This window comes from Streptomyces sp. NPDC054783 (assembly GCF_053611725.1).
The window spans coordinates 1-52,263 of record NZ_JBSHAY010000047.1 but is presented as its reverse complement, the minus strand read 5'-3'; the positions used below and the strand labels follow the sequence as shown (position 1 = coordinate 52,263).

The 52,263-nt window shown below is 68.8% G+C and carries 52 protein-coding genes and 4 pseudogenes; 29 read left to right on the top strand and 27 right to left on the bottom strand.

Annotated elements, in window-relative coordinates; all coding sequences use genetic code 11:
- Window positions 1-153: pseudogene (locus ACWGJ5_RS42280) on the bottom strand (nucleoside triphosphate pyrophosphohydrolase family protein); the annotation flags it as partial.
- Between the two features lie 207 nt (window positions 154-360).
- Complete coding sequence (locus ACWGJ5_RS42275) at window positions 361-2,013, bottom strand: trypsin-like serine peptidase (protein ID WP_453314927.1); 1,653 nt, start codon at window positions 2,011-2,013, stop codon at window positions 361-363.
- Between ACWGJ5_RS42275 and ACWGJ5_RS42270 the strand changes: the two genes are divergently transcribed.
- A complete protein-coding gene (locus tag ACWGJ5_RS42270) occupies window positions 2,012-2,260 on the top strand; it encodes a hypothetical protein (RefSeq protein WP_453314926.1) in 249 nt (82 codons plus the stop codon). The genes ACWGJ5_RS42275 and ACWGJ5_RS42270 overlap by 2 nt on opposite strands.
- Window positions 2,261-2,542: 282 nt before the next feature.
- On the opposite strand, the gene ACWGJ5_RS42265 is transcribed toward ACWGJ5_RS42270, so the two are convergent.
- The 3 genes from ACWGJ5_RS42265 to ACWGJ5_RS42255 all read right to left on the bottom strand — a co-directional run bounded on the left by ACWGJ5_RS42265 (window position 2,543) and on the right by ACWGJ5_RS42255 (window position 7,538).
- A complete protein-coding gene (locus ACWGJ5_RS42265; RefSeq protein ID WP_453314925.1) occupies window positions 2,543-3,442 on the bottom strand; it encodes a hypothetical protein in 900 nt (299 codons plus the stop codon).
- 1,133 nt (window positions 3,443-4,575) lie between these two features.
- Window positions 4,576-5,298: a hypothetical protein gene (locus ACWGJ5_RS42260; RefSeq protein ID WP_453314924.1), complete on the bottom strand. Its 723-nt coding sequence runs from the start codon at window positions 5,296-5,298 to the stop codon at window positions 4,576-4,578.
- A 32-nt stretch (window positions 5,299-5,330) separates the two neighbouring features.
- The gene (locus ACWGJ5_RS42255) at window positions 5,331-7,538 is read right to left on the bottom strand and encodes an MMPL family transporter (protein ID WP_453314923.1); all 2,208 of its coding nucleotides are present in this window, start codon (window positions 7,536-7,538) and stop codon (window positions 5,331-5,333) included.
- Window positions 7,539-7,758: 220 nt separating this feature from the next.
- On the opposite strand from ACWGJ5_RS42255, the gene ACWGJ5_RS42250 reads away from it, so the two are divergent.
- The 4 genes from ACWGJ5_RS42250 (at window position 7,759) to ACWGJ5_RS42235 (ending at window position 11,769) form a co-directional block, all read left to right on the top strand.
- Window positions 7,759-8,403 (top strand): TetR/AcrR family transcriptional regulator, encoded by a 645-nt coding sequence (locus ACWGJ5_RS42250; protein WP_453314922.1) that lies wholly within the window; start codon window positions 7,759-7,761, stop codon window positions 8,401-8,403.
- A gap of 1,252 nt (window positions 8,404-9,655) precedes the next feature.
- Window positions 9,656-10,474 (top strand): sigma-70 family RNA polymerase sigma factor, encoded by an 819-nt coding sequence (locus ACWGJ5_RS42245; RefSeq protein WP_453314921.1) that lies wholly within the window; start codon window positions 9,656-9,658, stop codon window positions 10,472-10,474.
- On the top strand, window positions 10,474-10,959 hold the full coding sequence (locus ACWGJ5_RS42240) for a hypothetical protein (RefSeq protein WP_453314920.1): 486 nt from the start codon (window positions 10,474-10,476) through the stop codon (window positions 10,957-10,959). The genes ACWGJ5_RS42245 and ACWGJ5_RS42240 overlap by 1 nt, the downstream gene beginning before the upstream one ends.
- 213 nt (window positions 10,960-11,172) lie before the next feature.
- A complete protein-coding gene (locus tag ACWGJ5_RS42235) occupies window positions 11,173-11,769 on the top strand; it encodes a hypothetical protein (RefSeq protein WP_453314919.1) in 597 nt (198 codons plus the stop codon).
- Window positions 11,770-11,901: 132 nt separating this feature from the next.
- On the opposite strand, the gene ACWGJ5_RS42230 is transcribed toward ACWGJ5_RS42235, so the two are convergent.
- From ACWGJ5_RS42230 to ACWGJ5_RS42210, 5 genes are all read right to left on the bottom strand, one after another.
- Entirely contained in the window at window positions 11,902-12,210 is a 309-nt protein-coding gene (locus ACWGJ5_RS42230; RefSeq protein ID WP_453314918.1) for a DUF6087 family protein, read from the bottom strand.
- A gap of 787 nt (window positions 12,211-12,997) precedes the next feature.
- A protein-coding gene (locus ACWGJ5_RS42225; RefSeq protein WP_453314917.1) for an IS3 family transposase occupies window positions 12,998-14,160 on the bottom strand; the annotation gives its coding sequence in 2 pieces (ribosomal slippage) (window positions 12,998-13,873 and window positions 13,876-14,160; 1,161 coding nt in all).
- Between the two features lie 88 nt (window positions 14,161-14,248).
- Window positions 14,249-14,737 carry a DUF4265 domain-containing protein gene (locus tag ACWGJ5_RS42220; RefSeq protein ID WP_453314916.1) on the bottom strand — a complete coding sequence of 163 codons (489 nt, stop codon included), beginning with the start codon at window positions 14,735-14,737 and terminating at the stop codon, window positions 14,249-14,251.
- A gap of 349 nt (window positions 14,738-15,086) precedes the next feature.
- A complete protein-coding gene (locus ACWGJ5_RS42215; RefSeq protein WP_453314915.1) occupies window positions 15,087-15,632 on the bottom strand; it encodes a GNAT family N-acetyltransferase in 546 nt (181 codons plus the stop codon).
- A gap of 560 nt (window positions 15,633-16,192) precedes the next feature.
- Window positions 16,193-16,756: a DinB family protein gene (locus ACWGJ5_RS42210; RefSeq protein ID WP_453314914.1), complete on the bottom strand. Its 564-nt coding sequence runs from the start codon at window positions 16,754-16,756 to the stop codon at window positions 16,193-16,195.
- 60 nt (window positions 16,757-16,816) lie between these two features.
- On the opposite strand from ACWGJ5_RS42210, the gene ACWGJ5_RS42205 reads away from it, so the two are divergent.
- Complete coding sequence (locus tag ACWGJ5_RS42205; protein WP_453314913.1) at window positions 16,817-17,137, top strand: hypothetical protein; 321 nt, start codon at window positions 16,817-16,819, stop codon at window positions 17,135-17,137.
- Here ACWGJ5_RS42205 and ACWGJ5_RS42200 read toward each other — a convergent pair.
- Window positions 17,121-17,819: an alpha/beta hydrolase gene (locus ACWGJ5_RS42200; protein WP_453314912.1), complete on the bottom strand. Its 699-nt coding sequence runs from the start codon at window positions 17,817-17,819 to the stop codon at window positions 17,121-17,123. The genes ACWGJ5_RS42205 and ACWGJ5_RS42200 overlap by 17 nt on opposite strands.
- A gap of 132 nt (window positions 17,820-17,951) precedes the next feature.
- On the opposite strand from ACWGJ5_RS42200, the gene ACWGJ5_RS42195 reads away from it, so the two are divergent.
- Window positions 17,952-18,584, top strand: a complete 633-nt coding sequence (locus ACWGJ5_RS42195; RefSeq protein ID WP_453314911.1) for a M15 family metallopeptidase — start codon at window positions 17,952-17,954, stop codon at window positions 18,582-18,584.
- A 567-nt stretch (window positions 18,585-19,151) separates the two neighbouring features.
- Here the strand turns inward: ACWGJ5_RS42195 and ACWGJ5_RS42190 are convergent.
- Window positions 19,152-19,991, bottom strand: coding sequence for an SDR family oxidoreductase (locus ACWGJ5_RS42190; protein WP_453314910.1), 840 nt, complete (start codon window positions 19,989-19,991; stop codon window positions 19,152-19,154).
- Between the two features lie 92 nt (window positions 19,992-20,083).
- On the opposite strand from ACWGJ5_RS42190, the gene ACWGJ5_RS42185 reads away from it, so the two are divergent.
- Window positions 20,084-20,455 (top strand): winged helix-turn-helix transcriptional regulator, encoded by a 372-nt coding sequence (locus ACWGJ5_RS42185; protein ID WP_453314909.1) that lies wholly within the window; start codon window positions 20,084-20,086, stop codon window positions 20,453-20,455.
- A gap of 513 nt (window positions 20,456-20,968) precedes the next feature.
- Window positions 20,969-21,851, top strand: a protein-coding gene (locus tag ACWGJ5_RS42180) for an IS5 family transposase (protein ID WP_453314908.1) whose coding sequence is annotated in 2 segments (ribosomal slippage) — window positions 20,969-21,322 and window positions 21,324-21,851 — 882 coding nt in all. Because the reading frame shifts where the segments join, the coding sequence is not laid out codon by codon here.
- Between the two features lie 31 nt (window positions 21,852-21,882).
- On the opposite strand, the gene ACWGJ5_RS42175 is transcribed toward ACWGJ5_RS42180, so the two are convergent.
- Window positions 21,883-22,608, bottom strand: a complete 726-nt coding sequence (locus ACWGJ5_RS42175; protein ID WP_453314907.1) for a hypothetical protein — start codon at window positions 22,606-22,608, stop codon at window positions 21,883-21,885.
- 189 nt (window positions 22,609-22,797) lie between these two features.
- Here ACWGJ5_RS42175 and ACWGJ5_RS42170 point away from each other — a divergent pair, with 189 nt between their 5' ends.
- The 4 genes from ACWGJ5_RS42170 to ACWGJ5_RS42155 all read left to right on the top strand — a co-directional run bounded on the left by ACWGJ5_RS42170 (window position 22,798) and on the right by ACWGJ5_RS42155 (window position 26,480).
- A complete protein-coding gene (locus ACWGJ5_RS42170) occupies window positions 22,798-24,204 on the top strand; it encodes an IS1380 family transposase (protein ID WP_453314906.1) in 1,407 nt (468 codons plus the stop codon).
- Window positions 24,205-24,597: 393 nt separating this feature from the next.
- The gene (locus ACWGJ5_RS42165; RefSeq protein ID WP_453314905.1) at window positions 24,598-25,122 is read left to right on the top strand and encodes a hypothetical protein; all 525 of its coding nucleotides are present in this window, start codon (window positions 24,598-24,600) and stop codon (window positions 25,120-25,122) included.
- A gap of 102 nt (window positions 25,123-25,224) precedes the next feature.
- Window positions 25,225-25,371, top strand: a complete 147-nt coding sequence (locus ACWGJ5_RS42160; RefSeq protein ID WP_453314904.1) for a hypothetical protein — start codon at window positions 25,225-25,227, stop codon at window positions 25,369-25,371.
- A gap of 350 nt (window positions 25,372-25,721) precedes the next feature.
- On the top strand, window positions 25,722-26,480 hold the full coding sequence (locus tag ACWGJ5_RS42155; protein WP_453314903.1) for a hypothetical protein: 759 nt from the start codon (window positions 25,722-25,724) through the stop codon (window positions 26,478-26,480).
- Window positions 26,481-26,676: 196 nt separating this feature from the next.
- Here ACWGJ5_RS42155 and ACWGJ5_RS42150 read toward each other — a convergent pair whose 3' ends face one another.
- A complete protein-coding gene (locus ACWGJ5_RS42150) occupies window positions 26,677-27,045 on the bottom strand; it encodes a hypothetical protein (RefSeq protein WP_453314902.1) in 369 nt (122 codons plus the stop codon).
- 716 nt (window positions 27,046-27,761) lie between these two features.
- On the opposite strand from ACWGJ5_RS42150, the pseudogene ACWGJ5_RS42145 reads away from it, so the two are divergent.
- Window positions 27,762-28,421, top strand: a pseudogene (locus ACWGJ5_RS42145) (GGDEF domain-containing protein); the annotation flags it as partial.
- 156 nt (window positions 28,422-28,577) lie between these two features.
- On the opposite strand, the gene ACWGJ5_RS42140 reads toward ACWGJ5_RS42145, so the two are convergent.
- Window positions 28,578-30,833 carry a hypothetical protein gene (locus ACWGJ5_RS42140; protein WP_453314901.1) on the bottom strand — a complete coding sequence of 752 codons (2,256 nt, stop codon included), beginning with the start codon at window positions 30,831-30,833 and terminating at the stop codon, window positions 28,578-28,580.
- Window positions 30,834-31,196: 363 nt separating this feature from the next.
- On the opposite strand from ACWGJ5_RS42140, the gene ACWGJ5_RS42135 reads away from it, so the two are divergent.
- Window positions 31,197-31,511: a hypothetical protein gene (locus ACWGJ5_RS42135; RefSeq protein ID WP_453314900.1), complete on the top strand. Its 315-nt coding sequence runs from the start codon at window positions 31,197-31,199 to the stop codon at window positions 31,509-31,511.
- Between the two features lie 284 nt (window positions 31,512-31,795).
- Here the strand turns inward: ACWGJ5_RS42135 and ACWGJ5_RS42130 are convergent, their stop codons facing one another.
- From ACWGJ5_RS42130 to ACWGJ5_RS42120, 3 genes are all read right to left on the bottom strand, one after another.
- A complete protein-coding gene (locus tag ACWGJ5_RS42130) occupies window positions 31,796-31,969 on the bottom strand; it encodes a hypothetical protein (protein ID WP_453314899.1) in 174 nt (57 codons plus the stop codon).
- Window positions 31,970-32,265: 296 nt separating this feature from the next.
- Complete coding sequence (locus ACWGJ5_RS42125; RefSeq protein WP_453314898.1) at window positions 32,266-33,114, bottom strand: aldo/keto reductase; 849 nt, start codon at window positions 33,112-33,114, stop codon at window positions 32,266-32,268.
- A 558-nt stretch (window positions 33,115-33,672) separates the two neighbouring features.
- Window positions 33,673-34,503, bottom strand: a complete 831-nt coding sequence (locus tag ACWGJ5_RS42120; protein ID WP_453314897.1) for a class I SAM-dependent methyltransferase — start codon at window positions 34,501-34,503, stop codon at window positions 33,673-33,675.
- A 61-nt stretch (window positions 34,504-34,564) separates the two neighbouring features.
- On the opposite strand from ACWGJ5_RS42120, the gene ACWGJ5_RS42115 reads away from it, so the two are divergent.
- Window positions 34,565-35,164, top strand: coding sequence for a TetR/AcrR family transcriptional regulator (locus ACWGJ5_RS42115; protein ID WP_453314896.1), 600 nt, complete (start codon window positions 34,565-34,567; stop codon window positions 35,162-35,164).
- A gap of 355 nt (window positions 35,165-35,519) precedes the next feature.
- Here ACWGJ5_RS42115 and ACWGJ5_RS42110 read toward each other — a convergent pair whose 3' ends face one another.
- Complete coding sequence (locus ACWGJ5_RS42110; protein WP_453314895.1) at window positions 35,520-35,654, bottom strand: hypothetical protein; 135 nt, start codon at window positions 35,652-35,654, stop codon at window positions 35,520-35,522.
- Window positions 35,655-35,802: 148 nt separating this feature from the next.
- On the opposite strand from ACWGJ5_RS42110, the gene ACWGJ5_RS42105 reads away from it, so the two are divergent.
- Both ACWGJ5_RS42105 and ACWGJ5_RS42100 read left to right on the top strand, forming a co-directional pair.
- Window positions 35,803-36,003, top strand: a complete 201-nt coding sequence (locus ACWGJ5_RS42105) for a hypothetical protein (RefSeq protein WP_453314894.1) — start codon at window positions 35,803-35,805, stop codon at window positions 36,001-36,003.
- Window positions 36,004-36,180: 177 nt separating this feature from the next.
- Window positions 36,181-36,660: a VOC family protein gene (locus ACWGJ5_RS42100; protein WP_453314893.1), complete on the top strand. Its 480-nt coding sequence runs from the start codon at window positions 36,181-36,183 to the stop codon at window positions 36,658-36,660.
- A gap of 221 nt (window positions 36,661-36,881) precedes the next feature.
- Here the strand turns inward: ACWGJ5_RS42100 and ACWGJ5_RS42095 are convergent, their stop codons facing one another.
- Window positions 36,882-38,270 (bottom strand): MFS transporter, encoded by a 1,389-nt coding sequence (locus tag ACWGJ5_RS42095; protein ID WP_453314892.1) that lies wholly within the window; start codon window positions 38,268-38,270, stop codon window positions 36,882-36,884.
- An 89-nt stretch (window positions 38,271-38,359) separates the two neighbouring features.
- Between ACWGJ5_RS42095 and ACWGJ5_RS42090 the strand changes: the two genes are divergently transcribed.
- Window positions 38,360-39,301: a LysR family transcriptional regulator gene (locus ACWGJ5_RS42090; RefSeq protein ID WP_453314891.1), complete on the top strand. Its 942-nt coding sequence runs from the start codon at window positions 38,360-38,362 to the stop codon at window positions 39,299-39,301.
- 199 nt (window positions 39,302-39,500) lie between these two features.
- Here ACWGJ5_RS42090 and ACWGJ5_RS42085 read toward each other — a convergent pair whose 3' ends face one another.
- On the bottom strand, window positions 39,501-40,010 hold the full coding sequence (locus ACWGJ5_RS42085; protein WP_453314890.1) for a carboxymuconolactone decarboxylase family protein: 510 nt from the start codon (window positions 40,008-40,010) through the stop codon (window positions 39,501-39,503).
- A 23-nt stretch (window positions 40,011-40,033) separates the two neighbouring features.
- Between ACWGJ5_RS42085 and ACWGJ5_RS42080 the strand changes: the two genes are divergently transcribed.
- Entirely contained in the window at window positions 40,034-40,576 is a 543-nt protein-coding gene (locus ACWGJ5_RS42080; RefSeq protein WP_453314889.1) for a MarR family winged helix-turn-helix transcriptional regulator, read from the top strand.
- A gap of 320 nt (window positions 40,577-40,896) precedes the next feature.
- Here the strand turns inward: ACWGJ5_RS42080 and ACWGJ5_RS42075 are convergent, their stop codons facing one another.
- Window positions 40,897-41,493: a hypothetical protein gene (locus ACWGJ5_RS42075; protein WP_453314888.1), complete on the bottom strand. Its 597-nt coding sequence runs from the start codon at window positions 41,491-41,493 to the stop codon at window positions 40,897-40,899.
- 191 nt (window positions 41,494-41,684) lie between these two features.
- Between ACWGJ5_RS42075 and ACWGJ5_RS42070 the strand changes: the two genes are divergently transcribed.
- The 3 genes and pseudogenes from ACWGJ5_RS42070 (at window position 41,685) to ACWGJ5_RS42060 (ending at window position 43,230) form a co-directional block, all read left to right on the top strand.
- Window positions 41,685-42,137, top strand: coding sequence for a VOC family protein (locus ACWGJ5_RS42070; RefSeq protein ID WP_453314930.1), 453 nt, complete (start codon window positions 41,685-41,687; stop codon window positions 42,135-42,137).
- Window positions 42,138-42,182: 45 nt separating this feature from the next.
- Window positions 42,183-42,462: pseudogene (locus tag ACWGJ5_RS42065) on the top strand (IS5/IS1182 family transposase); the annotation flags it as partial.
- Between the two features lie 174 nt (window positions 42,463-42,636).
- Window positions 42,637-43,230, top strand: coding sequence for a DUF4291 domain-containing protein (locus ACWGJ5_RS42060; protein WP_453314929.1), 594 nt, complete (start codon window positions 42,637-42,639; stop codon window positions 43,228-43,230).
- A gap of 235 nt (window positions 43,231-43,465) precedes the next feature.
- Here the strand turns inward: ACWGJ5_RS42060 and ACWGJ5_RS42055 are convergent, their stop codons facing one another.
- A complete protein-coding gene (locus ACWGJ5_RS42055; RefSeq protein WP_453314928.1) occupies window positions 43,466-43,618 on the bottom strand; it encodes a hypothetical protein in 153 nt (50 codons plus the stop codon).
- A gap of 194 nt (window positions 43,619-43,812) precedes the next feature.
- Window positions 43,813-44,802, bottom strand: a complete 990-nt coding sequence (locus ACWGJ5_RS42050; RefSeq protein ID WP_453314887.1) for a LuxR C-terminal-related transcriptional regulator — start codon at window positions 44,800-44,802, stop codon at window positions 43,813-43,815.
- Window positions 44,803-45,070: 268 nt separating this feature from the next.
- Between ACWGJ5_RS42050 and ACWGJ5_RS42045 the strand changes: the two genes are divergently transcribed.
- From ACWGJ5_RS42045 to ACWGJ5_RS42035, 3 genes are all read left to right on the top strand, one after another.
- The gene (locus ACWGJ5_RS42045; protein ID WP_453314886.1) at window positions 45,071-45,265 is read left to right on the top strand and encodes a hypothetical protein; all 195 of its coding nucleotides are present in this window, start codon (window positions 45,071-45,073) and stop codon (window positions 45,263-45,265) included.
- 7 nt (window positions 45,266-45,272) lie between these two features.
- A complete protein-coding gene (locus ACWGJ5_RS42040) occupies window positions 45,273-45,536 on the top strand; it encodes a hypothetical protein (RefSeq protein WP_453314885.1) in 264 nt (87 codons plus the stop codon).
- A 171-nt stretch (window positions 45,537-45,707) separates the two neighbouring features.
- Entirely contained in the window at window positions 45,708-47,579 is a 1,872-nt protein-coding gene (locus ACWGJ5_RS42035) for a hypothetical protein (RefSeq protein WP_453314884.1), read from the top strand.
- A 318-nt stretch (window positions 47,580-47,897) separates the two neighbouring features.
- Here the strand turns inward: ACWGJ5_RS42035 and ACWGJ5_RS42030 are convergent, their stop codons facing one another.
- Together ACWGJ5_RS42030 and ACWGJ5_RS42025 are read right to left on the bottom strand one after the other, a co-directional pair.
- The gene (locus ACWGJ5_RS42030) at window positions 47,898-49,121 is read right to left on the bottom strand and encodes a cytochrome P450 (protein ID WP_453314883.1); all 1,224 of its coding nucleotides are present in this window, start codon (window positions 49,119-49,121) and stop codon (window positions 47,898-47,900) included.
- 58 nt (window positions 49,122-49,179) lie between these two features.
- On the bottom strand, window positions 49,180-49,362 hold the full coding sequence (locus ACWGJ5_RS42025; protein WP_453314882.1) for a hypothetical protein: 183 nt from the start codon (window positions 49,360-49,362) through the stop codon (window positions 49,180-49,182).
- Window positions 49,363-49,716: 354 nt separating this feature from the next.
- Here ACWGJ5_RS42025 and ACWGJ5_RS42020 point away from each other — a divergent pair, with 354 nt between their 5' ends.
- The 3 genes from ACWGJ5_RS42020 (at window position 49,717) to ACWGJ5_RS42010 (ending at window position 51,590) form a co-directional block, all read left to right on the top strand.
- Window positions 49,717-50,268, top strand: a complete 552-nt coding sequence (locus ACWGJ5_RS42020) for a hypothetical protein (protein ID WP_453314881.1) — start codon at window positions 49,717-49,719, stop codon at window positions 50,266-50,268.
- 143 nt (window positions 50,269-50,411) lie between these two features.
- Window positions 50,412-50,735 carry an acyl carrier protein gene (locus tag ACWGJ5_RS42015; RefSeq protein ID WP_228627071.1) on the top strand — a complete coding sequence of 108 codons (324 nt, stop codon included), beginning with the start codon at window positions 50,412-50,414 and terminating at the stop codon, window positions 50,733-50,735.
- A gap of 102 nt (window positions 50,736-50,837) precedes the next feature.
- A complete protein-coding gene (locus ACWGJ5_RS42010) occupies window positions 50,838-51,590 on the top strand; it encodes a thioesterase II family protein (protein ID WP_453314880.1) in 753 nt (250 codons plus the stop codon).
- Between the two features lie 358 nt (window positions 51,591-51,948).
- Here the strand turns inward: ACWGJ5_RS42010 and ACWGJ5_RS42005 are convergent.
- Window positions 51,949-52,263 (bottom strand): annotated as a pseudogene (locus ACWGJ5_RS42005) (hypothetical protein); the annotation flags it as partial.

The following is a 52,263-nucleotide window of genomic DNA, read 5'->3' as shown; positions in this document are numbered from 1 at the left end:
TTTGCAGCCAAGGAGGAAGCGGCTGACGGGTGACCAGCCCAGGACGGCGGCGTGGGCGAGGTGGAAGGCGTCGTGGAAGCGGTAGTCGTCCTCGATATGGCCGGCGCTGGTGAGGGGGTCGCCGGCCGGAGTGCCGTCTTCGCGGGTAACCACAGCCACACACCAACTGATCAGCCCAGGCCAGAACACCCGCCTTTGATCAAGAACGTCGCTCCCGGACAGCAGCTGTCCGCGATCGGGATGCGCTTGTCGTAGCGGCGTACGGACGGGCGGCGGGGGTAGCCCTGCAGGGGGATCCGGGTGGCGCGGTGGGTTCGGTCACCCGGATCAGCCTGCGCTGTGGGGCAGGTTGTGGGGCGGCTACTTCGGGGCGACGAGCATATGTTCGGTGCCGAAGGTGGCACCAGTGTGTGCGTACATGGTGGTCTCGCCGTCGGACCAGCGAACGACGAGGTCGTCCGGCCAGCCGTTGGAGTCGTAGCTGCCCGCTGTCATCACCGAGTCGTGCGACCAGATGCTGCCGGCCGGAGCCATCTGGACCTCCTTGCCGACGCCGCCGGGACCGGTCTCCTGGAACTGGGAGACGTGTCCGTCGGACCAGCGCACCAGGGCGTCCCAGTTGTTGCCGCCGGTGAAGTCGCCCGCGGTCACCAGGGTGGCGTCCGTCCAGGCGCTCTGCGGCTTCGCCAGCTGGTGTTCGGTGCCGAAACCCTTGTCGCCGACGGCGGTGTAGTCAGTGACCTCGCCGTCGCTCCAGCGCACCAGCAGGTCACTGACGTACTTCGCGGTTCCGAAGCTGCCCCCGATGATCTGATCGGCGTGGCTCCAGATGGAACCGGCGTCGGCCAGCTTGATCCCACCGTCCATACCCCTGGTACCGGCGTCGGGGAGGAGCCTGACCTCGCCGGAATTGAACACCACCAGCAGGTCCGAGCCGTTGCCGCCGGAGAAGTCCCCACCGGTGATGGACTTGACGTCCTGCCAGACGCCGTGGCGCGCGGCCAGCCGGCGCTCGCCGGTGAAGCCGCCGTTGCCGTCGCCGGTGTACAGGGTGACCTCGCCGTCGGTCCAGACCACGATCAGGTCGCCCTTGCCGTCGCCGGAGTACTCGCCCGAGGCCAGCAGCTTGGCATGGGCCCAGGTCTCACCGCCGCCCATGGAGTACGGCAGCGGCGGCTGGTCGTAGGTGCTCCCGTGCGCGGAGACCTGGTTGTTCTTCGCCTCGTCGTACAGGCGGAAGAACCAGGCGCCGTGCATGGGGCTGTACGTGAGCCAGTCGACGTCGTCGTCGTTGCCGCCGCCGTTGTAGCCGCCGACGTTGCCGATGATCTCGCCGGTGCCCTTCTTCCAGTCGACCCGGGAGAACCACGGGCCGCCGGAGACACCGCCCCACATGCCACGGCACTTGGCCTGGATCTGGTAGAAGCCGGGCAGCGCCTCCGTCTGCGTGGGGCACCGCACCGGATGGTCCTCGGGGTCGTGGCTGGAGGGGTAGCCGACCATCGTGACCTTGTTCAGGTAACCCGGCGTGCGCACCAGCGTGTTCGCGCCCACCACGTCCTGCGCCTGCTTGCCGCTCTTCGAAGGCTCGAGCCGGCCGAAGGAGAAGTCCAGGTCGGAGATGGGCTTCTTGGTGTTGTGCACGTACCGGTTGTCGGTGAAGAACTTGGCGACCCGGTAGAAGCCGAAGTCCTGTTTGTCCAGTGTCTGTTCGGCGGCGTACATGGGGACGAAGACGGCCTTGCCCCCGTCGCAGTGCCCCGCGGTCAGGATCAGATTGTGCCCGGGGCTCTCCACCACGCTGGCGGTGCAATGGTGCGCGTGCATCCGCTGGGTGGTCGGGTCCGTGTCGTAGGTGAAGATCGTCCCGACGGACGGCAGGCCGAGGATGTGCTCCGCGGTCGGCATGTCGGCCGCCACGCCGGGACCGGCCGGAGCCGTCCGCCGCAACCGGGCCTTGGCGCTCGGGTCCGCATGCTGCGCGGGCCGCGCCGGGTCGGTGGCCGAGGCCATGCGTTCAGGCGTCCAGAAGCGGATGGCGTCCTCGTCCGAAAAGCCGTCGTCGCCGGTCTCGGTCGCGGCGGACCCGCTCGCGCTCGCCGAGGGTGAGGCCGAGGGCTCCCCGGTGGCGGTCCCGGTCGAGGTGCTGGCAGAGGCCGAGGGCGCGGGTTCACCGGACGGTGCGGCTGACGTTTCAGCGGACGGTCCGGCGGACGGCACCGTCGCCGGGGACAGGTGGGGCGCCGATGTGGCGTCCTGAACCTTGGCCTGCGCCTGGGCGAGGCTTCCCCCTCCGGTCAGGATCAGGGCAGTTCCGGCCGCGAGGACCACGAGACGCGAGATTCGTCTGTGTGAGATATGCAAGGAATGCTTTCTGAGTCATGGACGAACTGCCTCCGGACCGGAAGCGGCCGGAGGGAGCGAAGGAAAGATGAAGGAAGAACCGAGGAAGGCGGGGAAGGCGGGGAGCACAGTTCGGCGCGCGCCCGCCGGTGCCGGCTCGAGCCGCCCGGGGGACGGTCCGCGGCCGCTGGGTTCTCCGCTACGCGGAGGGTGCAGCCTTCCGTGAGTTGCGGCACCGTACTGCGAACGCGCCGCCGGAGGCGAGGGCCAGCCCCGCGGCCGCGACGCCACCGGTGACCGCCCAGGACGGGCCGCCGCCGTCCGCGACGGGCTGGCCGGCGATCGTGACGTGCTGTTTCGTGGTCTGCTGCCCATGGTGGCTGACCACGGTCACGGTGTAGCGGCCGTTGGTTACGTCGCCTCGCAACTGGCCGTGGCCCGCGTAGACCGTGCCGCCGTCGTCGCATTTGCAGCCGGGGTCGTCCGGGCTGTCCGTCTTGATCGTCAACGGGCCCTTGAAGATGGGCGACGTGACGGTGAGGGAGTTTTCCCCTGGTGCGGCCCGCAGGTCGGTGAGGACCACCCGGACGTCACTGCCCGGGCGGAGGGAGGCGGGTGTGCCGCTGCCGGGGAACGCGTTCATGGGACCGATGACGAACCGGTCGATCTGCGCCGAGTTCTCGGCTAGGACCTTGAGTTGTGCGGTGGCGACGGTACGGCCGTGGCTCGTCGCGGTGACCGGATAGGTGCCCGCGCGCAGGCCCGAGCGGACGCGGTGGTCTGTTCCCGGCGCGTCCACCTGGACCGACTGTGTCGACCCCTTCTTCAGGGGAGTCAGGGTGATCGGCTCCTGCAGGGCCGGGGAGGTGACCTCGACCTTGTCCCATCCCGGTGGCATTCCCTCGAGACTGAACGAGATGTCGTCACCCGCCTCCAGGGCGAGGTTCTGAGCCACGTGGTACTCCAGGCGGACCGCCGGAGACGGGCTGCCGCCCGGAGCCGGGCTCGCGCCCTCGGCGACCGACACCCCCGCTGCCCCTCCCAGCAAGGGCACCGCGACAAGACCGGCGACACCCACGGCCCGAACTGCATTGCGCAACAACGATCCCCCTTCGATACAGGACGGCTGAGCCGGGAAGGCCACATCGATCCGCCTTCCAGGAAGAGGGCAAAGACGCGCATCAGGTTGCGAAACACCCCCGTTCACGATGCACGGCCCCCACCGAGGACCAACAGCCCCCATGCGCCGCACGCAGTCCGACAGGTACGCGCTGAACTACGCCGCCACAGCGCGGCCGCCGGGGGCGCCAGCACATGTCCACATCACCGTGATGGATGAGGCTTTCCCCGCTGACGCGGGAAGCGTGAAACCGCGCGCACCGTGACCCGATCCCGTGTACAGCGTCTTCGACCCGACAGGAAGCGGAGACTGGACTGGATTGGGAAGGCGGTCCGGTTTCGTCGGGGTCTGCACCGCAGAGGGCATCGCGCCGGTCCCCGTCGTCGCTTTGGCCGGAGGCGGCGTCGTCCCATGGGTGGTGGTCGCCCGGGGGTGAGCGCTACCGGAACAGGCGGACACAAGCACCAGGGCCGACAGGCCGACGGCCAGCAGGGAAGGCTTCATCAGATCGGGCTCAGCTCACGAGTGGGCGATGTAGGGCGAGAGCGCCGGGAGCTTGGCACTCCCGTGGTTGGAGAAGATCCACTTGCAGCCGCCGTTCGTGAAACCCGTTCCCAGTTGAAGGAGTATCCCTTCGAGCCGAGAGCGAGCCTCGGCAGCAGCGATGAGGACTGACTCGCTGGCGGGGTAGGCGCGGGGCGTGTCCGGCAGCCTTTCGTGAAGGCCGTCAGTTAGCCAGGAGAACTGGAACCTGAGAGGTGGGGCAGGTCAAACTGGAACCTGAGAGGTGGAGCAGGTCAACCTCACCCAAACCTGCAGCAGACCCCAACGCTCACCCGGAGGCTCGTCTCCACGAGGCCGCCGCGGCCGGGTCCAGACACTGTCACCGGAGCGGATCGAGCAACTCACCACCATCGACATGCACTGGACATAATCGACATGCACTGGACATAGGGGAGCGTGTGGCGTTCCGGCGTTGGCGGGGTCGATCGTCAGGCTGCGTTCGCGGCGGGCTGGCCGTCCGGGGGCCGGGCAGTGTGGTCGAGTTTGGCGTCGGCCGTCAGCGGTGGGCATCCGGGGGGCGTCTCCCGGGCAGGCCGCGGCTCGGACGGTCAGGAGGCTTCCCCTCCCGCGCTCGGTGTCGGCCCGGCGGCGATGGAGAAGTCGAGGACGAGGCCGTCGTCGGCGGCGTGCACCGATGTGAGCGCAACGCCGTGGGGCAGTGCGGTGACAGCCACGGTCATGGGACCCAACTCCTCGCGGAGTCCGGAGGTGCCCGGCAACTCGGCGAGGTCGTCGACGGCCACGTTTCGACCGAGGACGCTCACCGTGGTGGGCGTGATGGTGAAGGCGTGCGCGGTCGTGGCCAGGGTCGCCCGCACGGTGACTGGCAGGCCCAGGCGGCCGACGCTGCCTGCGAGGATCAGGTCGCCGTCCTCGCCGCTGGCGGTCAGGCCGTTGCCCAGCGCGCCCAGGCGCCGGGTCACCTGGTCGTATCCGACGATGGCGGTTGCGGTGCCGCCGGCGCTGTCGCCGTTCGTCGTGACGTCTTTCAGGCGGACGGTCACATCCAACACAACATGCTGACGATGCACGCCTTTGGCGTTCACTTCGACGTCTCCGACCTGCCCTCCCAGGGTGCGCAGGCCCGCGAGGGGGGTGGTGAGGTCGGCGTGCACCGGGCCGCCCGGCTTCAGCCGGCGTGCGGCTCGGGCGGCGATGCGCTCCTCGGTGCGGTGCTCGACCCAGAGGTCGGTCGCGCCGGTGAGCAGGGCCAGGGTCGCAGCGGTGGCGGCCAGGATGAGGCGGGTCTTTCCGCGGAGGTTCGGTCTCACGTGGTCGCTGCTCCGGATCGGTCGGCGGGCGGTCAGGCGTGCAGGCGCGGGAGGACCCGGTCGAGCCGGCGGGGTATCCACCAGTTGGCCCGGCCGATGAGGAACATGGCGGACGGCACCAGGATCAGGCGGACCACCGTGGCGTCGACGATCACGCTGATCGCCAGCCCCAGGGCGAGCATCTTCACGACCACGGTCGGTGAGGCGGTGAAGGACAGGAACACCGCGGTCATGATGAACGCGGCAGCGGAGATCACGCGCGCCGTCGCGGACAGCCCCTCGCCCACGGCGAGCCGGTTGTCGCCGGTGCGGTGCCAGGCCTCGGCGATCCGGGAGAGCAGGAAGATCTCGTAGTCCATGGACAGCCCGAAGACGATCGCGAACATCATCATCGGCACGTACGACTCGATGGGCACCGGCTCCGAGAGGCCCAGCAGCGAGTCGCCCCATCCCCACTGGAAAACCGCGACGAGCACGCCGTAGGACGCGGCCGTGGTGCACAGGTTGAGCACCACGGCCTTGAGCGGGATCACCAGGCTGCGGAAGACCGTCATGAGCAGCAGGAAGGCGAGGAGCAGGACGATGCCGATCACGATGGGCAGCCGTTCGCCGACCGTGTCCCGGAAGTCGGCCTGGCCGGCCACGGTGCCGGTGAGATAGGCCTTGGCGCCCGTGCCGTGCAGGGCCTTCGGCAGTGTCCGCCCGGAGAGGGTGGCGAGCAGGTCGCCGGTGGCGGCGTCCTGCGGGCCGGTGGTCGGGGTGAGCGTGGTCACGAGGATCCTCCCGTCGGCGCTCGCCTTGACGGGGGTGAAGGCGGCCACCCCGTGGGTGGTTCTCAGGGCCGTGGTCATGTCGCGCGTGATCCGGTCGACGGGCGACTTTGCGCCGCTCATGTCGACGACGGTGGCGATCGGGCCGTTCGCCCCCACTCCGAAGCCCTGCCCGTCGGCGTGCGCGATCCAGTCGTAGGCGCTTCGGGTGCTGCTGCCGGGTCGGTCGGCACCGGCGTCGACGTGGCCGAGGCGCATGGACAGCAGGGGCAGGGAGCACACACCGAGGACGACGACGCCTGCGGCGAGAAACGTCCAAGGGCGCCGGGCGACGAGGTCGGCGTAGCGGTTCCGGCCGTCGTCGGCCCCCGTGCCTTCGGCGACCGGGCGGCGCAGCCGGAACCGGTCGATGCGCCTGCCCACCAGCCCGAGGGCCGCCGGTACGAGGGTGAGGGCGGCAGCGGCCGTGACGACGACGGCGAGGGTGGCCGCGAGGCCGATCTTGCCGATGAAGGTCAGCCCGCAGGCGTAGAGGCTGAGCATGGCGACGGCCACGGTCAGAGCGGCGACGAGGACGGCACGTCCGCTGGTGTGCGCGGTGCGGGCCGCGGCGTCGGCCGGGTCGCGCCCGTCGATGAGGTCCTGGCGGAAGCGCGTGGTCAGGAACAGGGCGTAGTCGATGCCGACACCCAGGCCGATCATGCCTGCAAGGGTGGTGGCCGACGTCGCGAAGGAGAGCGTGGCGGCGACGATGCCCACGATGCCGAGGCCGACCCCGACGCCGATCAGCGCGGTGATCAGCGGCAGCAGCGCGGCGAGGACACTGCCGAAGGCCAGCAGCAGGATGACGAGGGCGGTGACCACGCCTATGCCCTCGCTCAGCTTGTCGTCGGCCGGCGCACGCACCACCTGATCCAGATCGCCGCCGTACGCGACGCCGAGCCCCGCCGCCCGGGCGGGGCCGGTCGCCTTGTCGAGTCGCACGGTGTAGTCGTGGCCGAGGTTCTTCAACTGCTCGTCGAAGGAGACGACGGTGTACGCGGTGCGCCCGTCGGAGCTGGTGACGGGCGCGGAGACGGCAGTGACGTGCGGCAGATCGCGCAGGTCGGCCAGGGTCCGCTCAAGCGCGGACCGCTGGTCGGCCACGGCGCCGGAGCCGGTGTGGAACACGACCTTGCCGACCGGCCTGCCCTCCTCGGGCATCGACGTGGCGAGGAGATCCGCGCCGGTGTGGGAGGCGGTGCCGGGCAGACTGACCTGATCGCTGAAGGTGGGCGCAGCGAGATGCCGTCCGGCCAGGGCGGCGACGAGGACCAACAGCCATGCGGCGATCACGGCTGCCGGGTGCCGGGCGCAGAAGCCGCCGAGGCGGCCGGGTCCGCGGCGGGCCGCGGCGAAGTCCGTCGCCGGCTGGGCGGCGGTGTTCGTCCCGCTCGGCGCGGGCGGGTGCTGCAGTGGTCGGGCCACCATGGCCTCCAGAAAAAGTGTCACGAGTGACAGAAACTCTAGAGAAGAAGTGGCACGGATGACAATTGGCAGAGATGCCATTTGCAGCTGCGACGCCCTAGGAGGGTGTGCGCACCAGGAGGGTGTGCGCACCAGGAGCACGTCGGCCGCGGGGCGGCGTGTTCAGCCGTGGTGGCATGTGTGTCAATTGACAGTCATGACACCATGGCGGGAGGCTTCTGCCATGCCCAGTGAGATCGCCCCGGCCGGACTGCGCGAACGCAAGAAGGAGGAGACGCGGCACCGCCTGCTGGAGGGGGCCGCGCAACTGTTCAAGGAACGCGGCTTCGAGGCCACCACGGTCGCGGACATCGCCGCATACGCGAACGTCTCCGTGCGCACCTTCTTCCGCTACTTCGAGAGCAAGGAGGCGCTGCTGCTGCCGGACGGCATCGAGATTTTCGCCTACGTCGAGAACGCCCTGGCCCGGCGACCGGCAAACGAGGAGCCCCTGGACGCGGTGTGCAACGCCCTGCTGGAGGCGGTCGAACCATTCGCCGCCTCCACTCTGACCGCCCTCAGCCATCCGGTCCAAGGCATCGAGAACGTCGTCACGGCCCGGCTCGTCCAGGCCTTCTCCGACTTCGAGGAGCGGCTCGCCGTTCTGGTGGAGCGCAGACTGCCGCCGGACACACCGGACGCCGACCTCACGGCCGCGGTGGTCGCATGCGCCGCCCTGTCCGCGGTGCGCGCCGTACTGCGCACCCGCAGGGCGCGCCGGGCGTCCGGCCTCACGGACACCGGCCCAGCACCCCTGCTGCGGGCCTTCGGGATCCTGCGCGAAATCGGCTCACCCGAACAGCCCTGGCAGCGGGAGGGGAGCCGGTGACCGGGGACCCGGCCGGCACGCTGGTCGCAGCTGCAGAAAGCACTGATGTGGAGCCTCTCCCCCGCTGCGGGGCGAAGCGGACGGCTTCTGCATGCGTCGGGGCGGTCAGCCGAGCGAGGGCCTTGGAAAGGAGTCGGTGCAGGCTGGCCATCCGCGGCGCGTGGATCGGCTCTCGCCCACTGGGGTGGTCGACCAACTCGCCGTCGCCCGCGGTGCGGGGTAGCGCTCTCCGCATCTCTCGGTGAGCAGGGCTGTCAGATATGCGGAGGGCGTGGCGGCCCGGGGCTCGCGCCGCCGAAGCGTGACAACGCCTCGATGCCCTGGCCAGCGACAACGCCGCACCAGACCACTGAGCAACCACCGGACCTCCCGACAGTACTCGCTCCCGGCCGAGAGGTCTGGCAGGACGGGGCGCGAGCCGGGCCCCTCACGGGCCCAGCGACGGCCGGCCCCAGCCTCCCGCAGTTGCTGTACGGCACCCCTGCCGGCAGGGGCGGAGCGCTGACCGCGCCCGGCATCAGGCCGGACCGGGTCCAGAGGGCGGCCTTCCTCTCGCCCGCGGCACGTTCCTTGGTCACCGCGCCATCCCCCGAGGGGGTGAAGCAGTACTCCAGCATCGGCATCCGGCGGACATAAGGGGCGCGGGGGGGCGCATGAGCGTCGTTTTGCGCCCCCCTGTAAGCCTCGTTGCGCCCACCCTGGCCTGGGGCTTCCCGGAGCGCTGCCGCGGTTCGGGGGGCGATACGGTGAGTGTTCGGCAGCTCCTGGCCCTGCAGGGGACCGTCTGTGGGCTGCGCTGGTGAGAGGCGCCGAAACCGGCCTGACACGGTCTGAAGCCGGTTACGTTCGGTTATTTTTCGAACTGTAAGGCCTCGTTCGCGGGGACGCCATGACATGGAAAGGCCCCTGTGCGGGCGTCTGTACGATGACGCTCCTCGACAGCGCTACGGCGTGCGTCTGCTCAACAACCGTGGGAGTGGCGGCCGTTGACGCATCGCCCGGGAGGGGCGGAACCAATGGGTCCGTTCGTCTCGGTGAATACCCCTCATCGTCTGCACCTCGGGCGATGGCCTACCCAAACATGATCACGCTGCGTTGCTACTCATGAGTAGGGAGTCATGAGACGGGCTGCCGGACCGTCAGGAAAGGGTCTCGGCAGACCTGTCGGATGATGCGGGTCATCGATGTGGGGCTCTCGAGCTCCTGCACCGAGGCGCCGACAGCGCCGTCACAGTCCGAAGGGCCTTGAGCGATGAGTTTCAACCCTCCCCTCTGTTCGTCTTCCAACGGGGACGGTCCCGCCCCGACCACGACCGACGCCGACCTGGCCGCCAAGGTCAACGAGGCACTCGGCGACGACGCCGGCCTCGCGGCCAAGGTCGACGAAGCGCTCGGCGACAACGCCGGCCTTGCCGCCAAGGTCGACGAAGCGCTGGCACCGCAGATCGCCGAGGACATGGCCGGGGAGCCCGTCGATCAGGTGGCGGAGGTGGAGACCGGAAAGGAGTGCACGGATCCGGTCAGCGCCTTGCGGCGCCAGGAGTTGATGGCCGACTTGTTCCCCCAGGTGCGCTTCGAACTCTTCGACGCCTTCCCGGACCCGAGGTGCGATGTCCTCCACTTCACGGCGGAGGCCTTCACCCAGGTCCTGCCGACCCTGCCCGCCGGGGTCAGCAACCAGCAGGCCTACGACAAGCTGATGGACGTCGCCACCCAGCTCGCGGCCGACGACCGCCCGCGCTTCGAGAAGCTGCACGGCTTCGGCGAGGTCAAGATTCTGTCCTTGCAGATGCTCTACGGCTTCAAGTTCAAGAAGGACCGCGACTGGTTCGCCTCCTGGCTGGCCGCCGTCGACGGCCTGCCCGAGAAGGAACAGGCGGTCTTCTTCATGATCGCTTACTGCGGGTGGACGAACACGAAGACCGCCAAGGTGCTGGGCATCAGCGAGTCGCAGACCAGCAAGCTCATGACCCGGGCCAAGAAGAGGCTGACGGCGATGGCCGGCGCCCCGGTGGAGGAGCTCACTGACGGCTTCTTCCACGTAGAGATCACAAGGAGGAATCGGGACTAATGCACTCCCATCTTCAACGGCGGCCGGACCGCTTGGCCAAGCAGCGCCCGGTCATCCACGCTCGCCCCTCCTCCCCGGAGCGGTGGCAGGACGTCGACACCCAGTACTTCGAAGCCATCGAAAGCGAGATCCAGCGCCGCTCCCAGGGCGGCGACCCCGGCGACGCCCCATGGCGCGACCCCAGGTACTTCGACACCGGCGAACCCGACCGAGCCGCCGTGCTCAACGTCCTCACCGTCCTGCGCCACTGGTCCGAAGAAGCACTCACCCAGCTGATCGCGCTGAGCAGCATGCTACGCAGCCGGCACACAGGACAGACGATCTTGCCCACCACCCACAAACCCACCGGCGCACCGGCCGGCCCCTGCACCCACACCGACCAAGGCGTCGACCTCAATACCCGCACCGGCAGGAAGGACGCCACCGCGAACCCACCCGAACCCAGCCCGCACAACACCGTCACCGAAGCCGCACTGTGCAACTGACGCCATGAAACGTGCCGCCGCTCCCACGGCCTGGACAACCCGGAGCGGCGGCACCCGGCACCACACCCCAAAACGGGCACGGCAACCACACGTCAAGGGTTGCACACAACTGCCCACCACGAACCGGACCTGACGAACAAATAACACCCTCCATACCGCCCGCACCCCACCCCGGCAGCGTCCCGCACCCTTGCCCCAGAAAGCAGAACCACCATGACCAGCAGCCACACCCCACCGAAGAAGCCCCCCGCGAAAACGACCGCCACGGACAAGACCGCCGCACGCCCCACCGCCAAGAAGACGGCCGCGGCGAAGACCACCGGCACGGCAAACCCCACGGCCAAGCCGGCGACCACGCCCGCCAAGAAGGCCACCGCGGCCAAGAAGGCGACCGCCGCGAAGACCACCGCGACACCCGCCGGCACGGCGAAACGCACAGCCAAGACGACGGTGAAGACGACCCTGCCCGCGCAGCGGAACGACAACGTCGTCCCCGCCGAACGCGAACCTGTCACGCCCGACACGAACGGGCACACGGCCGTCAGCGACGACACCGTCGCCGAGCAGGTCCGCAAAGTCATCGCGGACCGCCGCCACAAACGCCAGCTCCTAGCCCTGAAGATCACCTGCTACGTGATGGCCGCCGGATGCCTGACCTCCATCGGCCTCACCATCTGGCAGCTGACCATCCCCTCCATGTACGCAGGCGTCTACGCCACCCTCGCCGCAGTCTTCACCGCCACCACCAGCATCACCCACAACATCTACCGCACCCGCCACAACAACAATCACGACGAACACAACGAATAGCCGGAGGTGACGCGTTCTCGGGCGTAGCGGCCTTCGAAGTCTGCGTGTGCGCGTTTGCCGAGCAGGTCCAGCGTTCGTGCAGGGCTTCACGGGCCGTGGCGCGGTTGAACGCGGGCTGAGCGCGACGGCGAGTCAGGGCTTGCGGTGTCGGCCGGTTCCCGGTGCCATGGGCGAGGGGGCGAAAGGCGCGTCGGTGTCGGCGGGCTCGGGGATATGGCCGAGGAATTCACGGGCCGCATCTGCGGTCTCGGCGACGCCGACAGTGACCCACGTATGACCGTCCCACTCCAGCAGGGCCCGTGGTCCGTCCGGGTTGATGTGGGCGGCCCGGGAACCAGACGCGAGGGGAACCGCCCAGCGGCTGCCGGTGATTTGCCGGTCTGCTGCCCGGCGCCGCTCCCGCTTGCGCATCCACTCCGCCAGCGGCTCCTCCCCGTCCACGGGTCACCCCCAGGTCTGCGGTACCGGCTGCCTCGGCTCGTCCAGCCACACCGTAGCGCCAGAGGGATGGACGGTGAGCCCGTACCGCTCGACAGAGGGACGCCCCCGGCTCTTCGGCCTGCGTGCATGTTCTCGCTGCTCACAGCAGCACCCATCCGCCGATCGCGGGCTAGGACAGACTCTCCGCAGACGAGCTCTGATGGCACTCGGTCACGTCAGCAGGACCCGTTTGCGCAGATGTGTGAATCCTGCGCGGCCGAACATCTGGCGCTTCAGCATCTTGATCCGGTTGACATGGCCTTCCACGACGCCGGAGTTCCACGGTTGGGAGAGGCCAGCGACGACAGCGTCAAGGTCGCGTTCGAGGTGGTGAGCGAACCGGCTGGGACTGGGCAAGTCGGCAGAGGCTCTGGCTGATTCGATCCACCCTGGCGGTTGGTCGCCTCGAAGGTCGGTGACCATGTGGGCGAAGGCCCGCACGTGCTTGGCGAGGACATCCAGCTCGGGCAGTTGACCAGCACAGCCTTGAGCTGGATCCGGTCGCTCTCGACCAGTGCCTCCGGGTGGGTCAGGATCCAGCGGGTCACGGCGCGGGCCGACGGAGGCCGGGGCCCGACCGGCTGGGGTTTGCGGCGCAGAGTCCTGCTCACGTAGTTGCGGACGTTGCCGTAGCCGTCCGGGAGCCCTGCTCTCTGATCTCCTCCCACAGCTTCCAGGCGTTGGTGCAGCCTTCCTGCCAGCGCTGGGCAAGGTAGGGGTCTGCTGCAGGTTTGGGTGACAGGTTCGGTCACGCGGCCTGGAGGGCCGGTGTGGCCATGACGGTTTCGTATTCGACGGGAGTCAGTCGGCCGAGCGAGGCTTGTCGGCGGCGTCGGTGGTAGGTCCGTTCGATCCAGGTCACGATCGCGATCCGCAGTTCTGCACGGGTGGCCCAGGTCCGACGGTCGAGAACGTTCTTCTGCAGCAGGCTGAAGAAGGACTCCATGGCCGCGTTGTCGCCTGCAGCCCCGACCCTTCCTATCGATCCGGCCATCCCGTGGCCGTCGAGGGCCCGAACGAATCTCCGTGACCGGAACTGCGACCCGCGATCGGTGTGCAGAATGCACCCGGCGACGTTCTCACGCCGGGCAACAGCGTTGTTCAGGGCGGCCACGGCCAGGCGGGACTTCATCCGCGCGTCGATGGAGTAGCCCACGATCCTCTTGCTGAAGACGTCTTTGATGGCACAGAGATACAACTTCCCTTCATCGGTGGCGTGTTCGGTGATGTCGGCGAGCCAAAGGCGGTTGGGACCATCCGCGGTGAAGTCGCGGCGGACCAGGTCGTCGTGCACCGGCGGGCCGGCCTTCTTGATCCTGCCGCGCCTCTTCCCGGACACGCTCCACCAGCGGTTGTCCCGGCAGATCCGCCACGCGGTCCGGTCGGCCATGACCGTCCCGGCGTCGCGGGCCTCGTCGGCCAGGAAGCGGTAGCCGAACTCCGGATCCTCACGATGCGCCTCGAACAACGCGTTCGCGCGGTAGGCCTCCTCCAGCACGGCATCGGTCACCGGTCGGTCGAGCCAGCGGTAGTAGGGCTGTCTGGCGAGCTTCAGGACCCGGCACGTGACCGTGACAGGAACCCCGCCGGCGGCCAGCTCTTTCACGAGCGGGTAGATCCTTTTCCCGGCAGATGCGCCTGCGACAGGTAGGCCGCGGCCCGGCGCAGGACCTCGTTCTCCTGCTCCAGCAGCTTGATCCGCCGACGCGCTTCCCGAAGCCCGGGGCTCTCCTGGCTGGTCGTTCCGGGCTTGGTCCCGTCGTCGATGTCCGCGCGACGCATCCATTTCCACAACGTCATCGGATGGACTCCGAAGTCGGTGGCCACCTGCTCCACCGTCACACCCGCGCCGCGGTTCCTCGCGACCCGCACGACGCCCTGGCGGAACTCTTCCGGATAAGGCTTGGGCACAGCGACATCCTTCCCACCCGCCCTACAGGGCAAGCCAGTTCAGATGTCACCCGATCGTGCAGCAGACCCCGTGAGCAGCGCGGAGCTGTCACGAGGGGCTAGCGAACGGCTTCGCGTCAGCCCACTCCCAGAAGGCGTGGCCGGCGTTGACTGCTGCCTCCATGACAGCGAACAGTCTGGAGGGTTCGATGTCGGGCGGCACATCGACGGCGACGAAGCGCTCGCCGTTCCACTCGCTCAGCAGATCTGCGGCGATGATTTCGGCCTTGATCTCGTCAGCGGCTTTCTGGAGATCGGCGGGCAGTAGATCAGGAGTGAACAGGAGCCGCAGTGTGCGATGCCGAGAGTTCCTGACCACCTCGCTGACGTAGTCGTCGTCGTTGAGCACCACAATGTCGCCCAGGGCGATCCCATAGGTGGAGAAGGGAATGCAGGCAACCTCGTAGCTTCCGTCGTTGACCGCCTTGAGCCAGAGCTGCTCGACCTGTCCGTCCAGGCCGAAGGGAGTTAGGTCGGCGCGCGCGATGTAGTTGGTGGCGGCGCGTCCGACCGGCTGCTCATGGACGACGAAATGCATGACGGCTCTCCCGATCACCAGCTCCGGTGACCTGCCATGATGCCGGAGCCCATCATTGCTGTTGCTGGCGGGGTGCGGGCAGGCCGAGTGGGACCGGTCCGGTCGGTTCGAAGCGTCGGACCTGCTCGCGTTTGCTTGGCAGGAAGGTCAGAGTCGGGTCGAGTCCTTCGATCTCGCCTTGCCATCCTTCTCAGCCGAAGACGAACTTCGCCCCGGGCTCACCCATCCGTCAGTGGACCGAATACCCCGCCAACGTCGCGTTACGAGTGACCAACTGTCGCTGTGGGGGAATCAGAAGTCCGATGCTCTGATGGGTCTGAACGCCGTCCGGGATCCAGTATCCGCCCTGTCACGGTTGCGGCGGGTGTGCTCGCAGAAGCCAACCCTCACCACCGGCGAACTCAATGCCCTGGAAGGAGGCACCGAACGTCACCTGGTCGAATCCGAGTTCCCGGTGCAAGTCGAGCGAGGCGCGGTTCCTGGCGGAGATGAAGCACCAGACTGCCGCGTCCCTTTCCCAGACCCATTCCATCCGCCGCTGGGTCAGCAGCCTCGCTATGCCACGACGCCGCCAGTCAGGGTCCACCGTGACACCGGTCAGGTAGTAGCCGGCCGGGGCACCGTCCACAGCATGCTGGGGCAAAAACGCTGCATTGGCGTACCCGACGGCTTCACCCGATACCTTTGCGGTGACCACCAGGCTGCGCTCACCATGAAACGCCCGATGGATACGGTCTGCCCATTCGCCCGCCGAACCACCGCGCGCCCGGGCCTGCATCATGGCCAGCGTCGGCACATCGTCCCCGGTTGCCTCCGCGACCACCGCGGTCACCGGAGCATGTCGCTGGGCCGGGTTCGGAAGGTAGGCGGCGAACCGCAAATCCATCCTTGTCATGTCGCCTCTCTCGCCGGACCAGCGCTGTCCCGACCCACCACGCTATTGCGGCCGGCGTGGTCCCCGCTAACCGGCCGGCGATGCGAGCCAAGCCACTTGCACAGCGACCAGCGGTTGGCGCCTCGGTCGAAGTACGCCGCGCGCACCCGGTCCGCCAAGCCCTCGGCCAGCGGCACACGCAGCAGCGCGCGACGCCCAGTGGCGCCGCTGGCGCGAGGCGTCCGAGGCCGTGCAGACGGCCGTCACCGCGCACGCCGAAGCCACTGAGGCCAGCCGGCACGTGGTGGACCAGGCCGTGAAGAAGGCCGTGCACACCTTTAAAGATCGGAACGACAACAGCTACTCAGTCGCGGGTCGTAGTTCCCGCCGGTACCTCCAAGTCATCTGCCGTGACACGGGCCAGCATGGTGCCATCCCCTGAGCGGGGGGACTGTGCGGTCCGGAGCACTCCGCCGAATGATCAAGAACCAAAGTAAATGAAGCTGCGCCATCTTGAAGTAGCTGATCAGGGTGGTGGCGTGAGGGTCGTTCGGGGTGCTCGTGCTGGTGGTGGCGGAAAGTCATATTCGGCGCGGTACGGCTCCGTCCTGCCAGCGGTAGAGGTCGCGCAGCAGGGAAATCTCGGCGCCGTGATGGATCAGCTCCCTGTTGACGTGCAGGACCCTGTTCTCCATGGGAAACCGCTCGGGACCCACCGTGGGCGGATTCTCCAGGTCAGCGTCCGAGAGATCGCGGACCCCCGCGTTCCATCTCCCATACATCTCATCGAGCTGTTTCAGCGCCTCGTCAGCGGTCCCCGCGTAGGCGAATGTCTCGGAGTCGACGTCCTGGCCGCCGAAGTACCATCCGACCCGATAGCCCAGGCACGAGACGATGATGTGCGCCAGCCGCCAGGCAATCGTGGTCACCGGCGCCGGCACCGTGTCAGGGGACGCGGAGTCCATCGTCCATTCCCCCGAACCTTCCGACATCGGTGCGGCCAACGTGCCACGTGGGCGGATACTCCAGCAGCCGCGCACCGGCTCCCAGAAGTACTCCTCCTCGGTAAGACCCTCCAGCCGCGGCCGCAGGTTCTTGCGCCAGTACCAGTCCAACTGCTCCGCGAGTCGCTCGCTTCTTGTCATTTCCGCACACTACATACAACGGAGACCTGGCTGTGCCCCTCGCGGACGCTGTCGCCGGCCGTGGGCCGCGAGAGCGTATCGCACCCGGAGATGACGCCGGGGGCGGATGTGCCCTACGGGCCGCGCCGCCGCGAGCGGCTGTTTGACATTAACAACCCGGCTGGCTGGGTTGGGTTCAATGACCCAAATGCGACAGCCTCGACCGATGACATGACGGATGATCAAAACCGCAGCCTCCCGCCCGAGATCAGCATGAGTACCCGAGCGAGCGCCACGCCAGAACCTCCGACCTGCATGTTCGAAGATGGCGAAGACTCAATGAAACTCGCTGTCCGCTACGAAGTGACCGTCCTCATCGTAGCCATCAACGAGTGGTTGTGACTCCCTCGTCTCGCTTGCGCAGGGTGGTGGTGGCAAGCAGTTCCTGCAGCAGTTCAACGATGAGATGGGGCTGCCCTACGAACGGGGAATGGCCCGTCGGCCACTCGCGCACGTTGGTGCAGCGCGAGGCCATCTTCCGCTGCAGGCCGGGGTCGATGGCCCGGTCCTGTCCACAGACGACGTAGGTGGAGGGAGTGCGCTTCCAGGTGTGGTGCTCTGGGACTCCTCGCCCGCAGCCGGGGGCTTGCGCCCGCAATAGGCCAACCGCCCAGGCGGCGAGAGGTTCGGGACAGTCGCCATAGAGGGTGTCGACAGCCCGGTCGGGGCGCAGGCTGGTCGAGCCTCCGGGCTCAGGGTTGATCGCTTCCCGGAGCTGCCGGGACGCCCCACCCACACCGGCTGCGCTCTCGCCGGCATCCAGCACGAAGGCCGCCAGATAAACCAAGTGCCCCGCTCCGGGCACCCCGGTGATCACCGACCCGCCATAAGAGTGACCGAGCACAATCGGAGGCTCTCGGAGCGAGTCGATGGCAGCTTGGACCTCGGCAGTGTCAGCGGGCAACGAGCCCCGGTGGAGCTCGGGAACAACAACCTCGGTTCCTGCGGTCCGCAAGCGTTCTGTCACCAGGGCGAAGTGCTCGGGGCGGTGATACAGACCGTGAACGAGCACCACGGCAGCCAATTCGCCCGCCTCCTCAAGCCAGCGTCAGGCCAGCGATCTTAGTTCCGAACCATGGCTGACCATCACTCACCATCTTGATCCAGCTTCGGGCGATATATCGCTGCAGGTCCGCGACGTTTAGGCTCAGGATCCATGATCTTGTTGAATGATCCCAAGGTGATCAATGTCCCGGTGCAGGACTGCGGTGAACCTCTCGCAGAGATCGCTTCTGTCCCGGTGATTGTGCTGGACCCCCGCGAACGAGACGAGGCAGGGACATACGGCCGGGTCCGGATCGGCGTGCTCGAGCGTTTGTGCTCGGCATCGGAGATGCTTCCCGACGGCATCAGGTTCCTCGTCATAGAAGGGCATCGCAGCAGCACCGAGCAGGCGCGGCGGTTTGCCCTCTACGAGGACCGCCTACGCCGCTCCGGCATCACCAACCCCATCGACCTGCGGCGCCGGGCCAGCGCCTTCGTCTCCCCGGTCGAGGTGGCGCCACACTGCGCCGGCGCGGCCCTCGACCTGACGCTCATTGATGCCGATGGCGTCGAACTGGACATGGGTGGTGCTGTCAACGGCCACCGCACCGGAGACGAGCAGTACTGCCCGCTGGACGCCTCGGGGCTCTCAGACGAAGCACGCCACAATCGCAACCTCCTGGCCCGAGCCATGGGCGGCGCTGGCTTCGTCAACTACCCCACCGAGTGGTGGCACTGGTCTTACGGCGACCGCTACTGGGCACTGATCAGCAAAGCTGAAAGCGCCATCTACGGACCAGCCTGACCAACTCGAACCGCCGGAACGTCAGCAGTCACCGACACCCTTGGAATCGATCATCTAGTAGGACTCCGTTAGGTCTGTCTCGATCTTGATGCCGTCTTGTTGGGCAGGGGTTGGTGGCAGGTGGTGCAGGTGCCGGTCCCGCTCGCGCATCCACTCCGGCAGCGGCTCCTCCCCGTCCACGGGTCACCCCCAGGTCTGCGGTACCGGCTGCCTCGGCTCGTCCAGCCACACCGTAGCGCCAGAGGGATGGACGGTGAGCCCGTACCGCTCGACAGAGGGACACCCCCGGCTCTTCGGCCTGCGTGCATGTTCTCGCTGCTCACAGCAGCACCCATCCGCCGATCGCGGGCTAGGACAGACTCTCCGCAGACGAGCTCTGATGGCACTCGGTCACGTCAGCAGGACCCGTTTGCGCAGATGTGTGAATCCTGCGCGGCCGAACATCTGGCGCTTCAGCATCTTGATCCGGTTGACATGGCCTTCCACGACGCCGGAGTTCCACGGTTGGGAGAGGCCAGCGACGACAGCGTCAAGGCACGCCGAGCAGTCCAGCGGCGCTGACCAGTCTCAGCCGAACGCGGTGACATTGCGGGCGGCCCAGTCGGCGAACGGGCGCGGGGCGCGGCCGAGGACCCGCTGGACGTCCGGGCTGACACGCAGCTCGGCCGGGCTCGGGGCACCGAGGATGTCCAGGGTGTCCTCGGCGAGCTCAGCCGGCATGCTCTGGGCCATGGCGGCCTTCGCCTCGTCGCGGGTGAGGTCGTGGAAGTGCACCGGCGAGCCCAGCGCGGCGGCGATGGCCTCCGTCTGCTGGCGCGGCGTGATCACCTCCGGGCCGGTCAGCTCGTACACGCCGCCGGTGTGCCGGTCATCCAGCAGGCAGGCCGCCGCGACCTCGGCGATGTCCGCCGGGTCGATGATCGGCACCCCGACGTTGCCGAAGGGCGCAGCGACGACCCGCCGTGCGCGGATGGACTCGGCCCACCACAGGGCGTTGGAGGCGAAGCCGCCCGGCCGCAGGATGGCCCACTCCAGGCCGGACTCCCGCAGTACGTCCTCCACCGCCCGCATCGCGATCCGCGTCGAGCCGAAGGGCCTGGTCGCCACGCCCTGCGTGGAGAGCAGGACGACCCGGCGGACCCCGCCGGCCGCGGCTTGGCCGATGATGTCGGCCGGGCCGGCTCCGGCGGCGTGCATATCCCCGGACAGCAACAGGAACAGGGCCTTCGCCCCGGCCAGCGCGGGCTCGAGGCCGGCCGGCTCGGCCAGATCGGCCACCACGTGGCGGACGCCGTCCGGCACCGCCGCCGCGTGCCGTGACACCGACGTCACCTGCCGGCCCGCCTCGGCCAGCGCCCGCGTCAACGGCCGGCCCACATTCCCGGTAGCCCCGGTCACCACGATCATGATCAGCTCCTAGTCCGATGTCCTCTGCCGCCGTCACGCTAGGAGCAGGGGCTAACTCCTGGTAAGGACATACCTTTTGGTAAGCTCATCGCATGACGGGAGGCGCGCAGCGCATAGAGGTCGAGGCGGGCGAGCGGTGTGAGGTGTTCCACACCGACTGCCCCGCGCGCGATGTGGTCGACCACGTGACCAGCAAGTGGGGCGTCTGGGTGCTGATCTCCTTGCGCAGCAACGACCTTCGCTTCTACGAGCTGCGCGAGAGCATCCAGGGCATCAGCGAGAAGATGCTCGCCCAGAGCCTGCGCGCGCTGGTCCAGGACGGCCTGGTCTGGCGGGAGGTCGAGCCGACGACGCCGCCTCAGGTCACCTACGGGCTGACCGAGTTCGGTCGGGACGTCGGCGAGCCGCTGACGGAGCTGTTCGACCGCATCACACGGCGGCTGCCGCCGCGCAACGCGGGATAGCGCGGCAGCGGCCGACCACGAAGGAGCATCCCGTGCGGGCCCTCGGCTGCGAGATGCACTGCTGGTTCCATCGTTGCCCTGCCCCTCACTGGGACCAGGTACGGCAGCACGTCGAGCGGAAGGCAGCAAGCCGGGCGCACACTCTGACACGTGCTCGTCCATGTGCCGACCGTCGCGGCCGGATTGCCACTGCGCACGTGACGGCGGGCGTTGCCCTGCAGGCCCGCATCGTGTTGGCACGGGCGCGGATCCACAGCCCTGTTGAGCTCGGCCCGAGGTTCGGGCAAGCCGACGGGTGACGAAGTCTGGCCGCTCGCTCCCCGCGGTCCATCGCTGACATCACCGTTCAGCTCACCTGGCACCAGCCCCAGAGCGGAGCGTCAACCCATCGGTGGACGGCATTGTGCTGGCCGTGCCGGTGATGTGACGCCGGTCGCCATCCAGGCGACGTGTGCCCTAGGACCTGTCCGAGGGGTCGCGTGACAGCCTGACTGGTGAATCGTTCCGTGCCGTGTGGGGCGGGGTGATCTGACAGATGTGGAGTGGGCCCGGCTGGAACCGCACCTGCCGAGGAACGCAGGCCGGGGCGGACGGTGGAAGAGCCACCGTGCGGTGATCAACGGCATTCTTTTCCGGCAACGGGCCGGCATCCCGTGGCGGGATCTACCGACGCGGTTCGGCAACTGGAAGACGGTGCATGACAGGCATCGCAGGTGGTCGGCGGACGGCACATGGGACACGATCTTGCGGGCCGTCCAGGCCGACGCCGATATCGAGGGCCGTCTCGACGGGACGATGGCGGGGGTGGACTCGACGGTCTGCCGGGCGCACCAGCACGCGGCCGGTGCACGAAAGCAGCCTCCGCGGGGTCCCCGGTCGGCGGAGTCGGCCCGCTCATCATCGGGACGACGAAGGGCTGGGCCGCTCCCGGGGAGGGCTGACCACGAAGATCCATCTGGTGGGGGAAGGCGGGCGGCGTCCGCTGGCGGTGCTGGTCACACCGGAGCAGACAGGCGACGGGCCGTGGATGATCCCGGTGCTGGAGCGCATCCGTGTGCCGTGCCCGGCCGGCGGGCGTCCTCGCACTCGGCCGGACCACCTCAGCGGCGACAAGGCGTACAGCTCCCGCCGCAACCGCCGCTATCTGCGACGTCGGCAGATCAAGCACACCATCCCCGAGCGCCGCGACCAGCAGGCTTATCGGCAAAAGCGCGGCAGCAAGGGCGGTCGGCCCGCCGGCTTCGACCGGGCCCGGTATGCCCGCAGGAACGAGGTCGAGCGAACGATCAACGCCCTCAAAGGCTTCCGCGCCGTGGCCACTCGATTCGACAAACGGGCTTACGTCTTCCACGGCACGGTGACCGTCACCGCGATCCGACTCTGGCTCCGCTCCTGAGCCCTGCCGCTTACTTCCGATTCAACCCGGCCTACCGCAGGACGGGGCAGTTGGCGGATGTGTACTCGTCCGCGATGTTGAACACGCTGGCACAGTGTGGGCATTCAGCCGTGCCGAAAAGGTGGGCGATTCCGCCGGCAAGCGCCTCGTGCCCGTCGCGGACGGCAGTCTCGTGCATCCACCGGCCGGTGCCGGAGAGTTCCTCGGAGGACACCGGCCGTAGGGCGCGACGGTCCACGTCGCCCAGGTGCCAGTCCCGGATCGCTGAATAGCGCCCGTGGTCCCCGATGGCGATCGTCACTTCCACTGCGCAGTTGGGGCAGGCCAGGTGGTAGAAGTCGTCCGTGAAGTCCCCCAGGATGGCACTCCAGTGGTACTCCTCCTTGGCCGCGAGCGAATCGAGGAAGATCGCGAGGTAGTCGACCGGCCGCGATTGCAGGTGCCGGTCCAACAGCTTGCGGAACTCCGCAATCGCGGCGGCGCAGTCCGCCAGCAGATCGTCGCAGCCGTGGTGTCCTGCCGCACGTCGCAGGATCGTTCCGGCCAGTCCACGCGCCGGTGCGCTCCTCGAGGCGAGACGCATCAGGCGTGGCAGGGCGGCAAAGCTGGCGGGGAAGACGAGGTCGTCTTCGAGGACCAGCCGGTATCCCAGCTCCTCCCATGCTTCGGCGTTGTCCTCGAGCTCCACCAGACCCAGAAGCGCGGGGACACGATCGACATCCCCGTAGCAGTCGCGCATCTGCGTCCAGTTCACCACCTGGGCATTAAAGCGCCCCATGGAGCCCGGGTAGACACCTCTGTTCCAGACCCACCGGACAGGCCCTAGCCTCGCCGTTTCACTTGGGGACGGCTGGCTTTGGGACGGAAACGCGAAAGTGCCTTCCTGACCTGGGACGATGAACCTTGCTGAGGGGTTCTGTCGGTCCAGGCGGAGGGCACTTTCTACGTGCAGGGTATCGGGTTGCGTCCCAAGGTTCAGGTCAGTGCCGATGGTTCGGGGGTGGTCGGTCATGCCGGGGCACGGTTGCTGGCGGATCTTGCTGATGCCACCGGGCTGAGTGCCGCGTACTCCGCCGCTCTCAGCCCGCTTCGGCCGCGCGGGACCGGGCATGATCCGGGCCGGATCGCCGTCGATCTGGCGGTGATGCTCGCCGACGGCGGCGAGGCCATCGCGGATCTGGCCGTACTGAGAGACCAGGCAGAGGTGTTCGGCCCCGTCGCTTCGACTCCAACAGCCTGGCGGCTGCTCGCCGACGTTGACGAGCGGACCCTGGCTTCTCTGCGCTCGGCCCGTGCCCAGGCCCGGGAAGTCGCCTGGCTGCAGGCCGCCGAGCACGGTGAGGGCATTCCCGCAGTCCGGGCCGCGAGACGCGTTCTGCCCGGCCTCGTCCTGGACCTCGACGCGACGCTGGTCACCTGCCACTCCGAGAAGGAGCAGGCCGCACCCACCTACAAGGGCGGCTTCGGCTTCCACCCCCTGCTGTGCTTTCTCGCCAACACCGGCGAGGCACTGTCCGGTCGGCTGCGGCCCGGGAACGCCGGTGCCAACACCGCGAGCGACCACATCACGGTGCTCGACCAGGCACTCGCACAGATCCCCGACGCCCACCGGCACGGCACCGACATCCTCGTCCGCACCGACAGTGCCGGATCCGCGAAAGCCTTCCTCACCCACGTCCGTGACATGCGGCAACGAGGCATCCGTACCTTCTTCTCGGTCGGATACGCCATCACCGGGCCGATCCGCCGCGCTGTCCGGGCCATGCCCGACCGCCTCTGGCATCCCGCCCTGAACCAGGACGGGACGCTGCGTGATGGCGCCGAGGTCGCCGAGCTGACCGGCATGGTCGACCTGGACGGCTATCCGGCCGGCACCCGCATCATCGTGCGCCGCGAGCGGCCGCACCCCGGAGCCCAGCTGTCCCTGTTCGACCAGGACGAGGGTCTGCGGCATCAGGTGTTCCTCACCGACACCCCGTACTCCGGTGGCGGTTCCGCCCAGTTCCTGGAGGTCCGTCACCGAGGGCATGCATGCGTCGAGGACCACATCCGGTGCGGCAAGACCACCGGCTTCGGCCGCTTCCCCTCCCGCGACTTCGACATCAACGCCGCCTGGCTCGAACTCAGCCTCGCAGCGATCGATCTGCTGGCCTGGACCCGTTTCCTGCTACTGGACAGCGAACTCGCCACTGCCGAGCCGAAGAAGCTCCGCTACCGGCTGCTGCACGTCGCCGCACGCCTCACCCGCGGCAGCCGCCGCCTGCGCCTGCGGATATCGGCGAGCTGGCCCTGGAGAAACGAACTGGCCACGGCCTTCCATCGCCTCGCCGCACTGCCCCGGCCCGCCGGCTGACCGACAAACCCCCCATCCGCCCACGACCTGAAGGAACTCGGAGAACCCGACCACCGCGCCGGGACTCCGCCCTGCCCGCATACGGAAATCGCGTCGGCCACCCAACAGTTGTTGATCCGCGACGCCGCCTCATCCCAACCGAAAGGGCGAGGCTAGGGCGGCTGGTGGTCCGAGGGCCCGTACCCGGGCGGAGAGATGCGCCGGCGCTGGGACCGGCCGACACGAACCCTCCTACTCCCACCGATCCCCGAACCCTGGCCGGATGAACCGCCGTTCTAAAACGATCCGCCCCCGGCCCTGTGCGACCGGGAACGGAGCTGCTGGGCGGCCCGCGCATGGGCAAAAGGCCGGCCGCCCCCTCCCAACCCCCTTCGAGATCAGGAGAAACCCAGCATGCAGCATCGCTCCGCCCCCTTCGCCGCCGTCCTCGGACTGGGCCGCGCGGGGTCGAACATCGGTGATCACTTCGTGCAGTCCGACTACTGCGCCCGGGGCAAAGGCGCCACCCGGGTCAAAGGCGCCACCGACGACAAGCCCGTCCGCTTCGCCGCCAGCCCGGACGACGAACCGACCGTCCACGGCACGGCCGACGGCGTCAAGGCGTGTGCCTGGCACTGCCTGACCTACACCGCCACCCAGGCCCTCGTGGTCGGGGCCGGCACCCGGATCCTGGGCATCCGGCTGCACCCCGGAGCCGCCGCGGCCGCGCTCGCCCTGTCCTTCGTCACGCACTACGCCGCGGACCGCCGGGTGCCGGGCGGGCTGCTGGAGACGCTCGCCGCGAAGACCGGCAAGGGCAGCTTCTGGCGCCTGGCCGATCATGGCATCAACGGCGCGTACTGCCTGGACAGGGCCTGGCACCATGGCTGGGAAACCCTCTCCGCCGTGGTCGCCACCACTGGGGTCACGACCCGGTGACCGGCTGCTCCCGCACCCGCCTGGACCGCGTCCGCGCCTCGGTCGGCATCGTCGCCCTGGCCTTCCGGGAGATCCAAGACGACATCGCCGCCGATGACATCGATGCGGCGGAGCTCGCCGGGATCCTGCGTCGCGTGGGCGGACCTGGACGAACTGCGGGACCGGATCGACGACGCGGGCACCCTCATGCGCACCGTCTACGTCTCCGGCGCCATCCTGCGCGTCCGGGAAAGCCGGGAGCTGGCATGAGACCCAAGCCACCGCACCCCCACCCGCTCACCCCGGTCGTGGCGGGAGGACTGCCGCGGGTGGCAGGCGAGTCGTGGCCCGGCCGGGGGTGTGCTGTGTCCTCGGCAGGCAAGGGGGCGCAGGTGATGGTCACCGAAGCTGCTCGCTACCCGGCCTGGTGCTGTCGCTTCCCGCCGGACGGGCGCGGGATTCTACGTCCCGTATTGGGCCTGTCAAGCCCCGAAGATGCGTCGCTTTTTCCGGCTCCCGTGGTGGGCCAATCTGGATTCAGGCAAAGCGCCGAGTCACCGCCTCAGAGGTGACGCAAACAGGCACATAGAATTCCCACCTTTCACTCAAGGAGAAAAACCATGGCTGTCAGCGTTCGCGTGCAGATCCCCCGGATTATCGGCGCTACTTTCATTGCTGCGGTTCTCGCCGGCACGGCAGGAGTTGCGGGCGCTCAAGCCGCTCCTCAGACGGTCAAGGCCGCGCCGAGCGTGGTACGGGACGCCGACCAGGCGAACGCGGACCAGGGTGGCGGGGGCGCCGACCAGGCGAACGTGGACCAGGGTGGCGGCGGGGCCGACCAGGCGAACGTGGACCAGGGTGGCGGCGGGGCCGACCAGGCGAACGTGGACCAGGGTGGCGGGGGCGCCGACCAGGCCAATGTGAATCAGGGGGGCGGCGACGCCAACCAGGCCAATGTGAATCAGGGGGGCGGCGACGCCAACCAGGCGAACGTCAACCAGGGCGACGGCAAGACCAACCAGGCGAACGTCAACCAGGGCGACGGCAAGACCAACCAGACCAACATCAACCAGGGCGACGGCAAGACCAACCAGACCAACATCAACCAGACCAACGTCAACCAGACCAACAACATCAACCAGACCAACGTCAACCAGGGCGGCGGCGGCGCCGACCAGGCGAACGTCAACCAGGGTGGCGGCGGCGCCGACCAGGCGAACGTGAACCAGGGTGGCGGCACGGTCCACCAGGTCAACGTCAAGCAGGGCCACCACGGCAAGGCCAAGAAGGGCAAGGTCAAGGTCAAGAAGGGCAAGGTCAAGCAGGCGAACGTGAACCAGGGCGGCGGCAAGACCAACCAGGCCAACGTCAACCAGTAGGAGTCATGTCCCAGGCCGGGAGGCTGAACCCGCACCCGTGCCGAGGGGCCTCGACGACGAAACCCGCCACACGACCGTGGCGGGTTTCGTCGTCCTGCCGTGTCGTACACGAAATCCCCGACAGCGCGGTATACGCGACATGAGTCCCGCCGCCGAAACCGTCCACGGAAATTTTATGGACGGCATTCGACAACTCTCACCGCTTTCCCCTGCGGAAAAGAATTCCTGAGCAGAAGCCCGGTACTACTCCGGTCCCCCGAGAACCGGGCCGGCCCAGGAGGGCGGGTCGGGTACCGAGGCAGCGGGGACGGGGCGCGTGGATATCGACCAGCGTGGGCGTACGGCCCTGCGGGGCGGAACATTCGGCGAGGACGGAGCACAGGGCCGCGACGAACTCCAGACAGGTGCCGTAACAGTCCTCCGGGGCCTTCGCCAGCACCTTCTTCAGCACCTCGTCGGCGGCCGGCAGGATGCCGTTGTCCCGTTCCCAGCTCAGGACGGGCGGCGGCTCGTACTGGTGGGCCCAGAACAGTTCGAGATCGTCATGCCCAGCGGGTCGAAGCACCGCAGAACGCCACCCCGAACGACTTCATCAATCTGGTAGAACGCGTCCGCGACGTCCTGGCCACCGCCAGCATCGGCTTCCTGCAGCAGGCCAGCGAGGACCTGGACGCTTCCGTAACCCACCTCACTGACGCGCTGACCAGCCCCGAGGGCGACCAGCCCTCGCTCCTGGCATGGGCGCGCACCCACCTGCGGGACGCCATCGAAGCAACCCGCTGACCGTGCGTTGAGCGCACTCTGGGCCGCCCCGACCCCGCACCCGCCGGAGCCGGGGCGGTCGCAGTGGCCCCTCAACCACAAGCAGGCGAAGGAAGCTGGGGCGCCATGACCCTGCGCGTCTACGAGGTCGATGTCCCGATACACGACACCAGCCATCCCGACCGGCGCGGCCTGCACGCCTTCACCGGAGTCGCCGGCTCCCCCGCCGCGGCCCTGCGTCGCGCGCACGAGGTGTACGACGCCGCGCTCGCCGCGCACATGGCCGGACTCGAGATCCCCGGCAAGCAGCCGGACAGCTGGGCAGCGCGCGGGCTTCGGCCCGGCTGGGAGATGGAGTGGCCCGCTGCGAAGGCCGGCCTCTGGCACACCCCCGTCAGCTGGAGCTGCCGCAGCGACTTCGCGCTGTGGCTCGGCCCCGGGGCAGGCGCCACGGCGGACAACCAGCCGCCTGTCCCGGGCCTACCCAACCCGTACGAGACGAGAGGGAGAGATCCCAGTATGGACTCCGTCCTGCGTGTGCAGGCCCGAATCGGGCAGCGCGCACTCTTACTGACCACCGCCGCCGTGCCGCCGGCCGGCTGGGCCGTGCACGCCATCGCGCTGCACAAGCAGCTCGCCGCGACCCGTCGCGACCCGCTGACGGGGCTCCTGCGCCGCGACGCCTACACCGCCCGCGCCCGTCGGCTCCTGGCCCGCCACCGCGGCAACGGGGCCGTGGTCATGGTCGACGCCGACCACTTCAAGGCCGTGAACGACACGATGGGCCACGCGGCTGGGGACGCCGTCCTCGCCGCGTTCGGTGCCCGGCTCACCGCCTGGGCGGGCCCGCGCGCCGCCGTCGGCCGTCTCGGGGGCGATGCGTTCGCCGTCGTCTTGGAGCTGCCCGCCGGCCGCCGTGAGCAGCGCCTCGCGCAGCTGGTCCGGATGCTGCACACCCCGGTCGTCCTCGACTGTGGCCGGGCGGTGGATGTCGCCGCCTCGGTCGGCGCCGCGACCCCGGACACGGTCGGCTCCCACGATTTGACCGTGCTGCAGCGGGCCGCCGACGCCGCCCTCTACGACGGCAAGCACTCCGGCCGCGCGCACCTCGCCACCGCTGCGCACATCACGACGCCGTCCATCAACGGCCGCCGTGCCGGCCGCCCGGGCACATCCGTATCGCGACGTCCTAGGCCTCGACGGCCTCGGCCCCAGGCCCTGCGGGACGCCCTGCAAGCACGAACACGCTTGCTTGTTTGAACTTCGCTGCGTGCGAGGTTTGTCGGTCGTATGCCATGGACCCGAGCTGGCCAACCGTCTCGGCACTGCCCGGCCTCATGAGGGGCTGCCGGGGCGGACGGTGAGGTAGGTCCACTGGCTCCACGCGCTGCCGGTCTGTGCGCCCTTGGCCGGCGGCGTGTAGTGGCCGCGGATGCGGTAGTGGTCGTTGCTCGCGAAGAGCTTCAGAGCCCGGCCGTAGCCGTACCAGCCGTCGGAGTACAAGGGCACGCAATTCTGTGAGGTGACCTGGTGCCAGGCCCCCGAGTAGTAGTGCTCGACGTACACCGACGTACAGCCGCCGGACTGATGGGGAGTGACCTGCAGGTTGAAGCCCATGTTGACTTCGGACTTGTAGAAGACCTGGTAGGTGGTGGATCCGATGCGGGTGGTCGAGAGCGGCCACTGCATCTCCGTCCGGACCGTCGGCGTGAGGGTCGCACTGGTGGTCACTGTGCGTGGCGCGTAGCGGTAGTCCCCCGCGAAGGCCGCGCTGAAGACGGTGTTGCGGGTGATCTTGCAGTACGCGACGAGGTTCCCCTGCGCGTCGACGTTGCCGCTCTTGAGCTGCGTCCGCGACTTGCCCGCGGGCTGGACGTACAGCGTCACGGCGCGGGAGTTGTACGTGGTCCCCAGATGCGCGGTGACCTTGGCGGTCGCGCCGGAGTGGTACGACTTCGCGTCAGTCGCCACACTCAGGGTCGGAGTGGCTCGGGATACCTGCACCTTCGCCGACGCTGTGACCGGGAGGTAGGAGGTGCCACCGTCGTAGGTGAAGGCGTATGTGTTCGCGCTGCCGAGCTGCGGGGTGTCGTGGAAGGCGAAGCTGCCGTCGGCGGCGACGGGCACGGTGCCCACCGAGTAGCCGGAGGGGTGCGCCAGATCGGTCTTGACGACGTGGACCGCGCCGGTCGTCACATGCGGATGCGGCCAGGTGAGGTGGCCGGTGACGGTCAGCGGTGCGGCACGATCGGCAAAGGAGGGAGCGGTCAGCGCCATGGTGGGCGCGTACTTGGCGACCGGGATGTCGAAGGGGCGGCTGGCCGGTCCGTAGTGGCCACTTCCGGAGTAGTCGACGCGGAAGCTCAGTTGACCGGTGAGGGGTGCCGTGCCGTCGACGCGGTAGGAGCCGAAGAAGCTGACCGGGCTCTTTGCCGGGGTGGCTGTCGGGTCCGGGACGAGCACGCCGTCCGGATCGGCGTCGTCGTAGCGCGTGATGCGTACGGTGCCGGGAATCATGGATTCTCCGGCGCTGAGGCTGAGGGCCGAATCGGGCGACACCACGAACGAGTAGGCCTCGCCGGGGGCGAGCGGAGTGGTCCAGCTTCCGTGGAGCGTGACCGGCGCGATTTCCGGGTTACGAGAGATGTGGAGCGTCGGTGTTCCCGCGGCGGCGTCGACGGCCACGCCGTAGACCCGGCTCTCGTCCGGCGCCCAGGCGAGGCCGTGTGCCGCGGAGTTCAGCTCCCGGGCGTAGGAGTACTCGGTGTAGTAGCCCTCGCCCGTCTCCGGAAACGTGACGACTCCGCGGTCGCCACTGGCCATGGTCCCGTCCGGGGCCACAGCGACAGCTTTGCCGTACACCCCCGTGGCGAACTGCCCGTCAACCGCCAGATCCGAGGTGCGGTACCGATTGGCGGTCGCGCCCTGAAACGACGGGACCGCCAGATGCAGCCCGTCCGCCGTGACCGCGAAGTCGCTCAGGTCGGGGACGGGCAGCGCCTTCGCGGCCTGTCGGGTCAGCGCACCGCCCTCGGCCCGGTACGTGACGAAGGCGGAGGTGTCGCCCGTCTGCACGGCGGCCGCGAGTACGCCGGAAGGCGTCGGGGTCGTCGCCAGCATGGGCGCTGCTGCCCAACTGCCGGAATCCTGCCGCAAAGTGACCGTACCGGCTCCGTCGACGGACCCGATGCCGCCAACGCCTGCTGTGCCGTAACCGAACCAGAGGGTGCCCCCGGCGACGGCCAGCGAGTCCGGATGGGTGCCCGCGCCCGTGTCGTAACGAGCCGACTCGGTCAGGTCCTGCGTGCTGATCGCCGCGATCGCGTCCTGGTCCGGGAGAGCCGCGTACAGTGCGGATCCGTCGTCGGAGAGGGTGAGACCGGTGGCACCCGGCTCACCACTGATCATCGTCGGGTTCCCGCCGTCGAGGTCGGTGACGAGAATGCCGTCGGTGCCGGTGCCGCCGCTGATGAACAGGTGTCCGTGCGGCTCGTCCACGACCATGTGCGAGAAGTGCGCGATCGGCAGCGGTACGTCCGACGCCGCGTACGAGTCGACCGCGGCGGGACCGATGACAGTCGTCAGTCCCACGAGCAGCACTGCGGCGGTTGGCTGCGAGAATCGCGCCAGCTTCATGAAAGGCCCCCACATAACCTTCACGATCAAGGGGCGCAACCTAGCACGGGGATGGTCGGGCCACGTCAGCGGGTGGGGCGGATCAGGAGTCGGCTCGCAGCACGGGTGCCGCCGCTTCCCAAGCTGAGGATTCTGGGGAGAGGATCGACTCCGACTCGCCCCCACGGCCCCGCCAGCGCGGCTTACTCTGGTCGACAGCACAGCATCGTGGTTGAGGCCGGATCCGGTCGACCAGGGCCGAATCCTCGTGAGGTGCTCGCAGCCCCTTGCCTGCGGTCACCCACCGGAGGAAGATCCTTCCGGATCGAGGGAGCTGTGATGCTGCGGTTCATGGACTGGTCCGTGGTCGCGATGGGATGTGTGCTGGTTCTCGGTGGCCTCGGCAGCCGGCGGTGGGAGCGGACCCGAGTTCGGACGACCGAGCGCTCCGACCAGGACATGCGCTTCCTCTGGGCATGGCTCCCCCTCCTCATGGGCCTAGGGATGATCTGCGCCAGGGTGCCGGGCCTGTTGGGCGCGCCCCACCTCGTCGTCGAGGTCTTTGATGCGCTCAACTTCGGACTGGCAGTCACGGTTCTAGGCTTCTTCCTCAGGTTGGGGTGTCGCTTCCTTCGGGCGCGCGGCACCACGTGACGGCCGCGGCTGCGACCACGACCGACAGCAACTCCCGGACGCCGCCTGGCGACCTCGAGGGCTTTCGTCTCTCGATCTTCAATAGGAGCAATGGTCAAGAGCTGTGGGTGAGCTGAGTCCGACCACGAGCCAGGCCGGAGCCTCGGTGATGGGGCTGTCCGAAAGGGGCTCTGGCCGCAGTTCCGTGACACCACCGGTCGGTGCTGTCGCCCGGCGATGACGCCGTTGATCGGAGTCGCCCCATCGTCGGTGGGTGCCGTCCCAGTCCCGGCCGCCGGGACCGGTCAGTTGATGGCGAACCCCATCAGCACCAAACCCCAGGGCGCGAAGATCACCGGAAGCGATATGAGCCAGCCCATCCTCCAGGAGGTCCTGGACCCGATCAAGACGCAGAACAGCGCCATCAGGATTGTGTAGATCAGGAAGGCGTATGCGATGACCGCTGCACCCGAGCCCACCGTGCCTCCTCGTGAGATCTGCCGCGCGGACGACGGCAGTTTCCTCCTTGACCCCCCGGACCCTCATATTTGAACATGTTCAAATACTGCCAGGTCAAGCGTTCGGGAAGATTGCGTACGGAACCCTCGCTGACCTGGGGATTCACAAGACTGCGTACAGAGCCCTGCGACCAGTGAGACTCCTCGCCCCACTCGGTCCGGTTTTCAACGGAGTGGGGAAGTTCACCGAGCATCGCGGGCAAAGGCTCAGGCGGTGCTCTCGTCCGGCGTGTCGAGGAGGGTCAACTCCTCCTCGGTCAGGCGCAGGGCTCCTGCGGCGATGTTCTCTGCCAGGTGCGCCGGGTTCCTGCGGCGATGTTCTCTGCCAGGTGCGCCGGGTTCCTGGTGCCGGGAATGGCCAGCACATGCGGACCGCGGTGGAGGGTCCAGGCGAGCCGCACCTGGGCCGGCGTCGCATTGTGTGCGCGGGCGACGGACTGGACGCGCGCGTCCTGCTCCTGGCCTGCGGCTGCCTCGCGCCGCAAGCCGGAGACCGCGAAGAACGGGACGAAGGCGATGCCCTGCTCCCCGCACAGGTCCACCAGCCCGCTCTCGTCGGCGCGGCGCCAGTCCAGGCCGTAGGAGTTCTGCACGCAGACCACCGGCGCGATCGTTTGGGCCTCGGCCACGTGCTCGGGCAGGACAGCGGAGAGCCCGAGGTGCCGGATCAGGCCGGCCTCGCGCAGCTCGGCGAGGGCGCCGAAGTGCTCGGCGAGCGAGGCCGTGCGGGGGCCGCCGGCGCGCAGGTTCACCACGTCCAGGCAGTCCCGGCCGAGCTGGCGCAGGTTCTCCTCGACCTGGCCACGCAACTGGTCGGGGCGGACCGTGTCGAGCCACTCGCCGGAGGGATCACGCCCCGGGCCGACCTTGGTCACCACGACCACATCGCCGGACCAGGACGAGAGGGCGCGGTTGATGAGCTCGTTCGCGGACCGCAGTGGTGAGAAGTAGAAGGCAGCCGTGTCGATGTGGTTGACGCCCTGCTCGAACGCACTGTGCAGCAGGTCGACGGCGGCATCGCGGTCGATCGGTGTGCCGTCGGAGTTCCCCATCATGCCGTTGCCCGTCAGTCGCATCGCGCCGTAGCCGATGCGATTCACCTCCATGTCCCCGAGCTTCCAGGTCCCTGCTGACGCTGCCGCGCTCACCGTGCTCCTTCACCCGTCGGTTCGTCAGGTCCTGGAGTATGGGACCGCCACGGTGTGCTGCGACAGGTCAACGGGCTGGGCGAAACATCACGTCCCTATCCGGAACTAACCATCTTCGCCAAGCCGTTGGATTTGATGAGAGAGCGCCGGTTCGGGATGCGGCTCCGACGAGCGAGTTGGAACGAGGCCTACCCGCGAGCAGAGGGTGGGGGGAAACAAGGCAAGCAGGTCCGTCCCGAGCCTGAGTACAGGGTGGGGAATTTCAGTGAGCGGGGGGGTACTGAGCCCCTGGCTCTTCCCTGGACGGGCACCCCAGTGCGCGGGCCCGGCACTGCCTGAGCACCGGCGCTCCGCCTCGATGCGCGCGACGGGGGCGCCGCTGCTGCTGACGGTCGAGGCCCGGGGCAAGATGCCTGAGAACCTTCCCCGCTTGCAAGTCCTCTTCCCGCCTCCCCGGGGGGCGTTGCCGTGCTCACCAGTCTGCTCGCGCTCGGCGACGCCCGGCGTTTGCGGCGGTCAGGCTGTATGGGAGCGGGTCGAGGTGATCACGACGGATGTGTAGGGCATGGTGGCGTGGCCGCCGAGCTTGTCGATCGCGGTCCCGGCGCTGTCCAGGACCTCTGCCATTTTGTCTGCGGAGAGTTGGGTGAGGCCGCCGAAGGTGGGGAGTTGGTCGAGCCACTCCTCTCGGGAGTAGCTGCGTTCCCAGACGAAGCGCCACTGTTCCGGCTCGCTGAACCTGCCCGTCTGCCGGATCCCGTCGGCGATTTTCGCGAACAGTGGCTGGTAGGCGTCCACGGCCGATCCTCTCAGCAGGCCGGGGTTGAACGGGGAATCGGGGGCGACCCGTTGGAGTGCTTCTGCGAGGGCGTCGATCACCTCGGCCGGGAGCTGGGGGACATGGTGGAAGGGGGCGAGTCGGCCGCCGGGTCGGAGGACCTGGGCCGCCTTGGCCGCGCCGGCGACGGGGTCCACCCAGTGCCAGGCGGTGCCGGCGATGACCGCGTCGAACTGCCGCCCGGCCGGCTGCCAGTCCTCGAACCTGGCGACCTCGACCTCGACACGGCTGCGTCGCGCGAAGGCGGCCATCCGCTCGTCGGGCTCGATACCGAGCACCGTGCAGCCGGCCGCCTGGAATTGCCGGGCCTCGATGCCGGTCCCGGCTCCGACGTCGAGGACGTGCCGACCGGGGCTTGCCGCGACGATCCTGTCCACCAGGGCCTCGGGATACGGCGGTCGGGCGCGGTCGTAGCGTTCGGCGTCCACGCCGAACGACTCTGCCGTCTGCCGGTGGCGGTGGGGCTCGGGTCCGGACTTGTCCGGCTGTCCCTGCGATAAAGTGGGCATGCGCCCACACTAATGGGCGGACGCCCACTTGTTAAGGCGGGGCGGCGCGGGAAGGAAGACAATGCCGTCAGGGGTGCACATCCACAACGTGCGCGGCCAGTTGTTCGAAGCCGCCGAGCGCGTCCTGCTTCGGCACGGGCCCGACGCGTTGACCAGCCGGGCGGTCACGGAGGAGGCGAACTGCGCCAAGGGCGTGCTGCACCGGCACTTCACCGACTTCGACACTTTCCTGGCGGAACTGGTCCTCGACCGCGTCCGCGGCATCGAGGACCGAACCACGACTCTGCGCGCAGCCGCCGGCACCGGGAGCGTGGTGGACAACCTCGCCGACGCGCTGCAAGACCTGTTCGGTCCGGTCACGGTGGCAATCGTCGCGCTCATCACCTTCCGCGACGGCCTTCGCGCACGGCTGCGCGAGGCCGGTCTGACCGGCATCCCACTGGCCGTGCAGGGCACCGACATGATCGCCGCATACCTCACCGCCGAGCGGGAGCTGGGGCGCCTGGCCGGTGACGCCGACGTCGATACGGTCGCCCCCACCCTCGTCGGGGCCGGGCACCTGCTGTTCGCCGACCGGACAAGCGCCCCACCGCAGACAGCCGCCATCCGCAAGATGGTGACCACCGTCATCGCTGGCGCCTTGCAACCACCCCAATCGTGACCTGAGCGCCCAGGTTGCTCGTCGCCCCGCCCCTGCCCCTGCCCCGGGGGATCTGGTACACCTCCGCAGCGAGCTCTGTCCGCCGGCTAAGCACCGGATGTCTTGGGAGATCAACGGAGCAGGTTTGCCCCACTCCTGAGCACCACGTGAGGAGTTCAAATAGCCCCGTCGACGAAGCGGGATCGCCGAAGGAATCTTCAAGGCACTGAACGGTGCAGGGTTGGAACACCGCCTCTTCACGGGTCCCAGCACCGAGCCCGGCGCCGTCCCGATCACCGCGATGCGACACCCCGCCGCATCGACGACCACCACCCGGATCCCCAGCCCCGACGAAGGCGCGCCCGCGACCTGGGCATCACGACACCGCCTCCGGGGTGCCCGGGCGGTCGATGTGGTCGAGCGCGGCCCGGGTTGCGGTGTCGTACTCCTCCGGCCGGGCCGGCACGGCCGGGACGACGACCGGTTCGACCGCGTTCCGACCATCTGACATGAGACCCCCCGTTCATTGGATTTGAGCGCTTCCATGGAACCTCGATATGGGGGCTTGTCCGGGATCTATGCCGCATCCCTGGGGGACACGCAGCGGCTGGCGGCGCGTTGCCGCCGACGGCGGCGGTCGGTGATGCTGTGGTGGAGGAGTGAGAGCACTTCTGCCCCAGCGCCGGCCGGAGCAGCAGCGCGACCTGCGCCTGTGGCCGATCGGTTTGGTCCTGGCCCTGGCCTTCGGCGCCGCGATCATCGCGTCAGGCGCGGCGTTCATCACCGGGCGGAGACTGCTCCACGCCCGTGACCCGGCGCCCGAGCACACCTCGGCTCCAAGACGTTGTTCGACCTCGTGAAGATCTCCTTCGACGGCGGGCGTTCACTGCCCGGATCGGCGCGGCGAGAGGTGGAGGGCGGCATCGTGCGTGGGACGCTCGGCGGACTCGGCTCTTGACCTCAATGAAGCTTGAGCTTTTACGGTCCTTCCAGAGCCGCAGAAACCGACCTGCGGCGCCTTTTCGAGGAGGTCCGCCATGCCAGAGCGCACCGTCAGCAATGTGATCCCCGACCGCTACCGCTACGCAGTGATCCCGCACATCATGGTCGACGATGCTTCCGCGGCGATCGACTTCTACCGGAGGGCGTTCGGCGCGCGTGAGGAGTTCCGGATCGACGCGCCGGGCGGTGGGATCCTGCACGCGGAGATCACCATCGGGCAGTCGGCCCTGATGCTGGGTGACGCGAGTGTGGACGAGGCGGAGGCCGCCGCGTTCGCCGCGCCGACCTCACTCGGCGGAACCCCCGTCACCCTGCACGTCTTCGTGCCGGACGTCGACGCGCTGGCGGAGCGCGCGAAGGCTGCGGGCGCCGAGATCGTCCAGCCGCCGAAGGACATGTTCCACGGCGACCGCACCGTCATCCTCAAAGACCCCTCCGGTCACATGTGGGTCTTTCTCACCCACCTGGAAAATCTGTCGGAAGACGAACTCCTGCGCCGTCTCCATGCCCAGTGAGGCTCCGCCAACTTGAAGCCGCAGGTCAAAGGGCTGCTGTGACCGGTTCTCAGGTGCTCATGCCGGTGCTGGGCGGCAGTCTGCGGAGTAGGTCGTCTGTCACCGGTTGACTTCGAGGTTCGTCAGGACGAGCAGGGCGCGCAGGCGGCGGGTGGCGCCCGGGGCGGGGAATTACCCGGGGCGTCGGTTCGTGCGCGTCGCAGACGTGAGGTGTCGGTCCGTCAGGTGCTCGGCTTCGCCGTCGCCTTCGCCACCAGCAGTACGGCCACCAGGCCGATGCCGATGAGGACGTAACCGGAGGTGGTGAGCGTTCCGAGAGTGCCCAGCACCGCGACGCCGAGGGCCGAGCCGGCCTGACGGATGCCGTTGAGCGCGCCCTGGCTGGTTGCGGCGTACTCCGGCGGGGCGGAGACGGCCATGGTGGCGGCGGCGCCGGGGATGGACAGGGTGCCGGTCGCGGCGAGGGTCAGCTCGGCGGCGAGGATCAGCGGCAGCGGCGGGTGGTGGCCCACCGCGAAGGCCAGCAGCACACCGGAGACAACGGAGGCCGACATCCCGGTCAGCAGGATCGGGCGGGGGCCGTGGCGGGCGACGAGCCGGCCGGTGAAGAACGGCATGACACAGACGGGGAATGCGATCGGCAGCGAGGCGAGACCGGCCTTGAACGGGGTCAGATGGTAGGTGCGCTGCAGCCACACCGCGAACATGTACATCCCGCCGAAGTAGGCGAAGCAGGACACCGCGGCGGCGACCAACGCGGCCCGTACCTTCGGCAGGGCCAGCAGGGCCGGCGGCAGGACCGGGGAGGCCACCCGGCGCTCCACGAGGGCGACGGCGGCGAAGGAGACCAGCGCGGCTGCGATGGGGATCAGGGCATGCGGCGACTCCCAGCCGTCGACGCCGGACTCGACCAGGCCGAAGGTGAGCAGACCGAGTCCGGCGGTGGACAGGGCGAGGCCCGGACGGTCCAGGGCGCGGGCGGCACGCACCGGCGGCACGGGCAGCCGGCGGGCGAGAAGCAGGGCGGCCAGCGCGATCGGCGGGTTGACGAGGAACACCAGTCGCCAGCCGCCGAGTTCGACCAGGGTGCCGCCGAGCACGGGTCCGGCGGCGGCTCCCAGACCGCTGAGGGCGGTCCAGGCACCGATGGCGCGGGTGCGGCGGGCGGGGTCGGGGTTCAGGTGGATCAGCAGCGCCAGGGAGGCGGGCACCAGGCCGGCACCCGCGGCACCGAGCAGCGCACGGCCGGCGATGAGGGCGCCGGCGTTGGGCGCAAGGGCGCACACGACGGACAGGGCGGCGAACAGGCCGAGCGCGGTGGCGTACACGCGCCGGGCACCCCACCGGTCGGCGACGACGCCGCCGGCGAGCAGCAGTCCGGCGAAGACGACGGTGTAGGCGTCGACGGCCCAGGGCAGTGCGGCGGCGGCCGGGTGCAGGGACTTCTGCACATCGGGCACGGCCACGTTGAGGATCGAGGTGTCGAGCAGGACGAGCAGGTTGCCGGTGGCGATGCCGGCGAACGTCAGCTTGGAGAGGAACTTGGACGGTGCGTGCGCCTCCGGCGCGGCGACGCCGGAGGGGCGGGAGAGGGGGCCGGCTGTAGTCATGGCTGCAGCGTGTCCCGACGGCCCCCGGCCTGCGACGCCGTAAATCCGATACCCCCATCGGAAAGTCCGATGGCGGTTATGCTGCCGACGTGGACTCCCGTTATCTGCGTGCTCTCGTCGCGGTCGCCGACCATGGCGGTATCTCCGCCGCCGCGCAGGCTCTGGGATACGCACAGTCCAGCCTCAGCGCCCAGATCAAGCGGCTGGAGGCGGATCTCGGGGTGAGCGTGCTGGTACGCGCGGGCACCGGGGCGGTGCTCACGCAGGCCGGCGCCCGGCTGCTGCCGCACGCCCGCGAGGCCCTGGAACTGGAGGAACGGATGCGCCGGGCGGCACGCGGTGACCGGCCGCGGCTGCGGATCGGGGCGCAGGAGTCGCTGGCGCACGTGTGGATGCCGGATGTGCTGGCCGCGCTGGAGTACGGAGCGGGCAGCACGGACGGCGGCGCGGACGGCGGCGCGGACGTGGAGCTGACGGTCGCCAACCGACGGACGCTGGAACAGGCTTTCGCCGCCGGCGAGTTGGACCTGACCTTCCAGTACGACAACGGCATCCGGGCACTCGGCCCCCATGCGGTCGTCGGGCACGACCGGACGGTGCTGGTGGCGGCACCGAGCCATCCGCTGGCCGGCAAGGAGGTCGTGGAGCCCGAGGAGATGCTGCGTTACGACTTCCTGGTGGCGGAGCCCGGGTGCACCTCGGAGATGCTGGTGGACCGCTTCGGCCAGGACCTGCTGGCCGGGGCCCAACTGGCAATGATCCAGGGCTCCTTGTCAGCGCTGCTGCGGCTGACCGGGCACGGGCACGGGGTGTCGCTGTTGCCGGAGCTGGCGGTCAGCCGGGAACTGCAGGAGGGAGAACTGATCGAACTGCGGCCGGCCGGGCGGATCCGCCCGGTCAGCATCGTCGCCCAGTGGCAGCCGCGGCTGGGTCCGGCCGAGCACTCCCTGCACGCACTGCTCGACGTGGCCCGCCGAGCCGACCCGCTGCCCGAGGTGACACGCGCGGTACGCACGGCACGGGCTTCCTGACCGGACGGCGCGAGCGGCACAGCAGCCGGCCTCGTCGGCGAAACCGCCGCCATGAACACACAATGATGCCCAGCGTCGCCGGTCTCATCGTTGGAGCCGCCGACGCACATCGAGGCACGACGACAATGCCGAGCCAGCGGACCCGCTGCGCGTTGGCGTATCGAAGCGCCGGCTCACCGAGCTCGACGAGGCTCGACCTTCACACGGCCCTGACAAGGCGGTTGGCGAATGTCGACATCGTGTATGTACCGACGCCCAGGACGACTTCCAGTGCGTTGCGCTCGGTGTACCCGTGTGCCCTCAGGGCCTTGAGTGCGTCATCGTCCACCCCGCCGGCGGTGGACAGGACGTCCAGCGTGAACATCCGGAGTGCTTCCAGCCGTTCGTCGGTCAGCGCCCGCTCCTCGCGCAGGGCGGCGATCAGCTCCGTTTCCGCGCCGAGTTTGCGGAGCTTGCCGGTGTGCATGGCGACGCAGATGTGGCACTGGTTACGCACGGCGACCGTCATGATGACGACCTCCCTGGCCAGCGGATCAAGCGTGCAACGCTCGAAACTTGCGCTCAGGGCCAGGAATCCGTTGAGCAACTCGGGTGATGCAGCCAGCCGCGCTACCGCGTCCGGCACCGTGCCACCCGATGCGTCAGCCACGGCATGCATCGCCGGTCGCGACGCTTCTGGAGCGCTCTCCACGCTGTGTGCGGCGAACATGCCACCCTCCTAAGATGGTCAATATGGTTGACGATCAGATGGTAAACCAGGTTGCCTTTCCGGCCAAGGGTGCTGGAGCGACGGGCGGGGACCCAGGCCCGGCCAGGGCCGGCTTCGAACTCCCGCTGCTGCTGTTCGCGGGATTCCGCACGCTCATCGACGGAGTGCACGCCGAACTGGCCCGGCAGGGCCATCCGAATGTGCGTCCGGCGTACGGCTTCGCGTTGCAGGCGATCGGCCTTGAAGGCAGCGCCGCCAGCGACATCGCCCGCCGCCTGGGAATCTCCAAACAGGCGGCCGGCAAGACCGTCGACCGCTTGGTCGTCCTCGGCTACGCCGAACGCACCGATGATCCCGCCGACGCCCGGCGCAGGCTCGTACGGCTGACCGAGCGAGGGTATGACCTACTGGCCCGCTCAGCCGCGATCTTCGACCGACTGCGTGCGGATTGGGCCGCCGTCCTGGGCGAGGAACGCCTGCGCGCAATCGAGGACGACCTGCGCGCCGTAGCAGCGCCTGGAGCGTTCCGGCTCGATGCAGCAGGGTGGATCGGCGGAATGGGCTGACCAGCAGTCCCTCGGCTACGGCTGCCTCGGCACAGCCATCACCGCAGCTCTTGTCACCCGGCGCAGGGTACGAGCGGTCGGGCAAGTCCCGGGTGACCGGTGCCAACCATGAGGCTCGACAGTCACGAACACGCGGCGTACCTGTCCGCCAGGTTCCCGATCACGAGCAACGGAATCGAGTGGACAGACGCTGGACTGGGTCGTGAAGGCTTCTCCCTCTCGATGGTGAAGGGCATCAGCCGAGAGAAACCGGCTGGCTGCCTGGGCGCGCGACCAGGCACCGTCATGGTCCGGGACGTCGTGGTGGAACTGGCCTCTGACTACTTGCCGGCAAGGCCGAGGTTGACGCCGTCGCGGAGGTCGGAGAAGCCCTGGGCGAGGACGGCCGCCGGCTTCAGGCACGCGTGGCGGGTCGCCGCCTTCGTCGGGCTCGTCCCACAACCCCACTGCTGATACGTGGCCGCTGCGGTCTGGATCTTCTGTGCAGCCGAACGCAGCGTGGCGAACCCTTGCTGTCCTTGGATCTGTTTCAGGGCATACGCCGCATCGGTGTTCGTCTCCTTCGCCGCGACCGCGCAAGCCTGCGTGAACATCGTGGAAGTCGCCGTTGAACAGGGCGAGTTGACACCAGAGCCGAAGCGCTCTTCATAGGGAGAAATCCGGGCTTCCACAGCGGACTTGACCTGGTCGGCCTTCACGGCCCTGTCGGACACCGCGGCCGCTGTCCGGCCCCTCGAAGCCTTCGCCGACGGCGTCGCGTCCGCCCCCGAATCCTCGCCCGAACCGCTGCAGGCCGCGAGCAGCGTCACCGCCACCGTGGCCCCGCAGGCGATCAGCCACAGCCGTTGCCGCTTCACACGTTCCGCCCCCTCGATCGCATCTTGATGCGCGTCACCATACTCACCACCACTGATCAAGCCTCCTGAATATGACGGCGACCAGCCTTGTCTCGCGGACGGCAACACAGTCGGCCATGTGGATGACTTCGGACTCTGGACCACTTCTTGTGGTCTCGCACGCACTGTGAGTGTTGATCTTCGTGTGATGAGCAGCGTGCGTTCGGAGGTCGCGCGGTCGGGGTTCGCATGGCCAGTACTGTTGGCCGGTGATCACTAATCGCAAACTCCAGCTGACCATCGACTGTGCCGAGCCCGAGCGGCTCGCGGCATTCTGGGCCGCTGCGCTGGGGTACGAAGTCGAGCCGCCGCCTGCACCGTTCGCTACCTGGCGCGCGTACTGGCTGGGCCAGGGCCTGCCGGAGGCGGAGCTGGGCGCGGGCGACTGCAGTGACTCCGTCATCGATCCGGATGGCGGCGGCCCCCGGATCTGGTTCCAGCAGGTACCCGAACCGAAGGTCGTCAAGAACCGGCTGCACCTTGATCTGGGCGTGAGCGGAGGGCGTGGCGTCCCGTTTGCCACTCGCAAGGAGCGAGTGCTTGCCGAGGTGGCCCGGCTGGAGAGCGCGGGCGCGGCCCGGTTGCGCATCGAGGACTCGGAGGCCTCGGGTTCTTTCTTCGCCGTGATGCACGACCCAGAGGGCAACGAGTTCTGCGTTCATTGAACGATTGGCGGCCGTAGGCGTGTGGCCGGCCCGATCTCCGTCTGGGACCACAGGCTCCCGGCGTCGGACGAGTTGAACTGTCGATGCTCCGCCGACCGACAGGTTGACATCCATCCCGACAGCCGGCTGGTCGTGGTGGTCGGCCGAGCCTGCCGGGCAACCGCAACGACTGCAAGGCGCGGGAGGAATCCGGAGCCGTGGCCGCCGTCGGCAACACCGTCACCATTGCCGAGGCGGTTGCCTCGGCACGGGCCTGTTCCTGCCACGCCGCGAGAGGGGCCAGAGCGAACTCCCAGCCCGGAAGGACGAACACAACCGCTCGCACAACGATGGTCTGGCTTGCCGGATGCCGCCGCATGCACCGCCGCTACGAGCGCAGGGCCGCACACTTCCTCGCCTTCGTCGGCATCGCCGCCACTCTCATCTGCTGTCGCAGGCTCGGCGGCCTCGCACGGTAATTCGATGGCACGCGCGAAACCGTGTGTCCACCCTGGTCCCCGTGGCAGAACCCAAATACCAGATTCGAGCCCTGCACACGGACTCCACGGTGACTGTCTACCAGGCGTACGCCCCGGAGATTGGCCTGCCGGCGGCCCGGGAGGGTCGCTTCCCGGCGGTGTGGCAGCGGGACCGGATGACCTGGATCAAGCCGTCGTTCCTGTGGATGATGTACCGCTGCGGGTGGGGCAGCAAAGAAGGACAGGAGACCGTTCTCGCCATCGAGATCTCCCGCGAAGGCTTCGAGTGGGCACTGGAACACGCCTGCCTGTCCCACTTCGAGCATGGGCTCCATGCCGACCGCCCCACGTGGAAGCGCCAATTGAAGCGGGCTCCGGCCCGGGTGCAATGGGACCCCGAACGCGACCTGCACCTTCAGCCACTTGCCCACCGGTCGCTCCAGCTCGGCCTCGCCGGCGAAGCCGCACTTCTCTACGCCGACGAGTGGACCGTCTCCATCACCGACATCACATCGCTCGCCCACACCATCCATGCGTACGTACAGGACGGAGACCTGGACGCCGCACGGCAACTCCTGCCCAGTGAACGCCCCTACCCCGTGCACGAAGGGGCCCTGGCTCACCTACACCGATGATGTGGCGTCGCACTCAACTACCGCTGGGCGATGTGCAGTTGCTCGGTAGGATCGCCGCGCGGCGCGGAACTCCACGCCGGCACCGAACACAGTGGAACCGAGGGACATGGCCGCATGCACCACCCGGGTGGCTCGCCCGGATGACGAGACCGAGATCCACTCTCTGCTGTCCGATACCTGCGACGCGGTGGTCATTCCGGCGGCGGAACTCCTCGCCGACGCCATTGTGCTGCGATCAGGACCGACAGGGTCTCCCTGCTCCATGGGCCGACCAGGTGTGCCGGCTCGACGTCTCACCGGGCGGCCGATCGCTGTCGACGCGTACGGCCCAGCCCGACTCCGCCAGACACACTGCCGTGGTGAGCCCTGCGCCCCCGGCTCCGATCACCACCGCGCGGCCCTGCAATGCTCGCGTCCGTTCTGCGAATCGCGATGTCGAGCCTATCCGCACCTGAGAGCGTGTGTCTGAGGCCGCGGACACCGTGCCGAAGAGCACGAGCGGCTACGACGCGGCCGCCAACAGGCTTCCCACGGACCGTCTGGCCGAGGAGCACGACGCCCTGGACACGTCGTGGCTGCCGCTTACAGCCACCCGCGCTGAGCAGCTTTGAGACCGGCCTCGAAGCGGCTGCTGGCGCCGAGGCGCTCCATGAGGGCCGCCATCTGGCGGCGGACCGTGCGCAGGCCGATGCCGAGGCGTTTGGCGGCGGCTTCGTCGGTCATGCCACGGGCCAGGAGGGCGAGCAGTTCGCGTTCCGACGAGGTGAGGCCGCTGTCGGTGTCGCGGGTGGCGGCCGCGCCGAGCGGCACGGCTGTCGCCCAGGCCTGCTCGTATACGGCGACGAGGGAGGCCACAATCCCGGGCTCGCGCGTACACAGTGCGCCGGCCTTGGTGTTCGCGGGGTCGATGGGGACCACGGCGACCTCGCGGTCGAAGATGAGCATGCGGGGTGGCAGGAGTGGTGCGGTGCGGACCTCGCCGCCGTTCTCGGTCAGCCAGTGCGCGTAGGTGTGGGTGGCCAGGTCGTTGCGGACGCTGTCCTGGTAGAGCGTGAGGATCGCGATCCCGCGGCCGAGCGCGTCGGCGTCCAGCGGGCGCGAGGCGTCCAGGCTCGCCTGCGACTGGGCGCCGCCCGGCATCACCGACAGGCATTCGTGGCGTAGTTCCTTGGCGAGGATCTCGAGCTTGGCCTCGATGGCGTCCATTCCCACCAGGCGCTCCGCCCCGTCCACGGGTGTGTTGGGGACGAGCGAACCGAAGGCGGCGACGGCCTCGGCAGCCGCAGCCTTACTCGCGGCGAGTTCCTGGGCCCGGCGCGCCAAATCGGCTTCTTGCCGGCGGACCATCAGGTCCAAAGCGATTTGGGGGCTGACGACCCGAAGCCCGCCCGGGATGTCCCGAGAGGAACGGACGAACGCGCGGTCGGCCAGGTCGTCCAGTGCTGTGCGGATCTCCGCCTCGGGCAACTGCGTGACGGCGAGGAGGTTGGACAGGTCCGACTGCGGATGCTGGAGCAGGGCCGCATACACCGCTTCGGCCACCGGTTCGAGGCCCAGGACGCCGAGCACCATGATTGCCGCACCCCCGTGCGCGTCGTAACGCCAGCAGATCAACCCGTGCAGCCGTGATCCTGTCAGCGCCCGGCCCGCCGCGCAACGGCGCGGGTCTGCGGGGCAGGCACCAACGTGCCAGGCAGCTTGGTGCCCCAGCGACATCGTTCCGACAGCGGTAGCCGCGGGGCATGCTTTTCTCAGAACGCCGGACGGAAGGAAAATCCGGCGACGGTACATCAAATCCGGAAAGCAAGAATTGTTTTCGTTTCCGATTCGGGGGACTGCCATGTCGAAAATCGTTCGTGCCGCGGTGATTGCCGTGCTGATCGCCACTCCCGCGTTCGCGGCCGGATCCGCCTCGACGACCGCCCTCGGCGACGGCATCGGATGGGACCAGGCCCCCACGGCAGCAGCCGCAGTGGCCGCCCCGGTCGCCGCCGCGGTGACGCCGCAGCAGACGGACGGCATCGGCTGGGACTAGGAGAGCCATGCACCTCGTCCACCTGGTCCTCACCCGTCCCGACCTGCCCCAGCCCAGCTCCGCCGACGCCGAGCGCGTCCTGGACACCCTGTGGGCCCACCTCGATCCCCGGGCTGGCATCGAACACATGCGGACCCGGCCCCGACCCAGCGGCGTAGATCTCGGCCTCTTCTTCAGTGGCGACGGAACGGACAGCGCCCTCCACGTCGCAGCCGCTGTGGCCACCCTCCTTGCCGCCCTCCCCGGCTGGAGCGCGACACCTCCGCAGTGAGTACGACCAGGACCAGCCGGCTCCTTATTCGCGGACCCGCGTCGGAAATTCCAGCGACGTTTTCACGACCCGAAGCGCGCCGAGCTCCACAGGAGCGATGCGTCCCGGCGTTGCACGCCACCCGGTGGCACCTTTCCCTACCTCAATTTGACGATGATTTAAGGGATTCCCATGCCCACTGCACGCAACCGCACCAAGATCCGCGCCCTCGCCGGCCTGACCGCCTTCGCCCTCAGCGGCGTCGCGCTGCTGGGCCTGGGAGTGACGCCCGCGTCCGCGGCCACCGGCGCGCAGGTCGTGAGCATCGCCAACGCGAACCTCGGCAAGGGGTACTGCAGCACGAACAGCGCCGGCGGCACCGGCTTCGCCAGTAGCTGCACCGGCAACAACGGCACCGGCGAGTACTGGTGCGGGGACTTCGTCTCCTGGGTGTGGCAGCAGGCCGGCATACCCGTCCCGGCCAGCAACCCGGCGTCGGTCCCCTCGTGGGTGAGCACCCCCGGCTACCACACCATCGACAGTGGCTACATCCCCCAGCCCGGCGACGCCGTCGTCTTCGGCGACGACAAGTACCCCTCCGCGGGCTCCCACATCGCCCTCGTGACCAGCTACAGCAACGGCCTGCTGTCCGACATCGGCGGTGACGAGGGTGGGGGCGGAAGCCCATGGTGGTCCACCAGCTCCGTCAAGACCGACGAGGGCAACGGCGCGGCGTGGAACCCCAGCAACAAGCTCTTCGCCGGACAGAGCTACGAGATGTGGGTCATCGGCTACGTCAGCGCCGGCGCGGCCACCACCGGCGGCTCGATCCCCGCGGGCTTCAACGTCGGCATCGACGCCAACGGCGCAGCCGTCGCGTCCGGCCAGGCGGTCTCCGGCGCGGTGAACCTCACTGCGATGGCCAGCTCCCAGAAGGTCATCAACTCGTTGACCTACAAGATCACCGGGCCGAACGGTACCCAGACCATCGACGGGGGCACCGGTGCCGACAACTACGCCAAGACATGGAACACCAGCACCCTGCCAGGCGGCACCTACACCATCTCGGTGACCGCGAACGAGATCGACGGACAGAACCACACCTACGGCCCGGTCACCGTCACTGTCGACAACGGCGCCACCTCGGACAGCAGCTGGTCGGTGTACAACCCCGACACCAAGTCGATGACGCTGTTCGGCCTCGGGTCCGGCGGCCACCTCGGCCTCACCAAGAGCACGGACGGCGGAGCGAGCTGGTCGAACTGGACCGAGGCCAACGCGTACTGGGCGCTGCAGGGCACACCGAGCACGGTGTACGACCCGGACGCCAAGATGACGATGCTCTTCGCCCGTGGTGCGTCTGACGGAGCCATGGGCATCAGTACCAGCACGAACGACGGCGCAGGCTGGTCGAACTGGGCTCCGGTGAATGCTTTCTGGAGCAACTTCAAGGGGGATGCCTCGGCGGTGTACAACCCCGACACCAAGAAGGTCACCGTGTTCGCGCGCGGCGGCGACGGCAGGATCGGCTACACCCAGAGCGGCAACGCGGGCGCCAGCTGGTCGAACTGGGCTGAGGTCAACGCCTACTGGAACAACTTCGCCGGCGACCCCCACGTGATCTACAACCCGGTCACCAAGCGGATGACGGTGTTCGCGCGCGGCGGCGACGGCAGGATCGGCTACACCCAGAGCACCAACGACGGCGCCAGCTGGTCCAACTGGGCCGAAGTCAACGCCTACTGGAACAACTTCACCGGCGACCCCCACCCGGTGTACAACGCCAGCACGAAGTCGATCTCGCTGCTCGCGCGCGGCGGCGACGGCAGGATCGGCTACACCCAGAGCACCAACGACGGCGCCAGCTGGTCCAACTGGGCCGAGGCCAATGCCTACTGGAACAACTTCACCGGTGACCCGACCGCGATTTACGACCCGAACACCAACCGGAACACGGCCTTCGCACTCGGTAGCGGCGGCCACATGGGCTACACCCAGAGCAATGCAAGCGGTTGGTCGAACTGGGGCGAGGTCAACGCCTACTGGACACTGATCGGGTCCTGATCACGCAAGCCCCCCCGCAGCTGCCCGCATGAATGCAGCCCGAGCCCCGTGTCCTGCCGCTCCCGAACCGGGAGCCGCAGGACACGGGGTTTCACGCGCCGTTCGGCGCCGGCAAGTGCGGCGCCGAGGTGGAGTGGGCGCTGCCACCTTGGACATCCCCGCACCGCGGGTGCAGGTCCCGCGTGCCTGCTCGTCGTCCCTTCCGCCTGCACGGGCGGACGGGACGACGAGAGCAGCGACTGCACCTCGGCGCCGGTGAACAGCTCCGCTTCAACGCGAGGCGGCCGTGGCCGTCGGGCGTCGTGCCGCGTCGTTTTCCTACGGGGCCGTTTCCGTCCAGGTGACCGGCAGTTCGTGGACGCCGTAGATGTTCATGTTGGTCCTGAGTTTCACTTCACCGGCGGGGATGGCGAGCTTCAGGGTCGGGAAGCGGCGCAGCAGGCCGGCGAAACCGGCGCGCATCTCGAGGCGGGCCAGTTGCTGACCGAGGCATTGGTGGACGCCGTGGCCGAAAGCCAGCTGGCCGCGGGCCTTGCGGTGGATGTCCAGGGTGTCGGGGTTGTCAAAGCGCTGGGGGTCGTGGTTGGCGGCCAGCAAGGAGACGACGACGGTCGATCCCTTGCCGATGGTTTCGCCACCCAGCTCGATGTCCTCCGTGGCGTAGCGGTAGAAGATGTCGGCGACGGACAGGTAGCGCATGAGCTCTTCGACGGCGTTGGGCATCAGATCCGGGTCGGCGCGCAGTTGGGCCGCCTGCTCGGGGTGTTCCAGCAGCGCGAACGTGCCCAGCCCCAGCATGTTGGCGGTGGTCTCGTGGCCGGCGAGCAGCAGCAGGAAGGCGATGCCGGTCAGTTCCTCGATGGTGAGGTCTTCACGGCGGGCCAGGTCGGACAGGATGTCTTCGCCGGGGGTGGCGCGTTTGCCCGTGACCAGTTCGGCGAGGTACGTGGTCAGGCCGGTGTACGCGGCCATTTTCTCGTCGAGCGCCGCGTCCTTTTCCAGGAACTTGGCCGTGTTGGCCTGGAAGGTCTCCCGGTCCGCGTAGGGGACTCCGAGCAGTTCGCAGATCACCAGCACGGGCACCGGCAGCGCGAATTCCTCGACCAGGTCGACCGGCGGGGTCAGGCGTGTCATCTCGTCCAGTCGCCGCTCGGCGATGTCGATGATGTGCTCTTCGAGCTGCTTCATGCGTTTGACCGTGAAGGCGCCGGTGAGCATGCGCCGCAGCCGGGTGTGGTCCGGCGGGTCCATGCTGATGAAAAGGCCCGGGATCTGCGGGGACGGTTCGGTGGCGGCGGGCATGCCGGGGATCTCGTACGGGACGTGGAGGACGCCGATGTCCTGGCGGGAGCTGAACCGGGTGTCGGCCATGAGCCGGCGGACCGCGTCGTAGCCGGTGACCAACCAGCCCTCGTGACCGTCGGGGAAGACCATGGGGCTGACGGGGCGAGCCTCGCGCAGCCGGGTGATGTCGCGGGGCGGGTCGAAGGGGCCCGCATCGCGTTCCATGGGGAGGCCGTGGGGGACGAGAGGCGTGTTCATCGGGGTTTTCCTTCCGTGGGTGGGGGGTGGGCTCGCCCCTGCGGGGCCGGGCAAAGGCTCAGACGGTGGCGGCGGTGCCGCGGACGTGGTCGGAGTCTTCCGGTGCCGGCTCCCCGAGCAGCTCCATGGCTGCCGTCAGATCGCACAGGACACGGTCGGCGAGTTCGGCTACGGACGTGCCGCCCAGGTTCCGGGTGGACGGCAGGGTGAGCATGGCCTGGTCGCTCATGGTGACGGACATGGTGGGGCTCCTTTACGTCGTACGCCGTATGGCGCCGTTCCGCTTCCGTGGCTCCATTATGGCACACATCTGGCGTCATTACGAGCCAACCTGCGCCACATATGAGCCACAACGAGGCCACACCCGCGCGCGACCCGAAAAGCCGCAGGTCTTTGCGGACTTGGGCCACGACAGGGATGCGATGAGTACGCGCACCGCGCCGCCGACCTGCGCATTTACGACTCCCTTACGCCCCCCTGCGCGTTGCGGAACCCTTGAGTGGCCGAAATGGCGTCACGGGCGACTCCGCGCGACGCCACATGTGTGCCATGATGGCGTCACGTTTCGTCGGAGTGAGCCATCAGGGGGCGGATCATGGAGACAGCACGCGGTCGGCAGCAGGCAGCGCCTGGCGCCTTCGCCGCCTTCGCCCGCTTCGTGCTCTGCGGCGGCGGGGTGGGGCTCGCCTCCAGCTTCGCCGTGGCAGCCCTCGCCTCCTGGCTGCCCTGGGCCCTGGCCAACGCCGTGATCACCGTGGCCTCCACGCTCCTGGCCACCGAGCTGCACGCCCGCTTCACCTTCGGCGCGGGCGGACGCGCGACCTGGCGCCAGCATGTGCAGTCGGCCGGGTCCGCGACGGCCGCGTATGCGGTGACCTGCGTGGCGATGGTCGTCCTGCAGCTGCTGGTGGCAGCGCCCGGTGCGCTGCTCGAGCAGGTCGTCTACCTGTCCGCCTCCGCACTAGCCGGCCTGGCGCGCTTCGCGGTGCTGCGCCTCGTCGTCTTCGCACGGGGCCGCTCGCAGGCCGCGGCCACCGTCCACGCCACCCCTCCCGCGGCCGCGGCCATCGTCCGAGCCACCCCTCCCGCGGCCGTGTCCCACGCCGCGGTCCCGGCCGGCCCCGCGGCGCTCTGCCACGCCGCCTGACCGTTCGGCCGAAGAGGCGGGCCGGAGCGGCGCGTTCGAACGTCCTTCGACGGCCGCTCGAGTGGGGGCGGGCACCGTGTAGGCGGACGCGCAGGCGTTGCGCGCCCTGGACAGTCCAGGCAGCCGGAAGGAAGTCCGTACCCATGGCCCAGACTCCGTGGAACGCGAGGTTCGAGACGATTCTCCGGCAGGGCCTGCCCGGCCTGGGCAAGGACAAGGCGCCCGCCGTCGACGTGCCGATGGAGGCGTACGGGCTCGACTCCATGGCCCTCATCGGCATCGTCAGCGCCCTGGAGTCCGCCTACGGCGTCAGCCTCGCCGGTCAGGTCACCGTTCCGGTGCGCACCCTGACCGCGGGCCACCTGTGGGGCATCGTCTCGGCCGCACTGCAGCCGGCCTGGGACACCCACCGGCCGTCACCGGCAGGCGGTACGACGCGCGGCCAGGCCCCTTGGATCATGGCCTGACAGACCTTCGGGACGGGCGACCGCACCGTCCCGACTCCTACCCCTGGTCCGGGATCCAGGTCATCGGGCCGGACGCCGGAGTGTCTCGTCGATGGAGCCCCCATGCCAAAGGCCGAAGAGCCTCAACTGCGTCTGTTCGTGTTCCACCACTCCGGTGGATCGCATCTGATGTACCGCGACTGGCCGTCCTGCTTCCCGGCCGACTGGGAGGTACAGACCGCCGACGCACCGGGCCGCGGGCCCCGCGACGAACGCCCCCCGCTGAGCGACACGGGTGCCCTGCTCGAGTACTTCCTGCACGAGCTGGACAGCCGGCTGACGGGCCGCTTCGCGTTCTTCGGGCACAGCATGGGCGGGCTCGTCGCGTACGAACTGACCCGCCGGCTCATCGATCTGGGCCGCACACCGCCGGCCTGGCTCGGTGTGTCCGCACGCGGCACGCTGCACCCCGACGGCGACCCCACGCGCCGGCATCTGCTGTCCGACGCGGAACTGCGCCGGGAGCTGATGGCGATGGGCGGTACGTCGTCCTCGGTGCTGGACCACGACGAGCTGTGGGACCTCTTCGCGCCGACCATCCGCGCGGACCTGCGTATCAGCGAGACCTGGCGTACGAAGCCCCTCACCGCACCGCTGCCGGTGCCCCTCTCGGTGTTCGGCGGCACCCGGGACCACGTGGCGCCGCCGCACCGCCTGGACGGCTGGGCGGCCGCCTCCGAGCACTTCCTCGGCCTGCACCTGTTCGACGGCGGCCACTTCTACTTCCAGGACCGGCTCCCGGAGGTCGCCGGGCGGATCCAGGACGACGTGCGCCGCGCCCTGCTCCTGACAAGGGCACCGTCCCCGGCGGCGTGAGGACCGTCGGGACGACCGGCACGGGCATCGTGTCCTCCGGCCCCGAGCGGCGGGCCCTGCCGCCGAGGCAGACCGCCTCGAGGGGCAGCGCCTCACCGCCCTGGGAGCCCTGTATGAGGCGAGCCTGATAGGAATTCTCCTCCCGCAGGGGAAAGTGGTCGGAGTTGTTCGAATGCCGTCCAGGAAATTCCCGTGGGCAGTTCCGGCAGCGGGATTCATGTCGCGTATATCGCGCTGTCGGGGCTTTCGCGTACGACACGGCAGGACGACGGAACCCGCCACGGTCGTGTGGCGGGTTCCGTCGTCGAGGCCGGTCGGCACGGGTGCGGGTTCAGCCTCCCGGCCTGGGACGTGACTCCTACTGGTTGACGTTGGCCTGGTTGGTCTTGCCGCCGCCCTGGTTCACGTTCGCCTGATTGACCTTGCCCTTCTTGACCTTGCCCTTCTTGACCTTGGCGTGGCCCTGCTTGACGTTGACCTGGTGGACCTTGCCACCACCCTGGTTCACGTTCGCCTGGTCGGCGCCGCCGTCACCCTGATTGACGTTCGCCTGATTGGCCTTACCGTCACCCTGATTGACGTTCGCCTGATTGGCCTTACCGTCACCCTGGTTCACGTTCGCCTGATTGGCCTTACCGTCACCCTGGTTCACGTTCGCCTGATTGGCCTTACC

What these genes read in the sequence shown, in the direction of transcription:
- ACWGJ5_RS42245 (WP_453314921.1), top strand. Translation starts at nt 9,656, where the DNA reads ATGAGTTTCAACCCTCCCCTCTGTTCGTCTTCCAACGGGGACGGTCCC.
- ACWGJ5_RS42215 (WP_453314915.1), bottom strand. Translation starts at nt 15,632, where the DNA reads ATGACAAGGATGGATTTGCGGTTCGCCGCCTACCTTCCGAACCCGGCC.
- ACWGJ5_RS42045 (WP_453314886.1), top strand. Translation starts at nt 45,071, where the DNA reads ATGTCGAAAATCGTTCGTGCCGCGGTGATTGCCGTGCTGATCGCCACT.
- ACWGJ5_RS42220 (WP_453314916.1), bottom strand. Translation starts at nt 14,737, where the DNA reads ATGCATTTCGTCGTCCATGAGCAGCCGGTCGGACGCGCCGCCACCAAC.
- ACWGJ5_RS42015 (WP_228627071.1), top strand. Translation starts at nt 50,412, where the DNA reads ATGGCCCAGACTCCGTGGAACGCGAGGTTCGAGACGATTCTCCGGCAG.
- ACWGJ5_RS42195 (WP_453314911.1), top strand. Translation starts at nt 17,952, where the DNA reads ATGATCTTGTTGAATGATCCCAAGGTGATCAATGTCCCGGTGCAGGAC.
- ACWGJ5_RS42165 (WP_453314905.1), top strand. Translation starts at nt 24,598, where the DNA reads ATGCAGCATCGCTCCGCCCCCTTCGCCGCCGTCCTCGGACTGGGCCGC.
- ACWGJ5_RS42235 (WP_453314919.1), top strand. Translation starts at nt 11,173, where the DNA reads ATGACCAGCAGCCACACCCCACCGAAGAAGCCCCCCGCGAAAACGACC.
- ACWGJ5_RS42020 (WP_453314881.1), top strand. Translation starts at nt 49,717, where the DNA reads ATGGAGACAGCACGCGGTCGGCAGCAGGCAGCGCCTGGCGCCTTCGCC.
- ACWGJ5_RS42120 (WP_453314897.1), bottom strand. Translation starts at nt 34,503, where the DNA reads ATGCCCACTTTATCGCAGGGACAGCCGGACAAGTCCGGACCCGAGCCC.
- ACWGJ5_RS42085 (WP_453314890.1), bottom strand. Translation starts at nt 40,010, where the DNA reads ATGTTCGCCGCACACAGCGTGGAGAGCGCTCCAGAAGCGTCGCGACCG.
- ACWGJ5_RS42115 (WP_453314896.1), top strand. Translation starts at nt 34,565, where the DNA reads ATGCCGTCAGGGGTGCACATCCACAACGTGCGCGGCCAGTTGTTCGAA.
- ACWGJ5_RS42030 (WP_453314883.1), bottom strand. Translation starts at nt 49,121, where the DNA reads ATGAACACGCCTCTCGTCCCCCACGGCCTCCCCATGGAACGCGATGCG.
- ACWGJ5_RS42190 (WP_453314910.1), bottom strand. Translation starts at nt 19,991, where the DNA reads ATGATCGTGGTGACCGGGGCTACCGGGAATGTGGGCCGGCCGTTGACG.
- ACWGJ5_RS42110 (WP_453314895.1), bottom strand. Translation starts at nt 35,654, where the DNA reads ATGTCAGATGGTCGGAACGCGGTCGAACCGGTCGTCGTCCCGGCCGTG.
- ACWGJ5_RS42160 (WP_453314904.1), top strand. Translation starts at nt 25,225, where the DNA reads ATGCGGCGGAGCTCGCCGGGATCCTGCGTCGCGTGGGCGGACCTGGAC.
- ACWGJ5_RS42240 (WP_453314920.1), top strand. Translation starts at nt 10,474, where the DNA reads ATGCACTCCCATCTTCAACGGCGGCCGGACCGCTTGGCCAAGCAGCGC.
- ACWGJ5_RS42050 (WP_453314887.1), bottom strand. Translation starts at nt 44,802, where the DNA reads ATGGTGCTCGGCGTCCTGGGCCTCGAACCGGTGGCCGAAGCGGTGTAT.
- ACWGJ5_RS42185 (WP_453314909.1), top strand. Translation starts at nt 20,084, where the DNA reads ATGACGGGAGGCGCGCAGCGCATAGAGGTCGAGGCGGGCGAGCGGTGT.
- ACWGJ5_RS42255 (WP_453314923.1), bottom strand. Translation starts at nt 7,538, where the DNA reads ATGGTGGCCCGACCACTGCAGCACCCGCCCGCGCCGAGCGGGACGAAC.
- ACWGJ5_RS42270 (WP_453314926.1), top strand. Translation starts at nt 2,012, where the DNA reads ATGCGTTCAGGCGTCCAGAAGCGGATGGCGTCCTCGTCCGAAAAGCCG.
- ACWGJ5_RS42040 (WP_453314885.1), top strand. Translation starts at nt 45,273, where the DNA reads ATGCACCTCGTCCACCTGGTCCTCACCCGTCCCGACCTGCCCCAGCCC.
- ACWGJ5_RS42210 (WP_453314914.1), bottom strand. Translation starts at nt 16,756, where the DNA reads ATGACAAGAAGCGAGCGACTCGCGGAGCAGTTGGACTGGTACTGGCGC.
- ACWGJ5_RS42025 (WP_453314882.1), bottom strand. Translation starts at nt 49,362, where the DNA reads ATGTCCGTCACCATGAGCGACCAGGCCATGCTCACCCTGCCGTCCACC.
- ACWGJ5_RS42095 (WP_453314892.1), bottom strand. Translation starts at nt 38,270, where the DNA reads ATGACTACAGCCGGCCCCCTCTCCCGCCCCTCCGGCGTCGCCGCGCCG.
- ACWGJ5_RS42125 (WP_453314898.1), bottom strand. Translation starts at nt 33,114, where the DNA reads ATGGAGGTGAATCGCATCGGCTACGGCGCGATGCGACTGACGGGCAAC.
- ACWGJ5_RS42135 (WP_453314900.1), top strand. Translation starts at nt 31,197, where the DNA reads ATGCTGCGGTTCATGGACTGGTCCGTGGTCGCGATGGGATGTGTGCTG.
- ACWGJ5_RS42250 (WP_453314922.1), top strand. Translation starts at nt 7,759, where the DNA reads ATGCCCAGTGAGATCGCCCCGGCCGGACTGCGCGAACGCAAGAAGGAG.
- ACWGJ5_RS42010 (WP_453314880.1), top strand. Translation starts at nt 50,838, where the DNA reads ATGCCAAAGGCCGAAGAGCCTCAACTGCGTCTGTTCGTGTTCCACCAC.
- ACWGJ5_RS42275 (WP_453314927.1), bottom strand. Translation starts at nt 2,013, where the DNA reads ATGGCCTCGGCCACCGACCCGGCGCGGCCCGCGCAGCATGCGGACCCG.
- ACWGJ5_RS42155 (WP_453314903.1), top strand. Translation starts at nt 25,722, where the DNA reads ATGGCTGTCAGCGTTCGCGTGCAGATCCCCCGGATTATCGGCGCTACT.
- ACWGJ5_RS42080 (WP_453314889.1), top strand. Translation starts at nt 40,034, where the DNA reads ATGGTTGACGATCAGATGGTAAACCAGGTTGCCTTTCCGGCCAAGGGT.
- ACWGJ5_RS42100 (WP_453314893.1), top strand. Translation starts at nt 36,181, where the DNA reads ATGCCAGAGCGCACCGTCAGCAATGTGATCCCCGACCGCTACCGCTAC.
- ACWGJ5_RS42035 (WP_453314884.1), top strand. Translation starts at nt 45,708, where the DNA reads ATGCCCACTGCACGCAACCGCACCAAGATCCGCGCCCTCGCCGGCCTG.